Origin of the sequence: Vibrio sp. 10N.247.310.17, from assembly GCF_041466605.1 — a bacterium.
In the GTDB taxonomy this organism is placed as follows: domain Bacteria; phylum Pseudomonadota; class Gammaproteobacteria; order Enterobacterales; family Vibrionaceae; genus Vibrio; species Vibrio tasmaniensis_A.
On record NZ_JBFSTC010000030.1, the window covers coordinates 1 to 51,469 of the forward strand.

At 44.2% G+C, this 51,469-nt stretch carries 45 protein-coding genes; 24 read left to right on the forward strand and 21 right to left on the reverse strand.

Annotated elements, in window-relative coordinates:
- Positions 1–336: 336 nt before the first annotated feature.
- From AB6D80_RS10655 to AB6D80_RS10665, 3 genes are all read left to right on the forward strand, one after another.
- Positions 337–1,038 (forward strand): YafY family protein, encoded by a 702-nt coding sequence (locus AB6D80_RS10655; RefSeq protein ID WP_016767837.1) that lies wholly within the window; start codon positions 337–339, stop codon positions 1,036–1,038.
- 64 nt (positions 1,039–1,102) lie between these two features.
- Entirely contained in the window at positions 1,103–1,462 is a 360-nt protein-coding gene (locus AB6D80_RS10660) for a VOC family protein (RefSeq protein ID WP_017102650.1), read from the forward strand.
- Between the two features lie 400 nt (positions 1,463–1,862).
- On the forward strand, positions 1,863–2,630 hold the full coding sequence (locus tag AB6D80_RS10665) for a S9 family peptidase (protein ID WP_017103497.1): 768 nt from the start codon (positions 1,863–1,865) through the stop codon (positions 2,628–2,630).
- Between the two features lie 112 nt (positions 2,631–2,742).
- On the opposite strand, the gene mpaA is transcribed toward AB6D80_RS10665, so the two are convergent.
- Positions 2,743–3,444 (reverse strand): murein tripeptide amidase MpaA, encoded by a 702-nt coding sequence (gene mpaA / locus AB6D80_RS10670; protein ID WP_241810816.1) that lies wholly within the window; start codon positions 3,442–3,444, stop codon positions 2,743–2,745.
- 158 nt (positions 3,445–3,602) lie between these two features.
- Here mpaA and AB6D80_RS10675 point away from each other — a divergent pair, with 158 nt between their 5' ends.
- Entirely contained in the window at positions 3,603–5,228 is a 1,626-nt protein-coding gene (locus tag AB6D80_RS10675; RefSeq protein WP_029223003.1) for an ABC transporter substrate-binding protein, read from the forward strand.
- A gap of 107 nt (positions 5,229–5,335) precedes the next feature.
- Here AB6D80_RS10675 and AB6D80_RS10680 read toward each other — a convergent pair whose 3' ends face one another.
- The 4 genes from AB6D80_RS10680 to AB6D80_RS10695 all read right to left on the reverse strand — a co-directional run bounded on the left by AB6D80_RS10680 (position 5,336) and on the right by AB6D80_RS10695 (position 10,702).
- Positions 5,336–6,748, reverse strand: a complete 1,413-nt coding sequence (locus AB6D80_RS10680; RefSeq protein WP_372188470.1) for a fructose-specific PTS transporter subunit EIIC — start codon at positions 6,746–6,748, stop codon at positions 5,336–5,338.
- A gap of 13 nt (positions 6,749–6,761) precedes the next feature.
- On the reverse strand, positions 6,762–7,202 hold the full coding sequence (locus AB6D80_RS10685) for a PTS sugar transporter subunit IIA (RefSeq protein WP_076667127.1): 441 nt from the start codon (positions 7,200–7,202) through the stop codon (positions 6,762–6,764).
- A 247-nt stretch (positions 7,203–7,449) separates the two neighbouring features.
- Entirely contained in the window at positions 7,450–8,667 is a 1,218-nt protein-coding gene (gene manA / locus AB6D80_RS10690) for a mannose-6-phosphate isomerase, class I (protein ID WP_372188473.1), read from the reverse strand.
- A gap of 130 nt (positions 8,668–8,797) precedes the next feature.
- Positions 8,798–10,702 (reverse strand): fructose-specific PTS transporter subunit EIIC, encoded by a 1,905-nt coding sequence (locus AB6D80_RS10695; protein ID WP_372188475.1) that lies wholly within the window; start codon positions 10,700–10,702, stop codon positions 8,798–8,800.
- 378 nt (positions 10,703–11,080) lie between these two features.
- Here AB6D80_RS10695 and AB6D80_RS10700 point away from each other — a divergent pair, with 378 nt between their 5' ends.
- Positions 11,081–11,920, forward strand: coding sequence for a helix-turn-helix transcriptional regulator (locus tag AB6D80_RS10700; protein WP_372188477.1), 840 nt, complete (start codon positions 11,081–11,083; stop codon positions 11,918–11,920).
- 63 nt (positions 11,921–11,983) lie between these two features.
- Here the strand turns inward: AB6D80_RS10700 and AB6D80_RS10705 are convergent, their stop codons facing one another.
- Complete coding sequence (locus tag AB6D80_RS10705) at positions 11,984–12,757, reverse strand: PTS sugar transporter subunit IIA (RefSeq protein ID WP_017097648.1); 774 nt, start codon at positions 12,755–12,757, stop codon at positions 11,984–11,986.
- A 7-nt stretch (positions 12,758–12,764) separates the two neighbouring features.
- Complete coding sequence (locus AB6D80_RS10710) at positions 12,765–13,067, reverse strand: PTS fructose transporter subunit IIB (protein ID WP_009846233.1); 303 nt, start codon at positions 13,065–13,067, stop codon at positions 12,765–12,767.
- Between the two features lie 243 nt (positions 13,068–13,310).
- Here AB6D80_RS10710 and AB6D80_RS10715 point away from each other — a divergent pair, with 243 nt between their 5' ends.
- On the forward strand, positions 13,311–15,176 hold the full coding sequence (locus AB6D80_RS10715; protein ID WP_372188478.1) for a fructose-specific PTS transporter subunit EIIC: 1,866 nt from the start codon (positions 13,311–13,313) through the stop codon (positions 15,174–15,176).
- A gap of 111 nt (positions 15,177–15,287) precedes the next feature.
- Here AB6D80_RS10715 and AB6D80_RS10720 read toward each other — a convergent pair whose 3' ends face one another.
- On the reverse strand, positions 15,288–15,872 hold the full coding sequence (locus AB6D80_RS10720) for a TetR/AcrR family transcriptional regulator (protein WP_017103505.1): 585 nt from the start codon (positions 15,870–15,872) through the stop codon (positions 15,288–15,290).
- A gap of 127 nt (positions 15,873–15,999) precedes the next feature.
- Positions 16,000–16,173: a hypothetical protein gene (locus tag AB6D80_RS10725; protein ID WP_012601113.1), complete on the reverse strand. Its 174-nt coding sequence runs from the start codon at positions 16,171–16,173 to the stop codon at positions 16,000–16,002.
- A 424-nt stretch (positions 16,174–16,597) separates the two neighbouring features.
- Between AB6D80_RS10725 and AB6D80_RS10730 the strand changes: the two genes are divergently transcribed.
- Entirely contained in the window at positions 16,598–18,577 is a 1,980-nt protein-coding gene (locus AB6D80_RS10730) for a methyl-accepting chemotaxis protein (RefSeq protein WP_102250183.1), read from the forward strand.
- A 112-nt stretch (positions 18,578–18,689) separates the two neighbouring features.
- On the opposite strand, the gene AB6D80_RS10735 is transcribed toward AB6D80_RS10730, so the two are convergent.
- On the reverse strand, positions 18,690–19,112 hold the full coding sequence (locus AB6D80_RS10735) for an organic hydroperoxide resistance protein (RefSeq protein ID WP_012601111.1): 423 nt from the start codon (positions 19,110–19,112) through the stop codon (positions 18,690–18,692).
- 127 nt (positions 19,113–19,239) lie between these two features.
- On the opposite strand from AB6D80_RS10735, the gene AB6D80_RS10740 reads away from it, so the two are divergent.
- Positions 19,240–19,677, forward strand: coding sequence for a MarR family winged helix-turn-helix transcriptional regulator (locus tag AB6D80_RS10740; RefSeq protein WP_029223898.1), 438 nt, complete (start codon positions 19,240–19,242; stop codon positions 19,675–19,677).
- Positions 19,678–19,829: 152 nt separating this feature from the next.
- On the opposite strand, the gene AB6D80_RS10745 is transcribed toward AB6D80_RS10740, so the two are convergent.
- Together AB6D80_RS10745 and AB6D80_RS10750 are read right to left on the reverse strand one after the other, a co-directional pair.
- Positions 19,830–20,993, reverse strand: coding sequence for an amino acid permease (locus AB6D80_RS10745; RefSeq protein ID WP_012601109.1), 1,164 nt, complete (start codon positions 20,991–20,993; stop codon positions 19,830–19,832).
- 251 nt (positions 20,994–21,244) lie between these two features.
- Positions 21,245–22,675 (reverse strand): PLP-dependent aminotransferase family protein, encoded by a 1,431-nt coding sequence (locus tag AB6D80_RS10750; RefSeq protein WP_372188479.1) that lies wholly within the window; start codon positions 22,673–22,675, stop codon positions 21,245–21,247.
- Positions 22,676–22,797: 122 nt separating this feature from the next.
- Here AB6D80_RS10750 and AB6D80_RS10755 point away from each other — a divergent pair, with 122 nt between their 5' ends.
- Positions 22,798–23,697 carry a DMT family transporter gene (locus AB6D80_RS10755; protein ID WP_372188481.1) on the forward strand — a complete coding sequence of 300 codons (900 nt, stop codon included), beginning with the start codon at positions 22,798–22,800 and terminating at the stop codon, positions 23,695–23,697.
- Between the two features lie 265 nt (positions 23,698–23,962).
- On the opposite strand, the gene AB6D80_RS10760 is transcribed toward AB6D80_RS10755, so the two are convergent.
- On the reverse strand, positions 23,963–24,388 hold the full coding sequence (locus tag AB6D80_RS10760) for a DUF3010 family protein (RefSeq protein ID WP_009846243.1): 426 nt from the start codon (positions 24,386–24,388) through the stop codon (positions 23,963–23,965).
- A gap of 258 nt (positions 24,389–24,646) precedes the next feature.
- Between AB6D80_RS10760 and AB6D80_RS10765 the strand changes: the two genes are divergently transcribed.
- Together AB6D80_RS10765 and AB6D80_RS10770 are read left to right on the forward strand one after the other, a co-directional pair.
- Positions 24,647–26,284: a methyl-accepting chemotaxis protein gene (locus tag AB6D80_RS10765; protein ID WP_029223899.1), complete on the forward strand. Its 1,638-nt coding sequence runs from the start codon at positions 24,647–24,649 to the stop codon at positions 26,282–26,284.
- 304 nt (positions 26,285–26,588) lie between these two features.
- On the forward strand, positions 26,589–27,458 hold the full coding sequence (locus AB6D80_RS10770) for a LysR family transcriptional regulator (RefSeq protein WP_009846245.1): 870 nt from the start codon (positions 26,589–26,591) through the stop codon (positions 27,456–27,458).
- A 127-nt stretch (positions 27,459–27,585) separates the two neighbouring features.
- Here AB6D80_RS10770 and AB6D80_RS10775 read toward each other — a convergent pair whose 3' ends face one another.
- Complete coding sequence (locus AB6D80_RS10775) at positions 27,586–29,247, reverse strand: methyl-accepting chemotaxis protein (RefSeq protein ID WP_371727829.1); 1,662 nt, start codon at positions 29,245–29,247, stop codon at positions 27,586–27,588.
- 273 nt (positions 29,248–29,520) lie between these two features.
- On the opposite strand from AB6D80_RS10775, the gene AB6D80_RS10780 reads away from it, so the two are divergent.
- The gene (locus AB6D80_RS10780) at positions 29,521–30,033 is read left to right on the forward strand and encodes an RNA methyltransferase (RefSeq protein WP_009846247.1); all 513 of its coding nucleotides are present in this window, start codon (positions 29,521–29,523) and stop codon (positions 30,031–30,033) included.
- 111 nt (positions 30,034–30,144) lie between these two features.
- Here AB6D80_RS10780 and AB6D80_RS10785 read toward each other — a convergent pair whose 3' ends face one another.
- Entirely contained in the window at positions 30,145–32,205 is a 2,061-nt protein-coding gene (locus tag AB6D80_RS10785) for an alpha-amylase family glycosyl hydrolase (protein ID WP_372188483.1), read from the reverse strand.
- Positions 32,206–32,483: 278 nt separating this feature from the next.
- Here AB6D80_RS10785 and AB6D80_RS10790 point away from each other — a divergent pair, with 278 nt between their 5' ends.
- The 5 genes from AB6D80_RS10790 (at position 32,484) to AB6D80_RS10810 (ending at position 37,824) form a co-directional block, all read left to right on the forward strand.
- Entirely contained in the window at positions 32,484–33,320 is an 837-nt protein-coding gene (locus AB6D80_RS10790; protein WP_372188485.1) for an SGNH/GDSL hydrolase family protein, read from the forward strand.
- A 143-nt stretch (positions 33,321–33,463) separates the two neighbouring features.
- Positions 33,464–34,354: a LysR family transcriptional regulator gene (locus AB6D80_RS10795; RefSeq protein ID WP_372188487.1), complete on the forward strand. Its 891-nt coding sequence runs from the start codon at positions 33,464–33,466 to the stop codon at positions 34,352–34,354.
- A gap of 91 nt (positions 34,355–34,445) precedes the next feature.
- Entirely contained in the window at positions 34,446–35,453 is a 1,008-nt protein-coding gene (gene dgcN / locus AB6D80_RS10800; RefSeq protein WP_372188488.1) for an N-acetyltransferase DgcN, read from the forward strand.
- A 57-nt stretch (positions 35,454–35,510) separates the two neighbouring features.
- Complete coding sequence (dgcA, locus tag AB6D80_RS10805; RefSeq protein WP_372188491.1) at positions 35,511–36,497, forward strand: N-acetyl-D-Glu racemase DgcA; 987 nt, start codon at positions 35,511–35,513, stop codon at positions 36,495–36,497.
- 598 nt (positions 36,498–37,095) lie between these two features.
- On the forward strand, positions 37,096–37,824 hold the full coding sequence (locus tag AB6D80_RS10810; protein ID WP_372045971.1) for a hypothetical protein: 729 nt from the start codon (positions 37,096–37,098) through the stop codon (positions 37,822–37,824).
- A 561-nt stretch (positions 37,825–38,385) separates the two neighbouring features.
- Here the strand turns inward: AB6D80_RS10810 and AB6D80_RS10815 are convergent.
- From AB6D80_RS10815 to AB6D80_RS10830, 4 genes are all read right to left on the reverse strand, one after another.
- Positions 38,386–38,778: an NUDIX hydrolase gene (locus AB6D80_RS10815; RefSeq protein WP_017097764.1), complete on the reverse strand. Its 393-nt coding sequence runs from the start codon at positions 38,776–38,778 to the stop codon at positions 38,386–38,388.
- 126 nt (positions 38,779–38,904) lie between these two features.
- Positions 38,905–39,342 carry a GNAT family N-acetyltransferase gene (locus AB6D80_RS10820; protein WP_372188493.1) on the reverse strand — a complete coding sequence of 146 codons (438 nt, stop codon included), beginning with the start codon at positions 39,340–39,342 and terminating at the stop codon, positions 38,905–38,907.
- Between the two features lie 262 nt (positions 39,343–39,604).
- Positions 39,605–40,138: a cysteine hydrolase family protein gene (locus AB6D80_RS10825; protein ID WP_017097766.1), complete on the reverse strand. Its 534-nt coding sequence runs from the start codon at positions 40,136–40,138 to the stop codon at positions 39,605–39,607.
- Positions 40,139–40,424: 286 nt separating this feature from the next.
- Positions 40,425–41,054, reverse strand: a complete 630-nt coding sequence (locus AB6D80_RS10830; protein ID WP_372188494.1) for a GyrI-like domain-containing protein — start codon at positions 41,052–41,054, stop codon at positions 40,425–40,427.
- Between the two features lie 419 nt (positions 41,055–41,473).
- On the opposite strand from AB6D80_RS10830, the gene AB6D80_RS10835 reads away from it, so the two are divergent.
- The 7 genes from AB6D80_RS10835 to phnE (AB6D80_RS10865) all read left to right on the forward strand — a co-directional run bounded on the left by AB6D80_RS10835 (position 41,474) and on the right by phnE (AB6D80_RS10865) (position 50,147).
- A complete protein-coding gene (locus AB6D80_RS10835) occupies positions 41,474–43,447 on the forward strand; it encodes an ATP-binding protein (protein ID WP_372188496.1) in 1,974 nt (657 codons plus the stop codon).
- A complete protein-coding gene (locus tag AB6D80_RS10840) occupies positions 43,444–44,796 on the forward strand; it encodes a sigma-54-dependent transcriptional regulator (protein WP_372188498.1) in 1,353 nt (450 codons plus the stop codon). The genes AB6D80_RS10835 and AB6D80_RS10840 overlap by 4 nt, the downstream gene beginning before the upstream one ends.
- A gap of 275 nt (positions 44,797–45,071) precedes the next feature.
- Complete coding sequence (locus tag AB6D80_RS10845) at positions 45,072–46,292, forward strand: glycerophosphodiester phosphodiesterase family protein (protein WP_372188500.1); 1,221 nt, start codon at positions 45,072–45,074, stop codon at positions 46,290–46,292.
- Positions 46,293–46,593: 301 nt separating this feature from the next.
- Positions 46,594–47,634, forward strand: coding sequence for a phosphate/phosphite/phosphonate ABC transporter substrate-binding protein (gene phnD / locus AB6D80_RS10850; protein ID WP_004732989.1), 1,041 nt, complete (start codon positions 46,594–46,596; stop codon positions 47,632–47,634).
- A gap of 127 nt (positions 47,635–47,761) precedes the next feature.
- The gene (gene phnC, locus AB6D80_RS10855; RefSeq protein ID WP_372188502.1) at positions 47,762–48,532 is read left to right on the forward strand and encodes a phosphonate ABC transporter ATP-binding protein; all 771 of its coding nucleotides are present in this window, start codon (positions 47,762–47,764) and stop codon (positions 48,530–48,532) included.
- The gene (gene phnE / locus AB6D80_RS10860) at positions 48,520–49,344 is read left to right on the forward strand and encodes a phosphonate ABC transporter, permease protein PhnE (RefSeq protein ID WP_102258239.1); all 825 of its coding nucleotides are present in this window, start codon (positions 48,520–48,522) and stop codon (positions 49,342–49,344) included. Before phnC ends, phnE (AB6D80_RS10860) begins: the two co-directional genes overlap by 13 nt.
- On the forward strand, positions 49,344–50,147 hold the full coding sequence (gene phnE, locus AB6D80_RS10865) for a phosphonate ABC transporter, permease protein PhnE (protein ID WP_017097992.1): 804 nt from the start codon (positions 49,344–49,346) through the stop codon (positions 50,145–50,147). Before phnE (AB6D80_RS10860) ends, phnE (AB6D80_RS10865) begins: the two co-directional genes overlap by 1 nt.
- Before the next feature lie 156 nt (positions 50,148–50,303).
- Here the strand turns inward: phnE (AB6D80_RS10865) and AB6D80_RS10870 are convergent, their stop codons facing one another.
- Positions 50,304–51,098, reverse strand: coding sequence for an HAD-IIB family hydrolase (locus AB6D80_RS10870; RefSeq protein WP_372188503.1), 795 nt, complete (start codon positions 51,096–51,098; stop codon positions 50,304–50,306).
- A gap of 109 nt (positions 51,099–51,207) precedes the next feature.
- On the reverse strand, positions 51,208–51,363 hold the full coding sequence (locus AB6D80_RS10875) for a DUF3012 domain-containing protein (RefSeq protein ID WP_004732998.1): 156 nt from the start codon (positions 51,361–51,363) through the stop codon (positions 51,208–51,210).
- Between the last annotated feature and the right edge of the window lie 106 nt (positions 51,364–51,469).

Here is a 51,469-nt window from a genome sequence, read left to right on the forward strand (position 1 = left end):
ATCTGAAAGTAGAAGTTAATTACGTGGGTGGGTCAGTTTTACTTCGGCGATAACGCCGATAAGTGGGTCAATTTTAAACTGGCGTTGACAGTTATTCATCATTTGCTAATTTAGAAAAGCCACTGACACGGAAATTGTCCAGAACCTTCATAGGTTGAATTTTTACCCGTGGCACTTTCTAGCTCAAAAGTGCCCAATTCCGTGCTTCGAGAGTCAAGGAAGTGAACTATTTAACTCAATTAAATCATTTACGTCGTCCACTCATATTTTTCTTGAACGATCAGTTGATTCGCTTTTAGTGCATTATACCTGTTCTTTATTTTATGGATTCTTGCTATGTCACGAAGTCAACGCCTCCTAGATTTACTCCAACTTCTTCGACGCTATAAATATCCAGTCTCAGCTGAGGGTCTAGCAAATAAGCTAGATGTTAGTGTAAGAACAATCTATCGAGATATAGCAACTTTGCAATCGCAAGGCGCAGAGATCGAGGGGGAAGCTGGGCTTGGTTACATTTTAAAACCGAGCTTCGATTTGCCACCGATGATGTTTAGCTTAGAAGAGCTTGAAGCCCTTAAGTTAGGAGTTGAATGGGTGGTAAAGCAAGCAAACGGAGAATTTAACGAAGCTGCCATTGATGCACTTGCTAAGATTTCAGCTGTGTTGCCTTCTGATCATGAAGCTAAGCATACTGAGAGCGTCATCAGAGTTGCTTCAATTATCAAAGCACCAAAGGTGATGGTTAAGCTGGCTGAGTTAAAAGCAACGATAAAAAAAGAGCATAAAGCAGAAATTCTTTACGAAGACGCTAAAGGTGCTATCAGCAAGAGGGTTGTGTGGCCAATACTTATAGGTATGTTTGAGCAACACAATATCTTGGTTGCATGGTGCGAAACACGGAACGATTACCGTAATTTTAGACTTGATAGAATTCAATCATTTTTACAACTTGAGCCTAAATACGAGCGTTCTCGTCATACTTTACTAACTGAATGGGAAGCTTTGGAGGGCATCGGACAAAAGTGCTTTCGTTACTGACAAAAACTGTCAGTACTTGTGGTTACACTTAGTTCATCCATTTCGAAAATGAAGATTTACAACCATGTTAACTATTGATTCTATTGTTCTTTATGTTGAAAACATCCAACTCAGCATGACCTTTTATAAGAAAGTCTTTGAGTGTGAACCTAAGCTTTTATCGCCAACCTTTGCGGTAGTCGAGTTTGCTGAAAACGTAAAAATCACTCTAAAACAAACTGATACACTTACGCCAAGTAGTTTAGTTCGAGGTGGCGGGACTGAACTTTCTGTCCCTGCAATTAACAGCACCGAGTTAGATGCCTTATTTGAAAAATGGAAAGAGCAAGGAGTGAATTTTGCTCAAGAGTCCGAAGAGTCTGTATATGGTATCAATTTTGTTGCGTTAGACCCTGATGGGCATCGATTGCGAGTGTTTGCTTAACGTTACCTTGTTTTTCTTAAAAGCCAGCATCACTGCTGGTTCATCTAAGTCCAGAACCTTCATAGGTCGAATTTTTACCCGTGGCACTTTCTAGCTCAAAAGTGCCCCATTATTTGATAGACCTTTTACTCATTCATATGCTGTTAATCTGAGTTTGCACTACTAAGACTTATCCGAGCTAACTGGTAAATCAGAATCTCTGTCAATAGGTGACACTTGGCAAACCAAAATTCTCATCATGTGACTTAAGCTGTTGGTTGTTAATTGAATTTATGCGCATTAAGTTGCACTATGGAAAGATAAAAGACGATAATTTTTCGTCTAATCAGCGTTAGTGTTTTCTGAAGTCTGACTGTTTATGGTACTCGTAAACTAATATATTGAAAAATATGGAGTGTTCATGGAAGGTGTTGTAGTAGAAAAAAGTAAGGTCTGTGAGATTACATATCTGCTCTATTGTAAAAAAGAGTCGGTAAATAATCCTTTAGTCATCATCTGCCACGGTTGGAGCAATGATAAATATGAAGGCTCTAATCTAGCTTTAAATTTAGCTCTTCAGGGTTATTCTGTTATCTGCTTTGATGCAGATAAACACGGCGAAAGAGATGATGGTAATGCTCAAAACGCTAGCAGCCATTCGAGATTTATCAAAAGAATGACGGGGGTTATCAAGCAGAATTCAGACGATATAAATACACTCATTGAGCATTATCAGGAAGATATGAGAATTGATCCATCGAGGATTGCGGTTGTGGGTATCTCTATGGGGGCAATGTCCACATTTTATTCTTTGACCCAAAATAAACGAATTAAAGTTGCGGTATCAATTATCGGCTCTCCTGACTTTGTCGGCTTGGAGAAGTTCGCTTTAGAAGCCGATTCAATTAATAAGATTCTTAGTGATGACGAGAAGTTAGCTATTAGATATATGGCAGAGATTGATCCATGTTTGTACCTTATAGAAAATGAAAGTCGCCCTATGTTGATCATAAATGGTGATAAAGATGATTGGGTTCCTGCCAATTTCGCGAAGGATTTTTATGAAAAAGTGAAGAGTAAATACGATAAAAACAATACTGAAATTGAGTTCAATTTAGCTGATGAATCGCATTACTTTTCCAACGACATGCGAGATCATACGATGAAATGGCTGAATAAAAATTTGTAGGCAAAAAGTAAATCTTTAGCAATAAACAGCCATACAGACGCTCAAGGTATTCAACATACTTTTTCTAACCTGATCGAAACGGTTTAGAGCAACACACCTAAAACGTTTTTGTCTAACCAATCCCCTCACACCCCAACACTGCCACAAACGCCTCCAAATACTGTTCGATAGTCAAATCCGCTGAAACGGGCGGTAGTTCTACGGTAATACACGGTTGGTTTTTTTCTTGGCACCAAGTGCCGAATGAGCCTGGGGTTTCGTAGTCGACGTCTTCAACGAGCGGTAGGTTGAACTGTTTGCCTAGCCAAGTGGCGAGTTCTGATTGAGTTGGGTCGTCGACCATGGCGAGTGGTTCGTGGAAAGATATGACGAATTTAGGCTTACGCTGTTCGATGAGGTTGATGAGCGACTGCACTTCAGGTTCAAGTTGGTTGGCTTGTCCCGTTTTCACTTTTACATCTCTGACAGGGGTGTGAGAACTCCAGCGATAGACGGTGCCATTTTCTGTCCAGTTTTGAGTTGGAAAGGCGCGGTTTAAATCGACTTGATTGGCGTTAGCGCGAGTGCCTAGTTGATTGCCGTCTGGGTTCATCGATAAGATCATATCGTGTCGTAAGTTGGCGGCAGGCAAGCTTCTCAGGGCGCAAGATAAACCCGCGATAGAAGCGGTTTCATCGCCGTGTGTGCCCGCTAAAATCAGCCCGCGAGATTCGCTTTCTACTTGTGCGGGGAAATAGAGCAAAGGCGCACCCAACACCGATTTTCCATATGACAGCGGCTTTATCGAAAACGCAGCTCTTTCCGTTCTTGGAATTAAACTCACCTTAATCTCCTGATTGATCAAGTACTATCAAATAGTCACTACTATTTAGATGACTTCTATTAAATAAACCATAGCGTCAAAACTCGTCAACCGTCGCATTGTTAATTTTATTACTTTGCTTCAAAGATAGGCTAGGAGAGCAAAAAAACATGGATTTTAAGAAACATTCAACGGCTTTACTCATTTCATCTTTATTGACCCCTTTTATCTCAGTGACTGCCGTTGCTGAAACCTTACCTGCTGGTGTTTCACTGGCAAAAGACCAACATTTGGTGCGAGCCAATGATGCAGAAGCTGCGACACTCGATCCGGCAAAGGCAGAAGGCTTGCCTGAAATGCACATTCTACGTGACCTGTTTGAAGGTTTAGTGATCCAAGATCGCGATGGCAACATCACTCCAGGTGTCGCGGAATCTTGGGAAACCGAAGACAACCAGACGTTTGTATTCCACTTGCGTAAAGATGCGCAATGGTCGAATGGCGATCCGGTGACAGCCGATGATTTCGTGTATGCGATAAGACGCGCGGTTGACCCGAAACTCGCTTCGCCAAATGTGTGGTATCTCAAGCTTACTCAAATCAACAACATCGCTGATGTAGCTGAAGGTAAGAAGCCCGTTGAAGAGCTCGGTATCTCGGCTGTTGATAAGCATACGGTGAAATTCGAACTCGATAGCCAAGTGCCATACTTTGTGGCGATGACAGGCCATACTTCAATGATGCCCGTTCACAAGGCAACGCTAGAAAACAGCGATAAGCCGTGGAGCGATCCTAAGCAGTTTGTTGGCAATGGTGCGTTTGTTTTAGGCGAGTGGGTGGTTAACGAGCGCATTGAACTGGAGAAGAACCCTAATTATTGGGACAGTTCAGATACGCACTTAACCCAAGTGACTTACATTCCGTTTGAGAACCAGAATGCGTCGATTAATCGCTATGCGGTGGGCGAGGTCGATATTACGTCTGATGTGCCGACACACATGGCGCAGCAGCTAAAAATGAAATATCAAGACGCGTATACAGCGGTACCTTTATTGTGTACATACTATTACGCGTTCAATACCACGCGCCCTCCGTTTGATGATGCGCGAGTGCGTAAAGCGGTGTCTTATTCCATGATGCGTAATGTGATTACTAATGGCGTGACTCAAGTAGGTAACTTACCGGCTTATACCTTTGCTCATGAATACACGGCAGGTTTTGATGCCACTCAACCTGAGTACAGTACATGGATTCAAAGGGACCGTGACCAAAAGGCGAAAGAGTTGCTGAAAGAAGCCGGATACGATGCTTCTAACCCGTTAGATTTTAAATTGCTTTACAACACCAGTGAATCGAATAAGTCGATTGCGGTGGCGATTGCATCCATGCTGAAAAGTAACCTAGGCGCGCAAGTTGAGTTGGAAAACCAAGAGTGGAAGTCTTACTTAGTATCACGTCGCCAAGGTGATTTTGATGTGATGCGAGCATCTTGGTGTGGTGATTACAATGAAGCGTCGACCTTCTTAAGCCTTCTGCGTTCTGAATCTTCAGGCAACTTTGCTCGTTACAACAACGAAAAGTACGACTCAGCAATGGATAGCGCATTGGCTGCAACTAATGAGCAAGAACGCCAAGGTTTCTATGACCAAGCGGAGCAGTTACTGGCTGAAGACATGCCGATCGCGCCAATCTACTACTACATGCAAGCTCGCCTAGTGCGACCAAGTGTCGGTGGCTTTGCGAAGAATAACGTTGAAGGCCGAATCTATTCTAAGGATCTTTATATCAAGCAGTAAAAAGCTTTGAACATTATATAAATATAAAATCCCCATTCGCTGACAAGGCGAATGGGGATTTTAGTTACTAGGGGGTAGTAATTTTATCTTCTAACTTGTTTCAGGCTTTAAATAGCCACCATGTCCGCGGCTTTCTTCATCGCTTCCTTGGTTGAACACTCAATCACGTTCGCGTTAGCAAAGCGGTGAGCGTCTTTCACTTGAATATCGTGAGCCAAGATAACTAGCTTCGCGTTCGCTACATCTAGGTCGGTGATGCGGTTCTGAATACCGTTTTGACCTTGAGTTTCTACCTTAATCTTAAGGCCTGCTGCTAAGCCTGCTTTTTCCAGTGCTTTCGCTGCCATGAAGGTGTGTGCAACACCAGAAGGGCAACATGTTACGGCTACGATGTCGTACTCGCCTTCGCCTGCTACAGGAGCTGTTTGAGCTTGTACTGGCGCTTCAACCATGTCTTCTTCGGTTTCAACCGCTACAGGTTTCCAAAAACCAACGATAACCGCTGTTGTCAGTGAACCTAGCGCAATACCGACGACGTACATTGGAATGTTGCTTGATACTGGCGCAGTGATTAGGCCGCCCCACGGTGCGTGCAGTAGAACGTCTGTCATGAAGCCGAATACACAGCCCACGATACCACCGGCAACGATTGAAGGAAGTACACGCATTGGGTCGTTTGCTGCGAATGGGATAGCACCTTCAGAGATACCGATAGAACCCATGATTGCTGCTGCTTTACCTGCTTCTTGCTCCTGTTTAGAGAACTTGTTTTTGAATAGGAAAGTCGCCAATGCCATACCTAGAGGTGGTGTACAAATCGCGATGCCTACACCGCCCATTAACCAAGGTTGAGTGTCTACTTGAGTTTGAGCAAATAGCGTTGCTACTTTGTTGATAGGGCCGCCCATATCAAACGCCGTCATACCACCAAGGATTGTGCCCAGAACCATCTTAGACGCGCCAGCCATTGAAGCTAGGAACTCGTTCATTGAAGACATGAACAGTTTGATTGGCTCACCAATGCCCCACAGTACGATGCCGGCAGAGATTAACGTGCCTAGAAGCGGGTAGATAAAGTAAGCACCTAGCGCAGTCATGTTGGTAGAAAGCGGGATCTTCTTAAGTTGGAACACCACGCCACCGGCGATAAAGCCAGCCACGATACAACCAAGGAAGCCGCCGCCCATGTCAGCCATGATGCCAGAAGAGATCATCGCAGGTGCCAGTGCTGGTTTATCTGCAATTGAGTAACCAATAAAGCCGCCAAGAATGATTGGGAAAAGAACAAGGCCTTTGATACCGATATTAGAGATGTCTGCTAGCAGGCCGTCTGCAGGTACAGCACCTTTGCCTGATGCCATTACCGCTAAAGCCAATAGAACACCACCGGCTACGATGAAAGGCAGCATGTGTGATGTACCGAAAAGCAGATGGCCTTTCATGGTACTGAGGATTTTTTTATAGTCGCTACTACTATTTTTATTGCTAGTATTGGTAGCTTGATTTGCTAGGGTACTCATAATTTTCTACGCCTTATGAATTAATTAAAATATTAAGGATTTGATGTTCATCTTTTGCGTTATGGATATTCTGGATAAATTCATCGCTGAATTTTCCAAACAGTTCTTGTAGTACATAAATATGATGGTCAGCACCGTTGTCTGGTGATGCGATCATAAAAAATACGGTTGGGTTGATGCCGTCTTCATCGCCATACTCAATGCCTTCACGCTTAACACCGACAGCGATTGCTGGCTCAGTGACAGCCTTGCTTTTTGAGTGCGGATAAGCGATACCGTCCATTGAGGTAATGCTTTGAGATTCACGAATTTCGATGTCTGCCAAGAAGGCTTCTTTATTACTGATTCGATTGTTTTCAAATAACATGCTTGCCAATTCTTCAAACAGTTCTTTTTTATTATTCGCTTGAAGGTTGTTATTAATTAAGTTGACGTTAGTTAGCTGTGTGATCATTTATTAACTCATTCACTATTGAAGTTCTTGAATTAAAATTAATGGATTAACCCGATTCGCGAAATAGCAAATAAAAGCCCTTCACTGTACATTTGTATCCAGCAAAATTAAGTGTGATTTGCATCATTAATGCAGTGTGAGATAGGTCATATTTGATGGCGTTTTTGATACGCCGACTGGTCTCATCAGAAACAAAAATGCCCCGCAACAGCAGGGCATAGATAGCGTGTGATTAGTGGTGATGGAGCTAGCTGTAAGCGCGCGCCACACGTCCAAAGCAGTCCAGTTTGTAACTCTCAGCATAAGCAGGAATAAACACCGACTGGCCTTTCTCTATCACGCAGGTTTCACCACATTGATGAGTGAGCACCATAGATTCGTCGAGTGGCAACAGGATCTCGGCACCTTCGGTCGTGATCTGTCGTTGATGTGAGTTTTGCACGATAGAGAACTTAAAATCTTCGACTGGAATTTGGTATTCCATCACATCACCTTGCTCAATCGGGCTGAGCAATAATCTATCCGCAGGCTTTTCATTAAATCGAGTACAAGAAACCAGTTCGTTCACGTCCATGTACTTAGGCGTTAACCCGGCACGCAGCACATTGTCTGAGTTCGCCATGATTTCTAAGCCTGTACCCTTGATGTAAGCATGGGGAGTCTCAGCGTCTAGATACATGGCTTGCCCCGGCTTTAGGGTAATCACGTTCAATAACAGCGGAGCAAACAGGCCGACATCACCTGGGTATTGATCTTCCAGTTCTGAAATCAATTGGAATACAGGTGTATCTGAAAGCTTCGCCTTCACCAGCAACATGGTCAGCGCCATGCCTTTTTGTTCTCCTTGCAAAGACAATAAGCTCGCGAAGAAGCTCGCTAATCCATTGGGAGTTTGGTCGCCCTCTAGGTCATTGACCATCGAATGCAACTCAGGAATATCAAGGTAATGGAAGTGCTCAAGAATCTCGCTGATTGATCTAAAACCATTCATCGCGGTGTAGTCGGTTAATGCATACACCAGTTCTGGCTTGTGATTAGGATCCTTGTAGTTACGGTTACCCGCTGTCATTGGAATGCCTTGTTGCTCTTCTAGTGCATATCCAGATTCCGCTTGTTGCTTGTTCGGGTGTACTTGAACAGACAGCGCTTTCTCTGCTGCTAACACCTTAAACAGATACGGAAGTTCACCAAAACGGCTCGCGACTTTCTCACTTAGAAACAGGTTTAGGTTCTTAGAAATCAAGCTAGACAATGTGGTCTGCTGCCCGTTGTCGTTCACCATTGAGCAGCCATTCGGGTGAGCGCCCATCCAGATCTCCGCTTGTGGCTCACCTGATTGGTTATCAATACCAAACAGGTGGCTAAACGAAGAAGGGCTACCCCATGCGTAGTTTTGAATCACGTTAGTCATAGGGTAGAAAAAGCGTTGTACGAACGAGTCGTTCGCTAAAGAAAAATCAGACATCGAAATCACCATGAAGGGAAACATGGCTTGAGCTCTACTCGACTTATTCATTAGTAAAAAACTAGCAACTAAAGTATTAGCGACTAAAGAAGCAGAGTAGAAGGCCTCAAGCCATTGGAGTTGAAATGGCTTAAGCCGCTGCTGTTGTTAACTTGGCTTTACGTAGATTTTTAAGCGCGATACAAGTAACCGCAGTTACGCCCGCGCCAGATGCCATGCACAGCAGTGCTAGCATTGGGTAGTTCATAGCGCCAAGTAGAGCGACTACTGGACCACCGTGCGCAACGCTGTTGGTGATACCAAATGAGAACGCCATAACAGCCGCTGTCATTGAGCCAAGTACGTTGGCAGGGATAACCGACATTGGATCTTGAGCTGCGAAAGGAATCGCACCTTCAGAGATACCCACTAAGCCCATCGCGCCTGCTGCTTTACCTGCTTCAATTTCAGAAGATTCGAACAGGTCGAACTTACGGCCAAGTCTGGTTGCGATAGCCATGCCTAATGGAGCGACAGGAATTGCACACGCCATTGCACCCATGAATTGAGTTTGACCGCTGGCAATCATGCCGACCGAGAATAGGAACGCCACCTTGTTGAACGGGCCGCCCATATCGAAACCGGCCATGCCACCAAGGACAATACCAAGCAGAACTACGTTGCCTGTGCTCATGCTCGTTAGTAGTGCAGTAAGAGCATCCATCAGCCCTGCGATAGGTGCGCCGATAACAAAAATGAACAGGCCTGCGATGAATAGAGAACCAGTGATCGGAGCGATCATGATCGGCACAAGCGGTTGAACGAACTTGTGGTAGTTAAACGACGTAATCCATTTAACGAAGTAACCCACTAATAGACCTGCGATGATTGCGCCAATGAAGCCTGTACCTGCGTCAGCGCCATAGAAAGAGCCGTTGTTAGCAATCCAACCACCGATAAGGCCAGGGGTTAGGGCAGGGCGGTCAGCAATCGCGTAAGCAATGTAGCCCGCCAAGATTGGGATCATCAATGTGAAAGCAACCACGCCCACTTCTAGGATTTGGTTCCACATGCTGCCAGCAGGAATAGCCATGCCTGATTCACTTGGCTCGCCGCCAATCGCCAGTGCAAGCGCAATCAAAAGGCCGCCAGTGACTACGAATGGGATCATGTGAGATACGCCATTCATCAAGTAACGATAAAGGTCTGAACGCGCTTGCGAGGCTTTCTCTGCAACAGATTGGTTGGTCGGCGCTTGTTCAGCTTGGTAACTAGGTGCGTTGAGCGCTTGCTTAATCAAGCCTTGTGCGTCTTTGATTGGTGCTTTTACGTTAGTGCTAATGACACGTTTTCCGGCGAAGCGAGCCATGTCGACCTGTTTATCACAAGCCACGACAATCGCGTCTGCACGTTCGATCTCTTCTTGAGTCGGGCTGTTTTTAACACCAATAGAACCGTTAGTTTCGACCTTGATGTCGTAGCCAAGAGTCGCCGCGCCTTTCTCTAGCGCTTCGGCTGCCAAATAAGTGTGTGCAACGCCAGCTGGGCAGCCTGTCACACCAATGATGAAGCCTTGTTTCTCAACGTTGGTTTCCGTTTCTGATGGCTCAGGTTTGGTAAGCAGTAGTTCTAATGCTTCTTGTTCAGATTGAGCATTCATGAAGCTTTCGATAAAGCCTTCTTCAATCAGTTTTGAAGAAAGCTCTGCCAATACTTCGATGTGGTGATCATCGCCGCCATCTGGAGACGCGATCATGAAGAAGAGTTTTGATGGCTGACCGTCATCGGCGCCGTACTCGATACCCTGCTTGTGGACGCCGATAACAACTGCAGGTTTGATCACCGCGCTGCTTTTCGCATGTGGCAGGGCAATGCCCTCTTCAAACCCTGTATTACCTTGTTCTTCACGCGCCTTAATGTCGGCAAGAAACTGTGCTTTGTCTGAGATTCTGCCTTGTGCGTACAGCACGTCTATCAGCTCTTTAAATACGTCTTCTTTTGAATTAGCGCTAAGCGAAAGCTTAATCAAATCTTGATTGATCAATGTCGTGATCATAATGAACCCCTACTCTGTTTTTATTTTGTTAGGGGTATTCTGGAATCTACGGCTTACCTTCTGTAGTGAAGAAAAAACGCATTTACTGGATGATTGTTGCGTTATAAGTGGAGTGTGATTTTGATCAGTCGAGTGGCTGTTTTAAGGGCGGTGTTGACAGAGTTTAAGATGTGTTGAGGCTTTTATTTATAAGGGATGCAGCGTATTTGTTTATTAGAGCAGGAACGTTCTAGGTCAGTTTCGTTACTGGAAATTTATTTCCGTGACTGGATTTTTGTAGCCTAGATCTCAAATTGTGATTTTGCTCAATAGCGCTATGTTTCACTAAGGGGTATATCTATTCCCGTAGCCTTATTGCTGCCCATTAGAGTTCGAATAATGATATTTCATGACTTAATCTCGTCTGTATTAAATGAGCGAGAACCGTTTCATAACATCTGGTTTGCTGGAGATTTTCACACGCCTTCAGCATGCAGTTATCAGGTGAACTTTCCACGTTTAGAGCTGGTGCTAGACGGAGAGTATATTAATGAAATGGAGAGTCATGATCGCAAAATAACCAACGTTATCGCCAAAGCCGGAGACGCGATTTTCATCCCACCCAACTGCTGGAACAAGCCAAACTGGGATACAGACTGCTCGGTGTTGAGCATGTTGTTTGGTCGTCGTCAGCTTGGTTTAAGCTTGGTGAGCAAGCGCAAAGGCGAGGAGAGCTTTTACGATATTCAAAAGCACAGTATTCAGACTCGCTCTGGTTTTGCGATTGATAATATTTTGGAGGCGCTTAGCTCGTTAGCGAGAGAGAGTAACAAGCAGCCGATGGACGAGTTATTGCTGCAAGCTCTACTGCAATACAGTAAAACCATGCTGGAAGCGCCCGTAGAAAAATCTCATAGCCGAGTACAGGATGTGTATCAAGGGATTTGTATCTACATTCAAGAGAACTTCCACCGCCAGATCACCCGAGACAGCATTGCCTCACGCTTTAGTATTTCATCCAATCACTTGTCGCGAACGTTCCGTCAACAAGGCCACATGACGCTGGCAGAATACATCACCCGAGTCCGTGTCGACCGCGCCAAATTCATGCTCAAGAAGTACAACTTCAAGCTCAATGAAGTGGCATTACGTTGCGGCTTTAAGGATGTGAACTACTTCTGTCGAGTATTTAAGAATCGCACCGGTAGAACGCCGACTGAATATCGTGGTTCTATTTAGTTAAGCCGTCTTTTTAAGTCGGAGCGTATTTTGTTGTTGAGCCGTCTTTTGGAGTGAGTAGCCTTACAGCAGGCGAGATGAGATATACATCAGCAAGGCTTGTAAATCGACACTGCTTCGAGTCTTTTGCAAACGCTCGTTGACCTGATCGTGAAGTAGGTTTCTAGTTAGGTTGGTAGCCGCCACAATGTGTTCAAGTTGCGGCTTGGTTGGCAGTACTAAAGCGATAGCTACGTGTACTTGGCCAATTTGAGATGCCCAGTCAATCGGATTGTCACTGACGATGACCGCGATCGAGAGATCTTGAGTAGATTCAAACATCACATGGGGCAGTGCGATACCTGGTGACACGCAGGTTGAAGAGCGTTCTTCTCGCTTAATGAAAGCCAAAATCAGCTCATCTGGGTCTTCTGGATAAACGAGGTGAGCGAGCCCTTTCAAGCACTCAAATTTTGTCAGTTGAGTTTGCGCTTTAGCGTGGTGCCACTTTATGTCACAAGGCGGGCATATCTGCGGCATACGCTGGATTAAATCGTTCGAGAACTCATGATTCACTTGTGAGCCAACCATGTCGTAATGCTCAGCAATCACGTCTTTTATTACAAAACATGCGAGTTCAGCATCAATACCTACTGCGGTTATCTGGCATAAATCCCCCCGGAGTAAACCCACTTGTAACATCGCGACAGATTTGGAGAGATCAGCGGTTCGATTTTGAGTGATGTTGATAATGCGGATGTTGCTTTTGAACTTCTTCGCTAAACGAGTCAACGGCTGCGCGACGTGTGAGTTCGCGGCAGGATCGTCAACGAAGAAGGTGATCTGATATTCATTCATGAAAGGTTTAAGTTCGACAATGCTTGATAAAGACTTTATCGACACTCAATAACACCTCTTCCATTGGAATGAATACGGTTTTCGCTGGGTCAAATCGACTTGGTTGTTCGATGTCGATATCAGAGACGATCAACACTTTGTCTGCGAGGGTAATATCCTGGCCTGTCAGTAAGTTTTCAATCCCCATAGCGCCTTGAGTCTCAACCTTGATTGAAACATTGAATTTTGGGGCTGTTTTATTTAGTGCATCAGCTGCCATATAGGTGTGCGCAATGCCTGTAGGGCACGCAGTTACCGCTACAATTCTCATTATTATTCTCGGTGTGCTTAGATCGACAGTTTACTTGGATCGATGGGACTATCTGAATCTAGGAAGTTTATGGATTCCCGTTTTTAATTCAAAGGTGAACATCACACTCTTGCTTCTTGGTTACAATTATCCAGTCAATGCACCTTTCGTCCTATATATCGAGCGGCCTTGCCTCGTTAGTCTTTTCATATTATTAACCTCTTTATCTCATTTACCTAAATTGGTACTCGGACGAGGCAGCACATGGACATCACTGACATTATAGAGCCGGAGATTATCTGTCTGGATTTAAAGGCAGACTCAAAACAGGCGGTATTTGAAGAGCTTGTCGAACTGCTTGACCGCGCAGGTAAGCTCTCCAATAAAAGTGAGTTCCTTGATGATATCTGGAAGCGTGAGGCCATCGGTAATACAGGTTTTGACGATGGTATTGCCATTCCACACGCGAAAAGCACTGCGGTTGCTAAGCCAGCCGTTGCAGTTGGGATTAGCCGAACGGGCATTGATTATGGCGCCGACGGCGGTGAGCTGTCTGATGTGTTCTTCATGCTTGCTTCGCCCGATAACAACGATGACCATCATATCGAGGTGTTGGCTCAGATCTCGACCAAACTGATTGAAGATGACTTTGTTACAAAATTAAAGGCTGTTGAGTCGGTAGAGGAAGCTCAAGAGTTGTTTCTCGAAGCGAATTCTGAATCGTTCGATAGTTACGCCTCAAGCCATCATGAAGTGTATGTCGAGCCGCTCAGCCCTTGGGCTCAATCTCTTAATCGCCTCAAAGAACACCTGCTGTACGGCACGTCACACATGATCCCATTCGTGGTTGCGGGTGGGGTTCTGTTGTCTCTGTCGGTAATGATGTCGGGTCATGGCGCAGTACCAGAAAGCGGCGTGCTTGCTGACATTGCACAGATGGGCATCGCGGGGTTAACCCTGTTTACTGCGGTACTCGGTGGTTACATCGCGTATTCGATGGCTGACAAACCGGGTTTAGCTCCGGGCATGATTGGCTCTTGGGTCGCGGTCAATCAATACAACACCGGATTCCTTGGTGCCATTGTGGTCGGATTCTTCGCAGGTTTCGTGGTTAATTTGCTAAAGAAGATCAAACTCCCTGACAGTATGATCTCGCTGAGTTCTATCTTCATTTATCCCTTAGTTGGCACCTTCATTACCTGTGGCGCGGTGATGTGGGTGATTGGCTCTCCTATCGCGTATGTGATGCTTGAGATGAACCAAATGCTGACTGGCATGGCTGGCTCAGGAAAAGTGGTGTTGGGCAGTATTTTAGGGGCGATGACAGCCTTTGATATGGGCGGCCCAATCAACAAAGTGGCGACGCTGTTTGCTCAAACGCAGGTGAACACTCAACCTTGGCTAATGGGCGGCGTCGGTATTGCCATTTGTACGCCACCATTAGGTATGGCTCTTGCCACTTTCATATCACCTAAGAAATTTAAAAGAGACGAGCGTGAAGCCGGAAAAGCCGCCGGTATCATGGGAATGATCGGCATCAGTGAAGGCGCGATTCCATTTGCAGCAGCTGATCCCGCACGTGTTCTGCCCGCTGTTGTTGCTGGTGGCATTGTCGGTAATGTGGTTGGCTTTATGTTCCATGTCATCAACCATGCACCATGGGGCGGCTGGATAGTGCTGCCGGTGGTTGACGGCAAAATTGGCTATATCGTCGGGACATTAGCAGGAGCACTGACGACGGCTCTGATCGTGATACTACTGAAAAAGAACGTGGTCGAAGGTGAAGCAAGTTCTAATCAGTTTACGGGTGGCTCGATAACGGAAGAAGGACAAGCGGATGTATTGGCGATCACTTCTTGTCCATCTGGTGTCGCTCATACGTTTCTTGCGGCTAAGTCTTTGGAAAAGGCGGCTCATCATCTTGGGGTTCGGATTAAAGTCGAAACGCAGGGGGCCAACGGAATCGGCAATCGCATTACACAGAAAGACATTGAGCGGGCGAGGTTGGTGATTTTTGCTCATGATGTGGCAATTAAAGAGATCGAACGCTTTGCGAACGTGAAAACCTTAGATGTCAGTACTAAGGAAGCGATGCTTAATGCGCAGGCGTTGATTATGAGGAAAGTATAAAAGCCATCGGCTTTCAGATTGGCTGAAAAGCAATAAGAAAAAAGACGCCTAAGTATTAGTAGTAATACTTGGGCGTCTTTTTGTAGATCTGAGCCTATATACGCTCAGTTGCTAAAAAGGGTGGTACTTGAAGATGTCTTCAACCATTGAGTTGAGTAGTTCTGTGTCATCGCAGGTTTTTGCATAAGTGCGTAGCCCTGCAATTTGAACCTGAACGTGGCGAGCAAGTTGAGTCGGTTTGCGTTCTTTGCTGATCTCACCAAGTTCTTGCGCTTCGGCAATCAGTTTGGCGAACTCGCCTTCCATTATTTTGAGTGATTTCTTGGCTTCTTCTAATAATTCAGCGTGCTCATCCGTCAGTTCAGCTACTGTTTTAGCCAGCATACACATGCCGTTAGGCGCGCTTTTTTTCGATTCGACAACGGCACGTTTTACGAAGTTTTCTAGTGCTTTGATTGGAGAGTCGGTTTCGCTGCGAAAGCGGTTCAAATTGTGAATGCCGAGTTCGGTATAGCGAGCCAATGTCTCTTTAAACAAGCCTTCTTTGCTGCCAAAAGCCGCATAAATACTGCCGGGACGCATATCAATCACGTCCTGTAGATTGCGCATAGAAGTTGCGTGAAAGCCCTTTTCCCAATACAGGTTAGTCGCTTTATCTACTACGTCTTGTCTATCGAACTTCGCTGTCTTGGCCATAACATCTACTTCATTAATCTGAACATATGTTCAATATTTTAAGATGAACACTCGTTCTAGTAAAGGAGTGTCTGGTTACTCTGGCAATCTCGCAAAGATCGATAGCATTAATCGGTAATAAAAAACTCTAATCATCAACAACTTCGACGGTTTTATGTTGTGCGCCGTAATAGGTACCTTCATCGATGGTGTACATCAGCGTTTCTTTGCACTCTGGGCAATCGAATTCTTCATTGGGTTCGATTGCTTCCTCTTCTACCCATTCCCATCCAATGTGTTCTTCGCAAGCGGGGCAATCCATAAAAATACCTCTCAGCTGTTGTCGCATATTTACTGCGAGCTTCTACTTAATAAGCTCGCAGTATACATATTTGAGACTGAATATATAGATGCTCGTGAGTGAACAGCTTGGTAAGGGTTACACAGTGAGTGCTGGTCTACCACTTTATGATTATGCAGTGTGTGTCAATTTTTAGTCACTGCGTCAGAGAAATGTTGTTACACGTATTTTTCGTCTGGTTAAGTCAGATAGTTAACAGTTTTATTCATAAACCAATGAGTTTTATAAGGTTAAATGTTAACGTCCTCTGCGCTGAACTGTGTAGTTAGGTCATGGTTTACATAGGTCAGCTTGAATAATTATAGAGTCACAATTAAGGCGCACCCGTTAGAAGGAAGCCAAATTCGATGACTGAGAAGATTTGTTAGTTGTTAGGGAAATAATAATGAATTTAACCGATATGTCATTTAAGCAAAAAATCATCGCTTTGCTTATCTTACCGATCTTAGGGTTTTTATGGCTTAGTGTTTCTGCCATTTCAAAAGGCGTAGAAACCACCAGTGAAATGTCGTCATTAAACCAACTTACGCGTTTGTCGGTAGTGTACAGTGAGTTGGTGCACGAGTTACAGAAAGAACGTGGTATGACGGCTGGCTTTATTGGCTCACAGGGAAACAAGTTTGGCAGTGAGCTAAAAGCACAAAGAATTAACGCAGACAGCAAACGTAATCAAAGAACCGAGTACTGGCAGTCTGAAGAAATCGGCTTATCGCAGATCGCGCGTCTGAATACTGAAATCAGCCAAAGTCTCAACCAAATTACTTCGATTCGCAATAGAGTGGATTCTCAATCAATTCCGCTTTCTGAAGCATTAGGTTACTACACCAAACTTAATGCTAAGTTATTGAGTGTATCTGCATTAATTGCTGAGCTAAGTACTGATGCCACCATCACGACAGAAACTATCGCCTACTATAATTTTCTACAAGGCAAAGAGCGTGCGGGTATCGAACGTGCGGTTCTCAACAACACCTTTTCTAAAAATGAATTTGGCCCGGGTATGCTGGTTAAATTCATCTCTTTGGTAACCGAGCAAAATACATATTTTGCGAACTTTGAAGTTTTTGGTAACCCAGATAACGTTGATTTCTTTAAACAACAACTGAATGATCGCTCGGTGGCTGAAGTGGAAAAACTTCGTGATGTGGCTGAATCGAAAATGAGTGGCTTTGATGTCGATCCTGTTTATTGGTTTGCTCAATCGACAGCACGAATTGTTCAGCTGAAGAAGACTGAAAATCAGTTAGCAGAGTCTCTTATTACACTGACGGATCAGAAAACTCAGCAAGCTCAATCAGCAATGATGGGCAGTATTGTGATGTTTGTTGTGATCACTTTGTTCGCAACTTTTGTTAGCTTCAAAGCCATTACTGATTTAACGACTCGAGTTAAAGATCTAACGCGAGTGCTTTCTAAAGTCCGAAATGACAATGACTTAACCGTTCGTGCGACTTACGAAGGTAATAGTGAGCTGGGTCAAATCTCATCGTCGCTTAATGAAACATTAGAGAAGTTTTCTCAAGTTATCGATAACCTATCTCAATCTAGCCTGACGCTTGCTTCAGCAGCAGAAGAGACGGCGCAAACTTGCCAATACAACTCAAGTACCTTAGTTGAACAGCAAGACCAGATTGGCTTGATTGCGACAGCAACAGAAGAGCTATCAGCGACGGTGAATGAAGTCGCGGCTAAAACACAGCAAACGGCAAGCTCAGCGAAGATCGCTGATGAACAATCACAGCAAGGCTTAAGCACGGTTCAACAATCTTATGAGTCGATAGAAACCTTGGCTTCTGAGATTAACGGCCTCGCTGAAAAAATCACTCATCTACACGAAAGCAGCAACAACATTAACAGTGTGATTGATGTGATTAAATCTGTTGCCGAACAAACCAATTTGTTAGCGTTAAATGCAGCGATTGAAGCCGCTCGAGCTGGTGAACAAGGTCGTGGTTTTGCTGTCGTAGCCGATGAAGTTCGTACTTTGGCTCAGCGTACGCAACAGTCCACTTCGGAAATTGAAGGCTTCATTAACTCGCTACAATCGGACGTGCAAACAGCGTTCAATGTGATTGATAACAGCAAGAAGATGTCTTCAAGAGCGGTTGAAGACTCACGAGGAGTAGAGCAGACCCTGCAAGATATTTCAGGGGCTGTGAGCGAAATATTCAGCATGGCAGAGCAGATCGCAACCGCAACTGAAGAGCAAGCAGTAGTGACTCAAGATATTGCTCAGAACGTTGTGGCGGTAGAGCAGAAGTCGACAGAATCTACGACAGGCGCAACGCAAATTGCTGCAACAGCGAAAGAGCAGGCTGAGTTGGCAACATCGCTGAAAGAGCTCTCGAATACGTTTAAGAGCTAGCAGTTCAGAGCTAGAAGTATTCTATCGTATATAAAAAATGTCCCGCCTAGTGCGGGACATTTTTTTAGCGGGGTACTTTTTTTTTCTTTTTTTGGAGGGGGGGATGAAGCGGCTAAAGCGCTTGTCCGTTAACCGACAATTTCACATCAATGTTGCCACGAACCGCGTTTGAGTAAGGGCAAACTTGGTGCGCCGTTTTCACAAGCGTCACAGCTTGTTCTTGCTCTAGATCCAGTTCAATCGATAGAGCAACAGTTAAAGCAAAGCCGCCGTTTTCATTTGGTCCGATACCGACTGTTGCAGTTGTTGGCGCCGATGCGATTTTGATTTTCATCTCTTTAGCTACATGAAGTAGAGCATTTGAGAAACACGCAGAGTAGCCCGCAGCAAACAGTTGCTCAGGGTTTGTCGCTTCACCTGTTCCGCCCATCTCTTTAGGATAGCTCAACGCCACTGAAAGCAGGTTGTCATCAGTAGAAACTTGGCCGTTACGACCTGCAGTAGCTGTAGCAGAAGTTGTGTAGAGTGTTGTCATTGTCTTAGTCCTTGTTTGAGTTGTGCAAAATTAGATTGTGTGCAACTTAATTTTAAAGCTAGCTTAATTGATAAAATTCGAGCGCGCAAGTATATTGTGCACAATTTAATTTATTGGTGAGGTGATCATGAGCGACCAAGATGACTATCTAAAACTGGATAATCAGGTGTGTTTTGCGCTGTATAGTGCATCGAATGCAATGAGTAGAGCGTATCAACCTTTACTGAAAGCGCTTGACCTTACTTACTTGCAGTACATTGTGATGATGGTGCTGTGGGAAGAAAAAGAGATAAATGTCAAAGCCCTAGGCGCAAAAACGCATTTGGATTCAGGTACGTTGACGCCTTTACTTAAGCGCTTGGAAACGAAAGGTTACGTGCTTAGAACTCGCAGTGCTGAAGATGAACGAGTTCGAGTTATTACACTGACGCCTGCAGGGGTAGAGCTCAAAGAGCAAGCGCAAACTGTGCCAGTAGAAATGCTATGTCTTTCTAAGATGAATGAAGATGAGCTTAAATCGCTAAAAGCACAGTGTGAGCAATTGCTTGGCAATTTGACCAAGTAAGCACTTTTAGTTTTTGGCTATGGTAATCAGAAAATAAGAAAGCCCGTTAGCCCTACTGTTAATTAGTTGCGATCGCTAATTCGAGTAAGACTAACGGGCTTTTTGTATCTGCTGTCGTTTAAATGGCAGCAGATAGTGTATTCAATTGGGATTTATCCCATAAACCAAGATACGAAAATCAAAGCCCCAAAACCGAATGTTGCCATCAGTGCCGTATCGCCACCGGCTGCTGTATAGCTGCCTTCGGTTTGAAGGTGAGGGAAGTCAGGCCTACGAACCTTAACCACCATTGCGAGTGGTCCCCAAATAGCTAGGAACACCAACACCATGCCTGCATAGTCCAACATGCTCACGAACTGGCTTGCGAACAGCTCTGCTAATACCAAAGGCAATACAAAGGTCAGAGCATAAGCTAATGCTTTGTTGTTGGTGACTGCGTCTTTGTTTTGGTCATACAGCGCCATGGATACACCAAGGAAAGAGGTCACCAGTGCCAGTGCTGAGAACAGCGCAATAACTACCTTCAACCAAGCAGATTGACCGCTAAATGCTGAGATCAGTTCTGAAATGTTGTGGAACTGGCTGATCGCGTCTGTACCAAGGTTACCGATAATCGCGAACAACCAAGTTAGGTAGCAGATTAGTGGTATCACTGAGCCTAGCAGAATCATATTGCGGATCTGCTTTTGAGTCGCTTCGCGGTTGTAGATAACCAGTGACGGGATCACCACCATAGAGGCAAAACTGGTAAAGATAACCGCGCTGTACTGCACCACGTCATTGGCCGTGTATTGGCTAGTTTGAGTTAGGTAATCTAGACGGATATTGCTAAACAGAGAGGCAATTACAATAAACAGCATTACCACCATCATGATGAATAGACCACGGTTTAATTTATCGATATAAGACTTACCCGCGACTACAATCACACCCATCAATAGGCTGAAAACGGTATAAGCAGCGGATGCAGAGATGTCTACGCCGACGTCGAGCAGTAGCTTATGAATGATGTCGCCAACACCCAAGATATAGGCGATCAGCATGCATACCAGCAGCAGATAAAAGAGTGCATTGATAAAGTGTTTACCTTTGCTGCCCAGAGTGAGGTAAGCAACACTGCTCATGCCACTGTTGTCTTTCGTTTTGGTACACGCTTCTGCCAGTAGGAGTGCAGAGTAGGTGGTGCCGATAAAGATGAGTAGCATCAGCACTGAGCTGATCATGAAGCCAAACTGGGCCAACACCATGGGAATAGCAAGCATGCCAGCCCCTAATGCAGTTCCCGAAAGGATTAGGGAACTGCCGAATAATTTCATATTCAAAAAAACAACCTCTAGCGATCCAATTAATTTTTGTTTGGATTGTAAATAATTGTTTCCAAGACTAACAAAATACTCAGTAAAGTTAGGGGTTAAATCCTAATTATTTTTGAATTTTTCTAAAAAACTTACAAAGGTATTTCGGAGTATTATCTGTGAGCGTTTGACGCATTTTCTTGGTGATTGTATTGGTTGTTTTAGTTAACGTTTATTCATTGTTGAATGATCTAGCAGTCAGAAATATTCGATTAGAAAGAAGTATGCTTCGCGATTATTTTCGCTAGTGTCACAACCCCTTCTTTCCACTCTTTATTCTCTTCGATGTTCGCTACCGTGAAGCGCAAGCAGTGTTTATATTGATCGTTTGTCCCAAATACTGTGCCAGGTAATATTCCCAATTTGTGCTTCAAACAATCTTGATAAATCGCGTAGCTATCGACAGATTCAGGTAACGTGATCCAGTTTAGAAAAGATCCCTCAGGCTTTGACAGATGGTAGCGGCCAACAAGGTGTTCATAGCCATCAAGCGCTTGTATTAACAGGCTTTGGAATTGCTTTTGATTGACTTGATAGAGTCGCTTCATCTTAGACAAATGACTTCGATATTTCCCCGTAGTGAGGAAGTGCCCAACCGCTGATTGCATTAAGTTGGAGCTGCCCATGTTGTCGCATAACAGGTATTTTTCAACTTGAGCTTGGTAACGACCTGAGAGTAACCAGCCAATACGCAAGCGAGAATCTAAGGTCTTGGACAAAGAGTTGACGTAAATGACTCGATCTTGGTTATCAAGCTCTTTGAGGCTGGCAATGGGTGTGTCGAATGCCAAGCTACCGAATACATCGTCTTCGATAATCGGTAAAGATCCGGAGATATCCAGTAATGCCTTTCGGTTAGCCAATGGCATTCGTGAACCCGTTGGATTGGTAAAGTTTGGTGTTAGCAGTAAGGTTTTTACTTCCCATTTGTTCAACGAACTTTGTAGTGATGGAATATCAATGCCGTGGCTAACACTGCTTGGAATTTCTAGTGCTTGCAAGCCAAGCGATTCAAGTAAAAGTAGATTACCGAAATAACAGGGCGACTCGACCGCCACGATGTCTCCCGGTTTGGTTAATGCACGTAAAGCCAGACTGATCGCCTGTTGAGCACCATGTGTAATTGCAATTTCATTCGATCCCGCAGGCACGCCTAGATCATGGGTGATCTTTAGCAACTGCTTTACTAATTGCTCATCGCCGGGAGGTAATTGGTAATAACCGGGAAGCTGAGTTTGCAAACGGCTATGGCGACCGATTTCGGCGTACAAGCTACGAATGGCAGGGTTATTAATGTTCGGGTGTGCAGAACCAGCAAGCAGTTTCAAGCGACCTTTCGGACGGGAGAGTACAGATTTGGTGACCGACAAGAGGTCGACTTTTTGAGGCTGGCTCGGTGCATCCCAGATGGTGGTGTTCGGTGTTTTCACACGATAGCCTGATTTAGGCACAGAATAAACCCAGCCTGTCGCTTCCAGTTCTTGGTAGGCGCGAATCACGGTGTTTTTGCTCACTCCGAGTTGTTCGCTGAGTTGACGAATGGAAGGCAAGCGGTCGTCTGGGTGAAAGAGCCCTTTATCGATCTGAGCCTTAATGTGTTGTTCTATCGCGAGATATTTATTGCAGCTGAGTTCTGCTTCCACGTTTCCCCCTTGTAACTCACACTTAATCTGTAACCATTTAAAGTATTATATCTGTATCTTTATTAGTTATCTGTACCCAACTAAGGTAACAGCATTGATGAAGAGTTGACCAGAGGTTTGTAATGCTGATTAAAATGATTCCGTTTGTGTTTGTATTATTGTGGTCGTCAGGCTTTGTTGGCGCTCGTCTTGGTGTTGAATACGCTGAACCAGCAACGTTACTTTCACTTAGGATGGTAGCCAACGTGGCGCTATTCTTGGTTTTGATTTCAATCCTTAAGCGTCGTATTCCTCGTGGTCGAGCATTTTTTCACGCTTGTGTGGTGGGCATTTTGATTCATGGCTTCTACCTTGGTGGCACTTATCTCGCGATTGATATGGGTATGCCCGCCGGGTTGAGTTCTCTACTTGTTGGCTTACAACCGATTCTGACGGCATTGATAATGATCAGCTGTACTTCACAGCGTTTTAATTTTGCACAGTGGCTGGGATTAGCGCTCGGTTTTGCGGGTATTAGCTTGGTGCTGATGGGCAATATTGAGTGGCAGTCAGACGACCAAAAAGGCCTGGCAACGTTATTGTGTTTGGTTTCTTTGGTGGGTATTACCTGCGGCACTTTGTATCAGAAGCGCTTCTGTCAGGGGACAGATATGGTCGGCGGTGCGATGGTGCAATACTTGGCTTCTGCTGCGTTGTTTCTACCTTTTGCAATGCGTTACGAAACTATGCAAGTGAACTGGACTATTGAGTTCACGTTGACTCTGGCTTGGCTAGTGATTGTTTTATCGTGCATTGCTATTCTATTGCTGCTTTACATGGTAGAGCATGGCGCTTCTTCAAGTGTGGCATCGGTGTTTTACCTCGTTCCACCCACAACTGCCATCCAAGCGTGGCTCATTTTTGGAGAGTCATTCGACATTTATGGCGCAATAGGCTTCGCGTTGTCAGCAACCGCTGTTTATCTGGTGGTGAAAAAGCCTGAGTTGATTAAGTTCCGTAGACGAACAGCATTAGAGAGGTAATGTGTCTACCAAAATTATACCAATCGTAGTAACTAACTGGTCACCCTAGCTTGTTAAAAATCTCGATAACTTCGTTAGAATTTTTGATTGTAGAATAACTACTTATCGAAAAATGCTGCCTTGTTCTCAAGCTTTTTTCCTACGCTATTTTTGATCACTTACTTACTGTGATTGGTATAACTCGACTTGAAATAGATTGCTAGAAACAAAAAAGAGCCTGAATATTCAGGCTCTTTCTGTATCAATATTGGCTAGCGACTATTGATTAGCGCTGCATTAAACAAGCGTAAGCCGTGGTAAACGGTGCTTCTTGGTATTGCTTAAGGCCTGTTTCTTTGAACTTCATCATAAGAGGGTTGCGCTTAAGGCTTTCTTTGATTTCATTCGGAGATACAACGGTTACGTCTAGGCCGTCGATCAACTGAATTGCTGCTTCTAGTTTGAAGCCGAAGCCACCGCCAGCAAATTTGCCTTTAGTTTGGCGTTGACGAATTACCACTTTTTCTACTTGGTAATCTTCCATTAACTTTGCAAAAGAAAATTGAAAATCTTTCATATTCTGTGTGTCGTTTGCGTCACTAATAGCAACTTTAGAAACTCGGCAATCAGGAATGTTAAATACACCGTCTGATAGAGATAGAAGACAGATGACTGCATCGTTACCTTTGATTTCAACACCACAAATTTTCATGTTCTTACCTACTTATTTTAGAGCCCTATATTATGGTGTTATTTCGACGACTTCTCCAGTAATAGAACATGTCTAAGGTAAATAAATTCAATATTGTCCACTTTAACGTTTTCAGGTTGACGTCTGGTTAAATGCGAAGCACTCGTTTTCATCGTCTAGTTTTATATGCGATGAGATTCACAAAACTATAGCTGGCTTTTTTATCGATACTGTATATTATGCGCGCGTCCCTATTTAATGTGTGGTTATAAACCCTCTATGAATATCAAAAACCTTTCTATTAAGAGTAAAATTGCGATCCCTCTAATGGTTATCGTGATTGTTTTCTCAACTGTTACTGTGCTTAACGTGATTAAATCTAACGCGCAAGCAGCGATTAACCATGAGCTCAATAATGTGGTTCAACCGGTTCTCGACAACCTAGAAGATGGGTACCGAGATATCTATCAAGTCATTGCATCTGCCCAAGGCCTGTTGCTTGCGAAAGATCAAAAGGCAATTGAATATCAACAATTCGAATTCAAAGACAACGCTTACAAAGCCGTTCCACGCTTTGAGAGTGTCCAAACTCTATATACTGCAGGTGTCTTAGACTCATCTTCTCAAGACGAGCTAGCGAAACTGGTAAAGGCGATGAAAAAGTGGGTAGCATTGCATGAACCAATGTTTGCAGATCCTGCCAATGCTCTTCAATACAACATAGATTACTCGCCAGCATTAGACGCTGAGTTTTCGATCATTCACGATCAACTCGGCTATATTAGAGAGCTGATTGCAGTAAAACAAAAAGAGCTTCGCCAGCAAGCTAATGACTCGATTGAAGAAAGTAAGCTGATCATCGAAGTAGGTATGGCCGTGGCGGTACTTGCGGCTTTGTTTTCGATGTGGTTATCGAACCGTTTTATCGTTCAGCCGATTCAGAGCGTAGAGAAAGCGATGAATGAAATCGCATCGGGTGACGGTAACTTGGCTCAGCGAATGAAAGTTGAAGGTTCTGATGAGATTGCTCGTTTAAGTTCAGCGTTTAACAAGTTTGTTAGTAAGATACATACCACTGTTGAACAAGTGATTCTGACATCAAATGCCGTACGTGCAGAGATGGAAAACATCAAATCAATAACGCAGAATGTGGCTGAATTTTCTTCGAATCAACAGAAAGAAAGTGAAGTAGTCGCGGCTGCCGTTCATGAAATGCAAGCGACCAGTGAAACGGTAAGTGGTAACGCGTTAGATGCGGCAACCGCAAGTAACGTTGCGAACAATGAAGTGGAATCAGCAGACAGCACTTTGGGCTTAACCGTAACTTCAATTGAACGCCTTGCGCAAGATATCGAGAATGCAGGTGGTGTGGTTCAGGAATTGGATACTGATGTGAAGAACATTGCTTCTATTCTTGGCGTGATCAAAGGCATTGCAGAGCAAACCAATCTATTGGCATTGAATGCGGCGATTGAAGCAGCGCGTGCTGGTGAGCAAGGTCGTGGTTTTGCGGTAGTTGCTGATGAGGTCCGTGCGCTTGCGAGCAAAACTCAAGACAGTACGGGTGAAATCCAATCAATGATTGAACGCTTAGAAGTTGGCGCTAAACATGCCGTTGGCGTGATGACAGAAAGCAAGGCAAGTGGCGAGAAAACCATTGTTCAAGCGGGCACTGCAGCTTCATCATTGAGCGAGATTCGTAACTCAATCGGCAAGATGAATGAGATGAATACGCAAATCGCAACAGCGGCTTCTCAGCAGTCTCAGGTGTCTGAAGAAGTGAACCAGAATGTTCAACGTATCGCGGAAAGCACCATGAAAATGGTTGAGATGGCAAACAATGCAGAGAACGCATGCATCTCACTAGCAGAACAGTGTGAAGCACTTGATAGCCTAGTTTCTCAGTTTGAAGTGTAATCTTTGAGACTGAACAGGCAAAAGTGAGTGGCTAATCGTTTCTAGTTTTAACCCTCACGCATCTGTAATAGACAATAATAAGGCCCGTACTCAATGAGTGCGGGCTTTCTTTTTTGATAACAGTATTTGTAATACGAGGTCGGTTCGAACTTTGTTGAATAGGTCGGTTGGAGCCTTGTGGGGAATGCGATATTAGCTGCAATGAAGGCCTTTGTATGTACACGGCGTATATTAAGCTAGGTGACACTGATCTATATCTTCAATACACTGTATGGGTAACCATAGTTCAAAATAGGGTAGAGGCATGGCCAATTGGGAAGGGGTAAGTGAGTTTGTTGCAGTGGCAGAGCGCGAAAGCTTTACTGGTGCCGCACAGAAACTCGCTACGTCAGTGGCTCAAATCAGTCGTAGAGTGGCAAATCTCGAGGAACGCCTCGCAGTAAAACTACTCAATCGAACGACTCGTAAGGTTTCTCTAACAGAGGCTGGGCAACTCTATTATCAGCAGTGTAAGTTGTTGGTCGAAGGTTTAGAAATTGCTGAGTTAGCCGTCACGCAGATGCAATCCACGCCGAAAGGTTTGCTGAAAGTAACGGCACCTGTGACTTATGGTGAGCGTCAACTCGCCCCAATACTTCATCAGTTCTTAAAGCTCCACCCACAAGTCGAACTTGAGCTGATGTTGACCAATCAAAAGCTCGACCTTATTGATTCGGGTGTCGATGTCGCTATTCGTCTTGGACGCTTAGAAGATTCGAGCCTTGTGGCAAAGAAGCTGTCTCAACGTCAACTCTACGTGTGCGCCAGTCCTGAATATATTGAACGTTACGGTGAACCGCATACGCTCTCTGAGTTGAGCAATCATCAATGTTTAGTCGGCGGCTTTGAGCATTGGCGTTTTAAAGAAAATGGGCGACCTCGCTCAGTTCGGGTTAATGGACGCATTAAATGTAACAGTGGCTTAGCCTTACAAGACGCAGCGAAACAGAGTATTGGCTTAGTGCAGCTACCAGAATATTACGTGAGTGAAGATCTTGAGTCTGGCGAATTGGTTGAGGTGTTATCTGATTACCGAGACGATAAAGAGGGGATTTGGGCGCTTTACCCACAGAACCGTAATTTGTCTTCAAAGGTTCGCTTGTTAGTCGACTTCTTGTCTGAGCAATTAGACTAGTTCTATCTGGCAAGACACTATGGACAAGAAAATGGGCTTCAGAACAAAGATTCTGAAGCCCATTTTTATTGATGTTCTATAGCTTTTACTTGCTAAGCACTAAGCACTAAGCACTAAGCATTAAGCATTAAACCGTGAAGCGATCAACCAAGTGGTACAACTCGTTTGCTCGGCTGTTTAAGTTTTGGCTACCTGTACGGTTTTGGTTTGCTAGCGATGCCGATTGAGAACTTTGGTCTGAAATCACAACAATGCGTTGAGATATCTCTTGGCCAACAATATTCTGCTGTTCAGTCGCCGTTGCAATCAGTGAGTTCATGTCCATGATGGTATCAATCGAATCTTGAATTTTAGCAAGTGCTGCAGCTGCTGCGTTCGCTTCTTCTACCGTTTGAGCACTTCTGCTTTGGCTGGAATCCATTGCTTTCACCGCGGCATCTGAAGCGGATTTTAGCTGTTGGATCATTTTGTGAATGTCGCCCGTGCTCTCTTGTGTGCGGCTTGCAAGCTTACGAACTTCATCCGCAACTACCGCAAAACCTCGGCCTTGATCACCAGCTCGCGCGGCTTCAATCGCGGCATTTAGTGCTAATAGGTTGGTCTGTTCCGCGATGTCTTGAATGACAGTCAGTGAAGATGAAATGTTCTGTACATCTCCTTCAAGGCGAGATACCACAGTGTTTGCTTCTGATACTTCACTTGCAAGGTCTGCTACGGACCCAGCAGCAGCGTTGACAATTTGCTGAGCTTCTTTTGCATTGTTCTCTGCAAGTTTAGCTGAGTCAGCCGCTTGGCTTGCGTTGCTTGAGATCTCTTGCGCTGTTGTCGTCATCTCGGTCATCGCCGTTGCTACTTGTTCTGTCTCTTCACGTTGACCTGTCGCTATCTCGTCGACCTGAGCTGCGCGAGAAGACATGCTGCTCGTTTCTGATACAACTTGCTGACCCACATCGCTCACGCTACGAATGATGGTCTGTAGGCTGGCAACAAAGGCATTAAAGTTCTCACTAAGTTTGGCGAACTCAGGCGCTTTGAAGGTTTCCATTCGAGCCGTTAGGTCGGCCTCACCACTTGCAAAGGCACTGATTGAACGGTCAAATTGCTCGAGTGGTTGCATGATTGTACGGTTCACTGCAACAGCGAAAACCGCTACCACTAAGGCAATCAAGCCACAGAAAATTGCAATGGCAGTTAGTGAGCTTTGTAGCGCAGCATTCGAGCTCTCTTTCATGTCACTGATGACTGCGTCAATATCATCGGTATAAAAACCCGTGCCGAGCATTAAATCCCATTGTGGAATAAAGATTGAGTAGCTGAGTTTTGGTAACGCAATGGACTGACCTGGCTTAGGAAAGTAGTAAGTGGTGAATTCCCCAATTTTTGAGTTCTTAATCAGGTCTTGGATTAGGTAATTGCCTTGTTTGTCTTGAAGGTCGTAGTAATTTTTACCAATGCCATCGGTACCTTGTCCGATGACGATTCTTACACCCTTAGAGCTGTAGCCAAAAATATAACCAGATTCACCATATTCTAGAGTTTTTAATGTGGGTAATGCTTCTTCAAGTGTGGCACCTTTTTCTAAGAAAGGAGTTATCGAAGACTTAGCCATTTGCAGGTACGCTTTGAGTTCCTTTTCTTTCATCGCCATCATATTGCTACGCGTCGATTCTACTTGTTGTGCGGTTAGCTCAGTGCTCTTCATATACGTCACGCTCATCATCCCAATTGCCATTAGTAGCAAAGGGATAAAAGAGAGAATATAAAGGCGGTTTTTGATGGTGAGGGTCATTAGCACTTCCTATGTGATTGTCTCAGGCAATTTTCAACACATTATTAATGTGGTTTCGAAATGTAAACGGACTTGTTGTTGAATTGTTATCCTAAAACCTTTTTGTTTGATAAATATGATGGCGGTTAGGTTTTGAAGTGATAGGTGGTGCAACTAAGTACTTATCTGTAAAAAGAGCCGTTCGTTTCGATGCTTTTGAATTTGGCGCTGCTTTGGTAGAATGCGACGCTTTGTAGCACCCTGCTATGTCTATTCGTTAAGTGAGAAAGATTCATGAACAAAAGCCATGTGACTATTGGTTTAACTAACCCAAAGAGCCCGACAAACGTTGGCGCGGTTATGCGTGCGGCGGGTTGCTACCAAGTCGACGAAGTTAAATATACAGGGCAACGCTACGACAAGGCTGCAAAATTTCACACCGATACCAAGAGTGCAACGCGCACTATCCCGCTTACTGGTGTCGAGTCGTTTTTAGATAACCTTAATTCAGAAACTAAGATCGTATGTGTGGAGTTGGCTGAAGGTGCAACACCACTGCCACGTTTTAAACACCCAGAGAACGCTATCTATATCTTTGGCCCTGAAGATGGTTCTATTTCTCAAGATGTCGCTGACCGAGCTGACCATGTTGTTTATGTACCAACTGTTGGTTGCATGAATCTAGCAGCAACAGTGAATGTGCTACTTTATGATCGCCTTGCTAAGTCAGATGAAATGGACGAGAGCAACGAGCTGATCAAGAAAAGCCGCGATAACCGTAATCACCTGCAAGTGAAGCAGGGGTAGATATCGTTCTAATCGTGTCTGGTCTCTTAATATCCAATGCAGATTAAAGAAAACCCCTTATTCGTAGGAATAAGGGGTTTTTACTTGGTTGATCTCGGATCTTAGGTTTGGCTATTCAGCACATTTGGAAGCCATAATTTTTAATGGTTGCCCCGCATCATCGAATTGTAAGCTCCATACATACTGCCCAGCATTACGAATAGTGATAGCGGTATCTTGACCGTAACCACCTTTAATTAACGAGTTAAGCTGTCCTAACTTTAGGTTAAGCCCATCCGCTGTGAACTGAGGTGACCAAGCCTTGGATGCATATTGCATGCGATAACTGCCCGGTTTTTCAGTGGTGACGACTTGGTAAGTGTTGTCACCTTTATATTCAAACTCTCGTTGACCCACGTGTTTCCAACCTGAATCAGCAAAATTGCCAACCACATAAAGCGGGCTCGAAATAGGGCCTTCAGCTTTTATTGTTGGATTGTCACATTGAGCCATGAAGCCTTGTCCAACTTCATTTCCTGTCGCTAGTATCGCCGCAATTGGCCCTTTTTCACTTGGCTGTGTTATCGACAAGAAACGAGCTTCAAATGGGCTTAGAACGATAGAGTAGTGGCCATCAATAGCTGAGATCGATTGCTTGGATTCAATATCCGTCAGATCAGCTATGGAGCCGACTTTTTCTTTGGTTAGTTTTATGGTTTGTTCTTTGTTGGTAACGTTCACTGCGTAGACAACAGCATCGCCTTCATAGGCTTTGTGATCGACATAGGCGACATCATTGGCCATCAGGTTTGTACGTTTACCTTGTGATAGAGCGGGGTGCGTTTCTCTCAGTTTCATCAAGTTTGTCACGTATTGCTTTAAGTCTTTTTCGTGCGCATTGAGTTGGGCTGTGACACCTTCTACTTTACCGCTAGTACGGGCTACGTGATCATCACACAGACCATTAATAGCACAGTCATCAGTCCATACTTTGTCTGCAAAACCTTCTAGCTGATCGCCAATCTCGTCCCCATAGTAGGTCGTAATTGGGCCGGTATAAGCTGCTTGGAATGAAAATGCCGCTTTATAGCGCTGCCAATACTCTTTGTCTTGTGGAGAAGCGATATCACCGCGCTGTAATAAGTCACCAAAGCGCACAAGGTCATGGTTACCGATCATTAAATTTGGCTTTGCGTGGTCTGGGTATAACGAATGTAAAGACATGCCTTCTGCAAGCCACTCTCCACCTTTGTTCCCCACGCCAGCTTCGTTTACAGCAAAGGTTTCCGTCAGGCGGTAGCGCATAGGGAAATCAAACGCAGAACATAAGGCCGGTGCTTCATTTGAACCGTAGCCTGTTTCAATAATGCGGTTCTCACCTGCCCAAATTTCCGCGACCATATAACCCAGAGGGTTCACGGTTTTACCTTCGCTGTTTACGTATTCGATTTGAGAAGATGCGGTGTCTACCGTTTCTCTGATTTGACTCCAAGCTTCTTTTGGCACTTGATAAGCTTGATCTAAGCGCCAACCATCAATTTTGAGTTCTTTGATCCAATACTCGGCAACTTCTTGATAGAAGGTTAGGCTCTCAGGGTATGAGACTGGATTATCCTCTCCTAGGGGCAGCTTACCTGTTGGTGACGGCACTACGTTTTTTTTGTGGTGGCCAAATACGCCATCAAAGAAGACATAAAGCCCTCGAGCATGCGCTTCTTCAACTAAGGTTTTAGCTTCTTCCATCGTGCCGAATCTCGGATCGATATTGAAATAATCGGTGGCAAAATAACCGGTTGCATCCAGTCTATCAGCCCAATGGTCTTGGTTTTCGATAGGCTCTGAATTAAAGATTGGGGTTAGCCAAATGCCGTTCATGCCAAGAGATTCAATGTAATCAAGTGAGTCGATAATACCTTGGATATCTCCGTTATGGTGACTGGTTCCATAGCCTGTCCCATGACCAATTGAGTCATCGCCACTGACAAAGCTTTCGACCATCACTTGATAGATCCTCAAGTCATTCACGTCGGCATTCGTATTCGTTTGGCATTGGTATGCTGTTGGTTCTTGAACTGATTCAGGTGCAGATTGGCAACCTGCAAGTAGGATGGCGGTAACGGCCAACGCGGTATTGGATAGAGAAAGTTTCACGTTAAGGTCCTTATTATTATGATTTAACTTATTATTCACCATCCTGATATTCTATAAATCCTCCGTTAAATAGTGGCAATAGGAGTAGACGGTAGGCTGAGAGACTGAGGTCACAATATGTGGCTAATTTCTTATACATATTATGATGAAGTGCTGATTTTTGAGTCGGAACGAGATTTGTACGGGAAGATATTTTTATGCGGTATGTAACCTGCCTTGTTGAGAATAAGTCATTCTCTGTTTCTAATGTTATCTATCCCGTAAGCAATCGGATATTATCTTGGGTTCATCATTAGATAATTGAAGGGTTAGATAACACCATGGAAGACAAGCAATTACTTGCCGCGCTGCAACAACACCCTGTCCTCGATCTGTATCAGTTATTCCAAGAAGTTGGTCAAAATAGCTCTCTATACGCACTATTAGAGAGGTTATCTTCCCTTAAAGAACACCACCAACTGAGTACTCGTCTTAGCCCTTTTAAGCCACACATCGAAGGGTTACTGGCTCAATTTGATGGCACTACGCTGGATAGTGATATCCTCAAGGCAGTTGCTCTTCAGTCTGAGATTCAACAACGAGGCCACAGCATGAGCCGTTACATCATGACATCAGACAATCACCGCCATTTTTCCCCAAATGCAGACTTAGTGATGTTTGGTGATTCGATCACCGAGTGGGCCCCGTGGGCGGATATTTTTCGCGATGTCTCAATGGTCAATCGTGGCCTAGCAGGCGATACCACAACAGGTATGTTGCGCCGCATTGATACCACGTTGAATGTGAAACCAAAGCTTGTATGTTTTATGGCAGGGATAAACGATTTAGCTCAGGGTTATGATGTCGAACATATCTACCAGAACTACATTGATATGCTTGAAGTGTGGCAAGAAAACGATATTCGAATTTTGGTGCAATCAACGCTTTATGTTGGCTCTAAACTGCAAGGTTTGAATTCGTCGGTTGAACTGCTCAATAGCAAGATAAGCGAGTACTGTTCTCAGCAAGGCATTGCATTCTTAGATGTGAATTCTGTATTGTCACCTAATCAGCTTTTGTCGAATGAGTACTCGTGCGATGATCTGCATCTGAATGCTAAAGCTTACCAAGCTTGGACTGAGGTGCTTCAACCTACGATAGCTGAGTTACTAAAATAAACTCACGCAAATAGCCAAATAGCCAAATAGCCAAGTAGATAAATAGACAGACAGCTAATTAAACAGCTAGACCGATAAACAGCTTAGCAAATACAAGAAAAGCCAACCCCTAGATTTGTTTCGCGAACCATAAGGACATCAATGTGAACCTAAGACAGTTGGAAGTCTTTTACGCCATTATGCAAACCGGAACCGTATCTGGGGCTGCGCGTAATCTGCATGTGTCACAACCTAATGTGACTCGTATTCTGGCACACACAGAGCAACAACTTGGGTTTGGATTGTTTGAGCGAGTGAAAGGTCGGTTGGTGCCAACGGTCGAAGCAAAAACCTTACTGCCCGAAGCAGAAAAGGTCTATCAACAGCTGGGTCAATTTCGTTCTTTGACGAATAAGGTTAAGCAAGGACATCAACATTTACGTATTGGTGCGCCGCCGATACTGGCGACCAAATTGCTGACTCCGGTAATAGCCCAAATGTCTCGTGAACAAGAGCTCTCTTTTGAGTTGTTGACTGCAAACCGTGATGAACTTTGTGCTGGGCTATTAAAGCATGAGCTCGATATTGCTATCGCGTTTGGGGACGAAACACCGCCGGCTATATTAAGTGAAACACTCTTAACTGAATCACTCAAGGTTCTGGTTCCTTCCCACACAGTTGAACAGTTACCTACTGAATTAACCCTTGATGATCTGATCAATTATCCCTTGCCAATCATCGGGCTTGATAGCCGCGATCCATTAGGCCTCCTGTTACATCAAAGCCTTATTGCGCGAGATGAGCATTATCACCATCCGATATCGGTACGTGGATACAGCGCTGCGGCGGAACTGGTGAAGCACCAAGCAGGGTTTGCGATCGTTGACCCGTGGACGGCAGAGCAGTATCAAAATGACGATGCGGTCTGTGTGTTGCGACTTCAACCAGATATCCAATTCTCGGTATCGATGCTTTGCGCAGAGCACACCCCTCAGTCGATTTCCGTGAAGCAATTTATCGCTTCATTGAAGAGCCATACTCACCCTATAACTTAAGGTTATAGGCTCGCCATAAATAGGTATTCGGCAGCTTCGAAGTTCTTAATTAAAGTAAATCCATACAAGGACTTATTAATTGGGGACACTCATGTCTATTGCTCAACCTTACCTTCTTTTTCTTGGGGATGTTACTGACCCACTTGCCGCAAAAACAGGCCGTGGTATTCATCAATGGCGCCCAGAAATCTGCATAGGCCAACTGCGTTTAACGGGCGATACCGTTTCACTTGGCTTAACGGATATGACCTTACAAGAGGCGCAAGCACAGGGCGCGAAAACGCTAGTGATTGGCACAGCAAACCCTGGTGGCGTCATTCCTGATTCTTGGCAGTCAACCATAATGGAAGCTGCAGAAATGGGATTTGAGATTGCATCTGGCATGCACCAACGACTGAGTGAATTTTCACCGCTTGCTGACATGCAGCAACACGGATTGACTAAGCTTCATGATGTACGTCATTTTGACGGTGTTCTTAATGTTGGTAACGGTAAGCCTCGTCAAGGTAAGCGCCTGCTTACTGTCGGAACAGATTGCTCAGTCGGCAAAATGTTTTCAGCTTTAGCTATCGAAAAGTCGCTTAAAGAGTCAGGTACATCCGCTCAGTTCAAAGCGACAGGGCAGACGGGTATCTTGATTGAAGGCTGCGGTATTTCGATTGATGCTGTGGTTGCGGATTTTATTTCTGGCGCAGTTGAAGCGATTAGCCCTGATTTTACCGACCACGATTGGGATATCATTGAAGGGCAAGGCTCTTTGTTCAACCCTTCGTTTGCAGGCGTGAGTTTGGGTCTTTTACATGGCGCACAAGCGGATGCCTTAGTGCTGTGTCATGAAGTTGGGCGACCTCATATTCGTAACCTTCCTCATGCTCAATTGCCAAGCATAGAACAGACGATTGAAGCCAACTTGCAAGCAGCGCGACTGACCAATCCAGACGTGAAACTGGTTGGCATTTGTTTGAACACGTCGGCGATTAGCACTGAAGACGCTGAGACATTATGCCAAGAATGGACCACACTCTATCAAGTACCCGTGACGGACCCGGTTCGTTTTGGTGTACAAAATATTACTGATCATTTGCGACATTCACTTTAACGATTTCATCATTTCTACGTTTCCATTTGTTAAAGCGAACATCAATCGAGTGAAATTATGAAGATTACAGCAGAACCTATTACTATCGCGATGCAAACACCTTTTCGCATCTCTCGTGGCAGCCGAACTGAGTGTCACGTTGTTCGTGTTTATATTGAACATTATGGCAAACAAGCTCAGGGCGAATGCACGCCTTACCCACGATACGGCGAGTCATCGGAGTCTGTGTTAGCGCAAATCCAACAAGCGTCTAGTGCCCTTGAAGGTATGTTTGAGCGAGGCGTTACCGATCCCGCAGAGCTAAGAGATCATCTTCAGTCTTTATTGACCGGAGGGGCAGCGCGAAATGCGGTCGATTGTGCGCTTTGGGATTTCGAAGCTAAGCAGAAAGAACAGGTGTTTCCAAATAGCTTGTTTGAGTTACCTGCTCAAATAGTGACTGCAATGACAGTCTCGATTGGCACTCCAGAAGCGATGGCGACTCAGGCTCGAGACTATGTCGCAAATGGAGCGAAACTCTTAAAAGTGAAGCTTGATGGAGAGCAAGTGATAGAGCGTGTTTGCGCGGTACGAGAAGTGGCACCCGATGTTCAGATTGTACTGGATGCCAATGAAGCGTGGACGGGGCTGAATCTCGAAGAGTTGTTTAATCAACTAACAGAGTTTGATATTGCGATGATCGAACAACCTCTTCCACAGCAGCACGATGCATCACTGGCACACATCAAGCACCCGATCCCACTGTGTGCTGATGAAAGCTGTCATACCACTTCACAGCTCTCATCGCTGTTGGGTAAGTATGAAATGGTCAACATCAAGCTCGATAAAACGGGCGGTTTGACCGAAGCCTTGGTACTTGCTGAAGAAGCTCAAAGGCTCGGCTTTACTCTGATGTCGGGTTGTATGCTAGGCACCTCATTGGCGATGCGGGCAGCGCTGCCTATTGCGGTTCAATCTAAAATAGTCGACCTTGATGGCCCTGTATTACTTGGCCAAGATGTTTCGCCAGCACTGACTTATCGAGATGGAATGATCATTCTTTAAGGTGGCTTAGCGTTCAGTATTGATGATGCAGGCTATAGGTAGGCACGCGAACTTTTGGACAAAAGTTTGCCAGTGACTTCCCTAAATTAGCAATTCATGAATAACTAAAGGTATGGTAAAGCTAGTTGTAAAGAGCTAATGCGATAAGTAAAATCGTACTAGCAAAAAGATTGGTTTATGTTTAGGTGCGTATTAAGTGCCAGTACGTTAAATGCCCGTGAGGCAGTAACGGAAAAGGCCGCCAAAGTGATCTAAATCTTACTCAGCAAAGCCGAAACGCTTTACGACTACCATAGTAAAGTATTGTTAAGTAGGCAGATATTCCAATTTTTTTGAATCATATCAACGAGAGAAGTATAGTTACATTAATGTAAAATTAAGCCAAGGAAAGTAAGCAATGAGTAGCATTTATAGTTCGTTGACTAAAATTGGGACAGATAGGGAGACCATAAGACCTGTATATAAGCTGAATTGTAAGAAAGACAGCAGTACTCGATTGAGACTTAAAGCTGAAGGATTAGTAGAAAAAGATATTGTTCTAGAAGGTTGTGGTTCTAAAGTAAGAGCTTGGACTCCTGCCAACTAAATGGATGCAATTATGAAAATAACAAGAATAATCAATAGCTTGGGTTTTTATTTTTTATTGGTTGGCTGCCAATCAACTTATACTTATCCCCCCCAACAGAAAGAAACATTAACTAATCCTCCTAATGAAGATACTAATATTGAAAAGTTTCTTGTTTTCGACAAGGTTAGCGTGCGTATTTTTAATAAGATTCCATCACTATATAAGATGAAAGGTGAGGAAGTCAGCTATTGGTCTGATAAATGGCTTGAGGTATTTCTTTATGAGAATGGTAGTTATTATTACGATACAGCTGGCTACTTTGAGATCGAAGGTAAACCACGCAAAATTGAAATAACCTCTAATAAAAAAATTTATTACGAAGAATCACTACAAAAATGGAATATTTCAAGTTCTGATACTGAAGATATAGATCTTACAGTTAAGGTAAATAATAAACAGAAGGTACTAACCTCTAAGGTTGTCGAACTTCCGTTCAAGAAAAAAGCGACACAAGGGGACTTAATTGAAACCTTAGGATTCCCTGATCGCAAAAGGACTTATCACGTTTCATGGCCATGCAGCAAAAAAATGAATGGCATTTGGTATTCACCAGGGCCCAGCGCAGTAGGAAAAATTGACCATTGGTTTTATGATGAATACCCACGATTGGTCATAGATGTGAGCTTTGGAGAGGTTAGAGAAATTCATACCATGCCGTATGGAGAAAGATTGACCAATCGTGCCCCTCGCGGTTGCTAATCTGTGATAATTAGTAATTAGTATTGCAAAGTGTGATGCCGTACTAATTATTTAATTTAAGAACTAAACGTTCTGTCGGTGTCGATTATTCCTATTATGTTAAACGGGCGAGTTAGCTATCAAAAATAGCCCTCAAAAGCCCTCAAGCGCTCTTAGCTAAGATTTTGGACGCTTGTTCAAGGCAATTGCTTCCATAACACCTTGTAAGTTTGTGACACTTTCAGAGCGATTTACAGGGCATAAAAAGCAATTTTGATTTGGAAAACGAACCGCACAATGATACCCATTTTTCATACTTTGTGAATTTGAGGTGTCAGATTAGCTATATTTGGGCAAAATTCGGTTCTCTTCGAACTCGTACTTATACGCGAAAACGGAAATGGACAAAAACGTGCCAGCTACTTTACTAAATTAGAAAACCATCCATAACTACAGGTATGACAAATCGCAAAACTGACATGTAGATCTTACAATTTACTTATATAGAGGCTCAGGCTTGTTCAACACTTGGGATTTAACGTTGGCAACGCAACGCTTAATCCTTATCTGTTAGAACAGTACTCAAAGATAGCGACTAACCCGATCCACTTCTTTAAGAGCAATGCTGTCAGCAGCTATTCCAACGTGATTCGCATCCAATGAATACCACCTAACTTCATCAGCCTCTTGAGCTGAAATATCTCCTGTCCAAGCGCTAACAATGAAATAATGGATCAATTGTAGCTCTTTCGTTGGGTGGAACAAGGAACATAAATACTTGTATTCAGTTGGAATAACATTGAGCTCCTCATTTAACTCACGGAACAACGCCTGAATTTGAGTTTCACCGCATTCAATATGACCACCAGGTATAGTAATCAAACCGGGGTCCGTTTCTTTTTGCTCACTACGTTTTTCCAGCAGTACCTCAGAACCATTGAGCATAATAAAAGAGATACATTCATTTACTTCCATCTGTACATTCCCTTGAAAGTTTTAAGCCCAATTAAGGTGTGAGCCACGCGACCACTGCACTTAATTTGGGCACCGTAAACACTGAACTAGACCCAAGTCAAAAATGCCAAGCGTGGGGAATCACTCTTAAATTGTTTGTATGGTTTGTGATTTCCACTGCATTAGATGATAGCTTTCCGCACCATTGCCTACCGTTTCGGTAATGGTAAAACCCTGAGATAAATAGAACTCAGTGGCATTGATATTTTGACTAAGGCACTTGAGGCTTAAGCTTGGATACTGTTGCTTAGCAAGGTCTAGCAGTTTTAATCCAACACCACCACGTAGCTTACGAGGACTAACAAATAGATGGTGAATGAAGCATTCAGGTGCCCAAATTGAGACAAAACCGACAACTTTGTTTGATTCAATTGCCACCCAAATACTTTCGCCCTCTGTATCCCGGTCAAAATCTGATAGGTCAAATTCAACTGTATCCAACCATGTAAAAGTCGCTAGTCGTGATTCTAGATACAGCTTCTCTACAACATTTAAATGATGAGATTGAAATCTTCTTAATTCCATGAACTTACCAACAAACCTAACGCTTATTAGGCGACACATAGTCGTCTTTCATCCTTCGATAGTGCTGTCTTTTTTATATTAAATCAACTGATAGTCAATAAGTTATACCACATGAAGGGAAGTTAGACTGCAAGATGTCTTTTAATGACGAGAATGAACAATTATCAACTCCATCGAATAACTTTTATTAGGAAAAATGCACGCCCCAAAAATGAGTAGAGTATTTAATCTAACCGATTAATGGGGCAAAACCTTATTAGCCCTATGCCCAAAGGTTGTGTGCCTCTACCACTTCGATTTTGACACCAAAACTAGAAATATTAGGCAACGTAGCATTGTGGTGCTCTCGAATTTTAGCCCCACTGGTGTGTTCCTTATCATGAGTTGTATGAGCATCCGAAACCAAAGTTACGGGATAGCCTAAACCTGCTGCTCTGCGAATGGTGGTATCAACGCAAAACTCTGAGGCATAACCACACACAATTAAGCTATCTACATCGAGTTCATTCAAGACACTTTGAAGATTAGTATTCAAGAACGAGTCTGGTGTTGTCTTGCGAACGAAATGATCATTAGTTTGTGTAACTAAACTCGATTGCAATGCCCAGCCAGCGCTTTCGTATTCAATAACAGATTCAGGTTGCTCGTGTTGGATAAAGATAACTGGGACAGACTTAGCACGCGCCAAATTTGTAACCTCATTAATTTTGGTGAGTACGATTTGTGATTCAAATGGTTTAGGTTCTGGATCGAATAGAATCGACTGAACATCAATAACTAATACCGCTGATTTCATTATTTTCCTCCGGTAGGGCTAACGCTCTCTATGCGGCGCTAAGCCGTTATTTATATAGATATAATGCGGTCTTTTGTTTAAGTATTCAATAGGTTAGTGAGCAATTTGAAAAGTTAGAATGCACGGTGAGGCATAATTTTTGAACGTGCTGACTTTGGATAACTTTTTGTAAGGCAAACACACATAAACAGAACATGTATGAGCTTATGCTCTAAACCATAATGGGGCAAAAATGAGCCAGTCGTGACTGACTCAAGAGTGACTGACTCAAGAGAAGCTCTCTTAGTTACTTGATCGGAATATAGATTCCGGTTTTCAAATTCTCAGGTTTAGTTCGTCTTGGGTCTCGATTCAGGTACACCTCAAAGCATGGTTGGTCTCGCAGTTCAAACCCACTGTCTGGTAGCCATTCTAAGAGTAAATAGCTGTATGCTTCAGAGAGCTTCTCGTAAGTACCTTTGTGCAAGGCCTTGGCATATTTGCCACTACCTCTGGAATACAGGACTTCCGTAGACTTGCAATCGACAACGTTTATATTCATCTTTATGTCCTCAAAACTAGTGAGTTGTTGCCTTTTAAAGGCAGGAACTGTTTTTTGATGACGAATATATGATGGTGTACAAGAGAACTGCTTTCGTATCGCCTTATTAAAAGAAGCTTGGTTTTCATAGCCACAAGAAAAAGCAATCTCAGTCATGCTCTCAACCCCATAAACTATACTTCGAGCAGCCCTCTCTAAAAGCAGGCGCTTACGCATCGCATATAGCCCCTCGCCATAATAGGCGCGGAACAGGTGATGAAAATGGTATTTAGAGAAGTAAAATTTTGATAATAGCTCTTCTATTACCATAGGCTGATCAAGGTGAGATTCTAAATACCTCACTATCTTCTCCAACCTGACATGGTTGTTCTGCATTATTTATACATCCATCCTATTTCGACATAGGTAGTGTCCTACACTGCGAGACTCAATGATTTTCCATTATTGCTAATTTGTCTGAAAGTTTAGATTCAAGACCGTTTTGCGAATGATAAGCCCAATACGATCAATCTCTATGATAAATGATCAGACGTTATTGGAAGTGCTCAAACTAAAATGTCCTCCGACAGGGATTGATAAAGTAATCGCGTTTCTGTCGGTGAGGTCACCTTCTATTATCGCAAAACAGACAGCTCAAGATTTATAAAATAATTGTTATGATATCTTATGTGAAATGTTAATGATTACTCCTCGTTTAATAGTTTCACTAAAACTATTAGATGTAAGATTAAATAGGTAAACCACCTAACTGATTGAATCATTGACGGATCCTGTTGATTTTATGATGAGAGAAGGTGGAGCGAGTGAGTAGTCATGTCTCCGAGGTGATAGAAAACAAAGACAGTTTTGAACGCCTGTTTTCGATCAAAATCCCGCGTCGCAAGTGGTTTGGTTGGAAAGGCATTGAACTGCGCTTGGTGTTGGCATTGGCTATGTTATCGATGACAACCATCTTCCTTTCGGTTGTTTCTAGCTTTACTTTTGACGATCTAAACCAACGCCTCGTTGAATTAAAAGAGAGTGAAATCCCCGCCTTAGATAACGCTGCACGCCTCAATGACATGGTGCGTGTGATTATCACGACCTCATCTCAGCTCAGTGACGCTGAATCGAATATAGAACGTAAGCAGGCGATGCTCAAAATTGAAGAGGCCATTTCAGTGATGAATAGCGTTATGGTTCAGTTTCCTGATTATCACGCCTATTTTAAAGATCTTATCGCCCAAGTTAATAATAGTCTGAGCCTGTTGTATCAAAGTGAGATTGAGTCAGAACAACTCAATCAAGAACTTCGTAATTTGCTTGAGGGTTTTTATCCTCTGTTGCAACAAGCCAGTGACTCACTTGACAGTTTGCCTGACCCAGCCAAAGATCAAATCCAATATACTCAGTTGAAATCTCTGCTTTATTATCAATTAGGCTTAGTAGAGAAGCTGTATAACGACTCAAGCTTTAATGAGCTCGATTACACCAGTTACCGTCTAGAACAAGTCGGGGAAGAGTGGTGGAAGCTCTGGGTCAGTGGTGATTTAAGAAGTGATTTTCCTGAGTTAGATCATCAACTCACAGTGATCTATAACCTTGCCTCAAGTGATAGCAGCTTGTATGGGATGAAAAACAAAGCGCTCGATCATCTCTATCAAGAGCAATACTTCCTGCAAAACAGCCGCGAGCATTTGAACCAATTAACCGTGCAGATCGAAAGCAACACTAGCAAGGTGAATAGCAATATTGACCAATCGATTCAGCAGGCGCAGCTGTCTTTACAATCGAACCAACAACTCTCTCTTTTTCTTTCTCTGTTTAGCGTGTTGGCTGCCGCTGCCATTTCGTGGTTCTACGTACGTAAGAGTATTTTAGAAAGGCTTTTACAGCTCAAAGACAACATGTTCGCGATTTCTACCGGCCATTTAGATACCGAAGTTTCTATTCGTGGCAAAGACGAAGTGACGCAAATGGCCAAGTACCTAAAGGTATTCCAGACCACGGGCAAAGTCGTTAAGCAAACCAATCGAAAATTAGAGGCTGAGGTTGAAGAGCGAACCTTAGCCGAAGCCAAGCTACGTGTTACTCAAGATGAACTCATTCAAGCCGGAAAATTAGCCGCGTTGGGACAATTAAGTGTCGGGATCACGCACGAGATCAATCAACCTCTGACCGCAGTAAATAGTCACGTTCGAAGTGCTCAATTATGGTTAGGCAAGCAAAGGCCAGACAGGGCAGAAGAGAACCTGAAAAAGATCGAGGTCTTGTTAGATAAAGTGGCAGCGATAACTCGTCACCTAAAGGCCTTCTCACGTAAGAGCGATGGCAAGATTGATAGCGTAGAACTGGAGAAGGTGATTGGTGATGCGATTGACCTGTTTGAAACCCGACAGAGCGCTGTGTCGATTCTGTATTCGCCCCAAAGTAGCCAGACGGTTCGAGCTAACAGCATTCGCTTAGAACAGGTTCTGGTGAATTTGATCAGCAATGCTCTGGATGCCATCGAATATAGAGAGCAACCAGAGCTCAGCATCTCTACTCAAGAGCATTCGAATACCATTCAGATTTTGGTGATGGACAACGGGTTAGGGATACCTGAAGAGGATATTCCGCATCTGTTTGACCCATTTTATACCCGCAAGACAACAGGTAAGGGGCTTGGGCTCGGTTTGTCTATCGCATACAACATCATAAAAGACTTTGGCGGCTCGATTCACGTGGAATCAGTTGAACACCAAGGCACTACTTTTATCGTCACTCTACCAAAAGGCATAGCCTCATGACTGCAGAAAAACACATAGTTCTTATCGATGATGAAATCGATGTTGTTGAAGCCGTGAGCGAGATGTTGGAGCTAGAAGGGTTTAGCGTTACCACTTTTACCGACCCTAACCTTGGCCTTAAATCGCTCAAAGCAAACAGCCAGTCGGTTGTATTGTGTGATGTACGAATGCCACAGGTGGATGGGCTTACGTTACTGAGTTCCATTCAACATAGAGCCGCTAACGTCCCTGTCTTGTTGATGAGTGGCCATGGCGATATTCCCATGGCGATAGAGGCAATGAAGCTAGGAGCTTTCGACTTTTTAGAAAAACCACTGAATGCTAGTGAGTTGGTAGAGAAGCTCGATTTAGCGTTGGCACAATCTCAGCACAACTGCCCTGCAATTATAGGCGGCGATGAGGAAGCTGAGTTACCGATTGAAACGGTGGTTATTGGCCAATCAAAAGCGATGGATACGATACGCAAGCAAGTGCTCGCACTGTCTCATACTGGTGTTGATACCATCATCAACGGCGAAACAGGAACGGGCAAAGAGGTGATTGCTCGCGCCTTGCATCAATTTAGCCGTCGTAAGGCGAAGCCCTTTGTCGCGATCAACTGTGGCGGCATGACTGAAAGCATTATCGAAAGTGAGTTGTTTGGTCATGAAGCGGGTTCGTTTACCAGTGCCAACAAGAAGCGCATTGGAAAAATAGAACAAGCCAATGGCGGAACTCTGTTCCTTGATGAAATCGAAAGCATGCCAATTGCGGTGCAAATTAAACTGTTGCGCGTCATTCAAGAAAGAATGATTGAGCGCGTTGGTGGTAACGAGTTAATCCCGGTCGATATTGTGGTGGTAGCCGCCAGCAAAGCTGATCTCGCGAGCCTGAGTGAAACGGGGGAGTTCAGAGCCGATCTCTTCTATCGTCTTAATATTGCTAGCTTAAACCTTCCCGCATTGCGTCAACGCAAAGAAGACATTCAGGTGTTATTCCGCCATTTTGTGATTCAAGCGAGTCATAAATACAAGACGCGTCCGTCAACGATTTACCCTGAACAAATACAGCAGCTATGTCGACACGAATGGCCGGGTAACGTGCGTGAATTACGCAATGTCGCCGACCGATTTGTACTTGGTATTGTTGGTGATGGCTTCGATCTTCAATCACCAATTTGTGAAACGTCCGGAGAAGATTTTGCCTTTGAAAAACAGATGGAGCAGTACGAACGAAATGTTCTGACTGAGGCGCTTATTGAAAGCGCTGGCAACATTAACGAGGTATCAAGCAAGCTGAATTTACCGCGTAAAACCCTTTATCGAAAAATGAAGAAACACCAATTGGATAAAGAGAGCTTCAAGGCCTAACTGGTTCATCCATTCGCTTAATAAAAGCACAAGACAACAATGACCCAATTAACTTTTAGTCGAATGGTTAACCGTTTCAAGTGATTGTAATAAAAGGGCTTTAACATTTGGCATAATGCATGCAATTACTACATTGTGGCATACGTTCACATGAGGTTATTCGGTGCTAAGTCAAAATATATATGACAGCTATCTATATATGATAGCTATCCAACACTGAATGATCGAATAAAGGAAGTTAGAAAAATAATTGCTTGTTGCAAGGAGATACAAACATGAAGCAAATACTGAAAGGTTCGATTGCTCTGATACTAGGTGTGAGCTCGATGACGGCATGGGCCGCAGCAGAATCAGCCGACTTAGGTCCTCGTCCCCTCTTTTTAGTGAACAATATGGATGAGAGCCCTTTGAAAACCAAGCTGTTGAGTTGCAGTGAAGGACCTTTTCACCGTAGTGATTTTTCTATTGGACATCGCGGAGCTGCGATGCAGTTTCCTGAGCACACCAAGGAATCCTACTTAGCAGCGATTCAAATGGGCGCGGGCGTAGTGGAGTGCGATGTCACTTTTACTAAAGATAAAGCGTTGGTATGTCGTCACTCGCAAAGTGATCTACACACCACAACCGATGTTTTGGCGCATCCCGATCTCGCTAAGAAGTGCTCAACCCCATTTACACCAGCAAACCCCGCGACAGGCGAAGATGCACAGGTTGAGTGCCGTACTTCTGATTTCACGCTGGCTGAGTTTAAGACGCTCAAAGGTAAAATGGATGGTGCGAACCCAAAAGCCACCACGGTTGAAGAGTACATGAACGGGACTCCAGGTTGGAGAACCGATCTTTACAGCCAAAATGGGACACTGATGACACACGCAGAAAGTGCAGCACTGTTTAAAGAGCACGGCGTGAAGGTCACTCCTGAATTGAAATCAGCAGCGGTAGATATGCCTTTCAATGGATTTAGCCAAGAGATGTATGCGCAGAAGTTGGTGGATGAACTGAAAGAGGCGGGTTTTGAGCCTTCAGAGACTTACCTACAGTCATTCAACTTGGATGATGTGAAGTATTGGATCAATGAAACACCGAAGTTCGGCAAACAAGCGGTTTATCTTGATGACCGTGTTTACGAACAAGCGGACTTTGTCGCGTCTGTTGAAAACATGAAAGAGCTACACGATGCGGGCGTGAATATCATCGCACCACCTCTGTTTGCTTTGGTTGAACTTGATAAGAACAACGAATTAGTGGCGTCTAACTACGCGAAACTGGCTAAGGATGCAGACCTCGACATTATCGCATGGACACTGGAACGTTCTGGCCCGCTAGCGCAAGGTGGTGGTTGGTACTACAAGAGCGTGAAAGACGGCATCAACAATGATGGCGACATGATGAAAATGCTTGATGTGCTGGCACAAGATGTGGGTGTGATGGGCGTATTCAGCGATTGGCCTGCAACGGTAACTTATTACGCTAACTGCATGGACAGCGACGCATAGGCGATTCTGAGAGCGCTGTTACGTCGCTAATTATAGCGTTTGTATAGAGAGCGCTTAGCCAAAGAATAATAAGAGAAAAAGCAGTGAACCAAAGAGCCTTCGGGCTCTTTTTTTTACCACTGAAATTGGTGGGACAGAAATGACCCAAATGATTGGTTTTGAGTTGGACACTTATGACTCAAAAGTAATTTGAAAGTTTGGAGTTTTATTTAAGTCTTTGAAATTAAAGATATAAAAAGGTGGCACAAAGGCTGCAGTAGCTAAGGTGACTTTCAACAATAAGTAAAAGTAAGGTTTGAATATGAAAATCAGTGTTAAAGGACTGTTAATCGCTAGCTCATTACTACTTCCTTCAATGGCTATGGCAAGCGACTGCTCTAGCCGTGGTGTGTTAGACGATCGATACTGTGATGAAAACCAAGATTTGGTGGCCGATTCACCAAAGAACCCAGACGAGTGGAATGACCCAAGTACGCTTGTGTTTACTTACACGCCTGTAGAAGACCCTGCGTTGTACAAAGATGCGTTTGCGGATTTCCAAGCTCACTTAAGTAAAATCACAGGTAAGCGAGTGATTTACTACACAGTTCACTCGAACTCTGCGCAAGTAGAAGCGATGCGTTCTGGTCGACTGCACGTTGCAGGTTTCTCTACGGGCCCAACAGGCTACGCAGTTAACTTAGCAGGTTACGTTCCAATTGCGGTGAAAGGCGATGAGTCTGGCTTCCAAGGTTACAACCTAATCACGATTGTGCGTAAAGACAGCGGCATTAACAAGATGTCTGATCTGAAAGGCAAAAAGGTTGCACACACTTCTGCATCTTCCAACTCTGGCAACCTAGCTCCACGTGCGTTATTCCCAGCGAAAGGTTTAGTGCCAGATGAAGATTACAAAGTGCTTTACTCAGGTAAGCATGACCAATCGATTCTAGGCGTCTTCAATGGAGATTATGACGCAGCACCTGTGGCATCGGACGTGTACGATCGTATGGTAGCAGCAGGTCGTGTTGACGATTCTGAACTGAAGATCATCTACCGTAGCCCACGCTTCCCAACGTCTGCGTTTGGCTATGCTTACAACCTAAAACCAGAACTGGTTGAGAAGATCAACGAAGCTTTCTTTAGCTACCGCTTTACACCAGAAATGAGCGCATCGTTTAAAGGTGCCGACCGTTTCTCGCCAATCAGCTACAAAGAAGAGTGGGATGTGATTCGTGATATCGCTCATGCGACAGGTACGGCTTACACCAAAACTGGCTTGAAGAAATTGGCTGAAAAAGATGCGGCTAAACGAGCAAAGAAAAAAGCCGCTGAGCTAGCAAAACAAGCAAACAACGGCTAGTTCTTTTTTATTAGAAGACTAAGTTTTAGAAAGACTTAGTTCTTTAAAAACACCTACTTCAACTAAATATCTATGCCCTCGCGGGTAGGGCATAGATCATTCTAAAATTCGCACAAGGAAATGCAGTATGGCCGTAGCAAGCTATGAAGGAATAAAGATAAACAACCTTTTCCACGAATACGTGGCAGGCAAGCCAATCCTTAAAGGCATTAATATTGATATCGATGAGCCAGGCATCATCGCGATCATTGGTCCATCTGGTACCGGTAAAAGTACGCTTCTGCGCTGTATCAACCGACTCAACGATCCAAGCCAAGGTGAGATCATATTTGATGGCGCAGACCTGACTCAACTAAAAGGCCAAGCGCTACGTAAACAACGTCGACACATCGGCATGGTGTTCCAAGAATATAACCTCGTCGAACGTTTAACGGTTATCGAGAACGTGTTAAGTGGCCGTTTGGGTTACATGACCGCTTGGAATGCATGGCGTCGTAATTACTCTGCGCAAGACTTAGCAAAAGCGTTCGAGTTACTTGAATTTGTAGGCCTACAAGATTTTTCCAACCAACGTGCCGACAGTTTATCGGGCGGCCAAAGACAGCGTGTCGGTATCGCTCGCGCCGTTATGCAAGACCCATATATCTTATTGGCGGATGAACCGACTTCATCACTCGACCCGAAAACCGCGGTTGAGATCATGGAGTTGATGGAGACATTCGCAGAACAGAAAAACATTCCCGTGTTGGTTAACATCCACGATGTGAACTTAGCCAAGCGTTATGCCAAGCGCATCATCGGCATGTGTAACGGTAAAGTTCATTATGACGGCAGCCCTGAAGGGATCTCAGAAGAAGATCTAAAAATCATTTACGGGGGTGAGTCATGGCTGGATTAACCCCAAGTTCATCGCCAAGCGTACCGTCAAACCAGTCGCCAACGAAGCATGAAAATCCGTTCAAAACCTCATGGACTAACCGTGCAATTATCGCTGCGATAGTTGCTTATCTGTTTTACAGTTTCTCGACGTTAGGGCTGACCCTCGATCGTTTGATCATCGGTTTTGGTGAAAGTGAGCGGTTACTATCAAGAATGTTCCCGCCAGATTTCTCGCGTACTAATCTACTGCTAAGTGGCTTAGCGGAGAGCTTACAGATAGCGATCATTTCGAGTTTCTTCGGCATCATCATTTCACTGTTTCTTGGCTTACTGGCCGCACGAAACATGATGCCTTCGATTGTATCGACACCTATTCGTGGCTTCATCGCACTGTGTCGCTCTTTCCACCCAGTGATCATTGCCATTCTATTTGTGAAAGCGGTGGGTTTCGGTGCCCTTGCTGGGATCCTGACTTTGGTATTCGCATCGATTGGTTTTATTGCCAAGCTTTTCGCTGAAGCCATTGAAGAGATCTCTTTTAAACCGGTTGAAGCGATTAAAGCAACGGGGGCGAGCTTTGTCAGCGTCATTCTGTACGCGGTTATGCCACAGGTATTTACTCGTTTCATTGGCTTTGCTAGTTACCAGCTTGATTCAAATCTACGTAATTCAACCATGGTTGGCATCGTGGGTGCGGGTGGTCTTGGCGGTACGCTTTTCTCAGCATTCCAACGTTTTGATTACGACTTCGTTGCCGCTATTTTGATCACCATTATCGCATTGATTCTTGTGGGTGAATTTCTTTCCAACATTGTTAGGAGAATCTTCTAATGACAACTGCATCTATCGATAAAGAGTGGCAGCGCTTTACACCAAACGAACGCGTGGCTCGATTTGCCGTTTACCTGAGCTTAGTGTGTGCGATTGTTTGGTCTTGGCAAACCGTTGAAGTGATTCCTGAGTTCCTATACGACGCACCAGCGCAGTTTGCTGACATGTTCGAACGAATGGTGCCAATGGATTACGCGTTCTATCCTGAGTCGATTCACGCAGCGATGATTGAGACACTGCATATCGCGACGTTAGGTACCTTGTTTACCTTGGTATTTGCGATCCCTTTGGCACTGATGAACGCGCCAAATATCACTCCGAATAAAGCCTTGAACTGGATTGCTCAATTCTTTCTCGTGTCTTCACGTTCTGTGAACTCATTGGTTTGGGCATTGCTGTTCATCGCACTGTTTGGCCCCGGTGTTCTCGCAGGCATTATGGCAATTGCCATTCGTAGTATCGGCTTTGTAGGGAAGCTGTTAGCGGAAGCAATTGCTGAAGTGAACATGGGGCCTATTGAAGCTTTACGCGCGACAGGCGCTTCTTGGATGAGCGTTTTACTTAAAGGGTATTGGCCACAAGTGATGCCCGCATTCTATTCCATCGTATTGTTCCGTTGGGACATCAATGTGCGTGAATCTGCGGTATTGGGGTTAGTAGGCGCTGGTGGTATTGGCGTGGTGCTAAACGATGCGCAGAACCTTTTTGAGTGGCAAAAAGTTTCGATGGTATTAGTGAGTATCTTCGCAGTGGTTATCGTTGCAGAAGCAGTGGTGATCCACATCCGTAACAAACTCATATAAACATATGGTGCAATGCAGCGTGTTTTGTGTGATGTGTCAAAGTTAAGAGCTTATCTAGCATTTTGAAGCTCAAACGACCCTAGGTACTTCGGTCTACCTAGCGGTCGTTTTTTTATGTTGTTTGAATGGGCAGAAAGCTTGTTTAGACAGGGATGGTTAGCTTTTCGCTGTCTCAATTTTAAGCCTCAGAAGTGCATCCACAAATTCTGCAAACCCATAGCCACCCGGCTGCGACATCACCTGACTTGGATGATGATCTAACTTATCCCAATAATGCTTAATGTTTGCCACGCCAACGGTGAGTGGTAGTGATTCGAACATCTGTTGATCATTCATTGAATCGCCGACATAACACGCTTGCTTGTGGATTTGTTCAAGCGATAGGCCTTTATCAGCCAGGAAACGGTGCACGGCGTTTTTCTTTGAGTGTTCGCCATACCAAGCATTGATATGAATCGAACTTGCCGTCGCGTGTGCGCCTAAAGCGTGTATTCTTTCGAGTACCGCTTGAACAGTTTCAGGGTCAACAGGTTCACGGTTTTGGCCGATATCAATCGCGACCTCACACAAGCGGTAAGATTGGTCCAGAGTTAGGGATAGATCTGGGTAACTCGCCAAGATCGCTTCAACTTGTTGTTTTAGCTTGGTTTGGCTCTGGCGCACTTGCTCTAGTGGTGTTTCCGATGAAAGCTGTAATGCACCATCTTGTTTCTCTAATAAGAAGGCGCCGTTCTCTCCAAGCACAGCATCGACAGGCCAAAGCTGCGCAATATGGTCACACCAACCAGCACAGGCTCCCGTTACTGCGACCACTTTGATTCCATTGTCTCTCAGCTTTTGTAACGCAATCAGGGTTTCTGGAGGGAGTGAACCTTGCCAAGTGAGCGTGTCATCGACGTCGGTTAATACCCAGTTGATGTGTTGCCAGTCATTACCTAGTTGGTGTTCCATCCTCAAACTCACTTATTCGGGTTTATTGTGTTGCGTGGAGTGCTCAGTTCGTCGTAAAGCGTCTTTCACTCAGTGTTACTAAGTGTCGTTAATTAATGCTTAACCGTGTTTAGAAAACACAATGTTTAGCAAAATCACCGGCTTCATTGGCAGTCCAGTCGCCTTTCGGCTTTTCTTTCATATCTGTACACCAAGCTTCACTGCCCACTTCTGTACAGGCCATAAGTTGAGTCGCGAGAAATAGAATTAATGCAATTTTTTTCATAATAAACATTCCTTTCTTGTTTAAATTCTTGCTTATAACTGTATCAAATACTACTAGGGCGTGTTGACCTTTCGTGGTTAAATTTTGTTCGAGATAAAAGCGTTTT

Excerpts from the sequence above, each read along its gene's own strand:
- AB6D80_RS10820 (WP_372188493.1), bottom strand. The coding sequence starts at position 39,342 with ATGGAATTAAGAAGATTTCAATCTCATCATTTAAATGTTGTAGAGAAG.
- AB6D80_RS10770 (WP_009846245.1), top strand. The coding sequence starts at position 26,589 with ATGGCCAATTGGGAAGGGGTAAGTGAGTTTGTTGCAGTGGCAGAGCGC.
- AB6D80_RS10760 (WP_009846243.1), bottom strand. The coding sequence starts at position 24,388 with ATGAAAATTTGTGGTGTTGAAATCAAAGGTAACGATGCAGTCATCTGT.
- AB6D80_RS10710 (WP_009846233.1), bottom strand. The coding sequence starts at position 13,067 with ATGAGAATTGTAGCGGTAACTGCGTGCCCTACAGGCATTGCGCACACC.
- AB6D80_RS10680 (WP_372188470.1), bottom strand. The coding sequence starts at position 6,748 with ATGAGTACCCTAGCAAATCAAGCTACCAATACTAGCAATAAAAATAGT.
- AB6D80_RS10665 (WP_017103497.1), top strand. The coding sequence starts at position 1,863 with ATGGAAGGTGTTGTAGTAGAAAAAAGTAAGGTCTGTGAGATTACATAT.
- AB6D80_RS10825 (WP_017097766.1), bottom strand. The coding sequence starts at position 40,138 with ATGAAATCAGCGGTATTAGTTATTGATGTTCAGTCGATTCTATTCGAT.
- AB6D80_RS10745 (WP_012601109.1), bottom strand. The coding sequence starts at position 20,993 with ATGAAATTATTCGGCAGTTCCCTAATCCTTTCGGGAACTGCATTAGGG.
- AB6D80_RS10730 (WP_102250183.1), top strand. The coding sequence starts at position 16,598 with ATGAATTTAACCGATATGTCATTTAAGCAAAAAATCATCGCTTTGCTT.
- AB6D80_RS10695 (WP_372188475.1), bottom strand. The coding sequence starts at position 10,702 with ATGATCACGACATTGATCAATCAAGATTTGATTAAGCTTTCGCTTAGC.
- AB6D80_RS10660 (WP_017102650.1), top strand. The coding sequence starts at position 1,103 with ATGTTAACTATTGATTCTATTGTTCTTTATGTTGAAAACATCCAACTC.
- AB6D80_RS10875 (WP_004732998.1), bottom strand. The coding sequence starts at position 51,363 with ATGAAAAAAATTGCATTAATTCTATTTCTCGCGACTCAACTTATGGCC.
- AB6D80_RS10765 (WP_029223899.1), top strand. The coding sequence starts at position 24,647 with ATGAATATCAAAAACCTTTCTATTAAGAGTAAAATTGCGATCCCTCTA.
- AB6D80_RS10790 (WP_372188485.1), top strand. The coding sequence starts at position 32,484 with ATGGAAGACAAGCAATTACTTGCCGCGCTGCAACAACACCCTGTCCTC.
- AB6D80_RS10685 (WP_076667127.1), bottom strand. The coding sequence starts at position 7,202 with ATGATCACACAGCTAACTAACGTCAACTTAATTAATAACAACCTTCAA.
- AB6D80_RS10815 (WP_017097764.1), bottom strand. The coding sequence starts at position 38,778 with ATGGAAGTAAATGAATGTATCTCTTTTATTATGCTCAATGGTTCTGAG.
- AB6D80_RS10740 (WP_029223898.1), top strand. The coding sequence starts at position 19,240 with ATGAGCGACCAAGATGACTATCTAAAACTGGATAATCAGGTGTGTTTT.
- AB6D80_RS10830 (WP_372188494.1), bottom strand. The coding sequence starts at position 41,054 with ATGCAGAACAACCATGTCAGGTTGGAGAAGATAGTGAGGTATTTAGAA.
- AB6D80_RS10675 (WP_029223003.1), top strand. The coding sequence starts at position 3,603 with ATGGATTTTAAGAAACATTCAACGGCTTTACTCATTTCATCTTTATTG.
- phnD (WP_004732989.1), top strand. The coding sequence starts at position 46,594 with ATGAAAATCAGTGTTAAAGGACTGTTAATCGCTAGCTCATTACTACTT.
- AB6D80_RS10700 (WP_372188477.1), top strand. The coding sequence starts at position 11,081 with ATGATATTTCATGACTTAATCTCGTCTGTATTAAATGAGCGAGAACCG.
- dgcN (WP_372188488.1), top strand. The coding sequence starts at position 34,446 with ATGTCTATTGCTCAACCTTACCTTCTTTTTCTTGGGGATGTTACTGAC.
- AB6D80_RS10755 (WP_372188481.1), top strand. The coding sequence starts at position 22,798 with ATGCTGATTAAAATGATTCCGTTTGTGTTTGTATTATTGTGGTCGTCA.
- phnE (WP_102258239.1), top strand. The coding sequence starts at position 48,520 with ATGGCTGGATTAACCCCAAGTTCATCGCCAAGCGTACCGTCAAACCAG.
- AB6D80_RS10720 (WP_017103505.1), bottom strand. The coding sequence starts at position 15,872 with ATGGCCAAGACAGCGAAGTTCGATAGACAAGACGTAGTAGATAAAGCG.
- dgcA (WP_372188491.1), top strand. The coding sequence starts at position 35,511 with ATGAAGATTACAGCAGAACCTATTACTATCGCGATGCAAACACCTTTT.
- AB6D80_RS10810 (WP_372045971.1), top strand. The coding sequence starts at position 37,096 with ATGAAAATAACAAGAATAATCAATAGCTTGGGTTTTTATTTTTTATTG.
- AB6D80_RS10775 (WP_371727829.1), bottom strand. The coding sequence starts at position 29,247 with ATGACCCTCACCATCAAAAACCGCCTTTATATTCTCTCTTTTATCCCT.
- manA (WP_372188473.1), bottom strand. The coding sequence starts at position 8,667 with ATGTCTGATTTTTCTTTAGCGAACGACTCGTTCGTACAACGCTTTTTC.
- AB6D80_RS10725 (WP_012601113.1), bottom strand. The coding sequence starts at position 16,173 with ATGGATTGCCCCGCTTGCGAAGAACACATTGGATGGGAATGGGTAGAA.
- AB6D80_RS10655 (WP_016767837.1), top strand. The coding sequence starts at position 337 with ATGTCACGAAGTCAACGCCTCCTAGATTTACTCCAACTTCTTCGACGC.
- phnE (WP_017097992.1), top strand. The coding sequence starts at position 49,344 with ATGACAACTGCATCTATCGATAAAGAGTGGCAGCGCTTTACACCAAAC.
- AB6D80_RS10845 (WP_372188500.1), top strand. The coding sequence starts at position 45,072 with ATGAAGCAAATACTGAAAGGTTCGATTGCTCTGATACTAGGTGTGAGC.
- AB6D80_RS10870 (WP_372188503.1), bottom strand. The coding sequence starts at position 51,098 with ATGGAACACCAACTAGGTAATGACTGGCAACACATCAACTGGGTATTA.
- AB6D80_RS10840 (WP_372188498.1), top strand. The coding sequence starts at position 43,444 with ATGACTGCAGAAAAACACATAGTTCTTATCGATGATGAAATCGATGTT.
- AB6D80_RS10715 (WP_372188478.1), top strand. The coding sequence starts at position 13,311 with ATGGACATCACTGACATTATAGAGCCGGAGATTATCTGTCTGGATTTA.
- AB6D80_RS10705 (WP_017097648.1), bottom strand. The coding sequence starts at position 12,757 with ATGAATGAATATCAGATCACCTTCTTCGTTGACGATCCTGCCGCGAAC.
- AB6D80_RS10780 (WP_009846247.1), top strand. The coding sequence starts at position 29,521 with ATGAACAAAAGCCATGTGACTATTGGTTTAACTAACCCAAAGAGCCCG.
- AB6D80_RS10785 (WP_372188483.1), bottom strand. The coding sequence starts at position 32,205 with ATGGTGAATAATAAGTTAAATCATAATAATAAGGACCTTAACGTGAAA.
- AB6D80_RS10735 (WP_012601111.1), bottom strand. The coding sequence starts at position 19,112 with ATGACAACACTCTACACAACTTCTGCTACAGCTACTGCAGGTCGTAAC.
- phnC (WP_372188502.1), top strand. The coding sequence starts at position 47,762 with ATGGCCGTAGCAAGCTATGAAGGAATAAAGATAAACAACCTTTTCCAC.